Raw genomic sequence first — 57,671 nt, forward strand, 5'->3', positions numbered from 1 at the left:
ACAGCCGTTTTATTACACCATGAGGGAATAATATTAAGTGCTTATGCTGGGAAATATAATGAGAGAATAATACCACTTTCAACTATCAAAAAGGTAATTGAGATTTCAGACTTTACTTACATATGTAATGATTTAATGCAAGATCCATATTATGAAAAAGTAAAGAAATATTATACCGACGAAATAAACTTAATGGATAGCATAATGAGGAAAATTGATAAAAACAGAGTATACGATACTATTAAGGATATAATATCCTTTACAATAGTTGAAGGACTAAAATTTAGAAACAAAGTTGCCTCAGTGTTACACTTACTCTCTGTAGTAGATTCTGTAAGTGCAACATTAGATAGAGGAAATAATGAAGAGGATGCAGGTACACAAATATCCAGATTAGCTTTAAATGGAGCTGAACTAATTAAGGGGGTGAAATGCAAATGAATTGCATAATTACTCCAGGTCATGGAATAATAACTGATTCATTAATAATGCATGGAATTATAAAAGTTTATGGAAATAAAATTTCTAGAGTTATCAGAGTAGGAGAAAAGTTCGTAATATGTGGAGATTTTAATACACCTAATACATCATTTATTGAGTTAATGAAAGAGGAATTAGAACTTGCTATCAATAAAACAGATGACAAAACTGAAATTAATAAAGATATTGTATCTTCGTCTGAATACTTATCAAAAATTAGGGACGCAAACATAAATAAGTCTGTTTTACCAATTTGGTTCAACTCTTTCTTAGATTCAATAAATGTATTAGAAGAAAAAAAGGAGGATCTAAGCAAAATATATGATTTTAAACATAAAGAGGAAAACAAAGAAGGGAGAAAAAGTACGAAAAATAAGAGAAGAAGTACGAAAAATAAAACAGTCTATTTACCACTAGGATACATTTATGGTAAGTATTGGGTTAATAATAAGAAAGTTGAAGATGTATCTTATCAAGTTTGCAATCACTGCTTTGCATTTTCAAATATAGGTCTTCAATCTGGAGTTATTCTAATAAATACTATAGTGAAAAAGGAAAATACTACTGATGAAACCAAAACCTTTATATCATTAATTCCCGACAGTGAAATAAGTGGTACAGATGCACTACTTTTACAAAGGTTTACTGAGGGAAAAACAATAACAATTTATGATACTGAAATGACAATTCCAGCTTCATTATTATATTCATTAAGCATAGGAGAAACCTTATATTCGTTTAACACCAATATATCAGTATTAGTTTGGAGATTAAAATTATCTAACCAATTTCAGAGAGCGTTACAGCCGTTAATTTTAAACATAAATACTATTCTCGATAAGATAGCGTTAATAAAGGCTACTTATCCGTACTTTACTAAGTTATTAGAATATTTCATTAGTAATAAAGATGAGAGTAATAAAGATGGAATGGTAATAATGACTGAACTAGCTAGATACTTAATTTATAGTACAGAAGATGTATATAAGGTTATAAGGGACATTTCGATGTTTGTGAGTAAGAACAACCTTGATGTAGGATCAGTTAAAGATTTAGCTGAAGTCCTTTTAAGCTTTCAGTACAGTAAGGAATTTTACCGTGGTCAATAAACGTAATATAATACTAAAACTAATTTTTTCCTCTAATTCTTAGAATAATTGTAATCAACGGAAGTATAAGAAAAACAATTAATAGGTTTAGATTTATAATGCTAGTGAACTAGAAAATTAGCAAATATAGAAATAGAGAAGAAAAATGAAATAACATAGAATTTTCATAATATAAGTGACTCTTATATAGGTAGATTAGCTCACGCTATGACTGATACTTTCCTTATCATTTAACGTGTAATTTTCTTAGTTCCATAATGGCTTATTAACGGTTGATGGACATGGGACGATACCGGTGACTGCTAACTTTCAATTCCATAGAGGATTAACTTTACTTCGTAATGGGGATGTTTATATTTGCCATAGGATTCTTTCAATTCCATAAAGGATTAACTCGAGGAAGCCTGTAGTTATTCCAGTAGATACGATAGAAGCTTTCAATTCCATAAAGGATTAACTTCATCACAAGGGATGAGGTAAAAGAGAGAAGGTATTCTCACTTTCAATTCCATAAAGGATTAACCTAATTTCATACCACGAGCAACAGTGATGCCTTTAAAACCACTTTCAATTCCATAAAGGATTAACCCTAGTCGCACAAGAACCGTTAAGGCTAAACGACGAGGTTCTTTCAATTCCATAAAGGATTAACAATGCTAAAGCTAGTAAAATCTCGAATAATAATCTTCTCTTTCAATTCCATAAAGGATTAACCCCGAAAGGGAGGCGAATACCCCACGACGTTAGGGATGAACTTTCAATTCCATAAAGGATTAACAGAGACGCCAAAGACTGGTAAAGTTGTTGCTCTTGATTTCTTTCAATTCCATAAAGGATTAACAAAGCTGGAAGAAATCGCGCAGAGTTGATCGTGAAGGAGGCTTTCAATTCCATAAAGGATTAACGGGGAAATCTTGATTAAAAAAATAATTGGGCAAAATCCAGGCTTTCAATTCCATAAAGGATTAACTTGAAAAAAGAAAAGAAATTCAAATTGATTTTTATATCTTTACTTTCAATTCCATAAAGGATTAACTAGGAAAGCAAAAGCCAAGCAGCGCGCTGCCAGACCCACCCTTTCAATTCCATAAAGGATTAACTAATAATCTTTCCAGACGTTTTAGATGAAATTGAAAAACTCTTTCAATTCCATAAAGGATTAACACAATGCAATTGCCGTTCTATATGATAATACAGTAGGAATCTTTCAATTCCATAAAGGATTAACTTGTTGATGATACTGATGGTGAAATTGTTGTAGAAGTATTACTTTCAATTCCATAAAGGATTAACCGATGACGGATTCAGTGTCTCGTGCACGAGCGAAGCTGATGCTTTCAATTCCATAAAGGATTAACATATTGTACAAATGGAACACTATAGTAACTGTCTATATTCTTTCAATTCCATAAAGGATTAACTTTTGCCTACCATTAACTGACGAGAAATAGTTTATGGCAATCTTTCAATTCCATAAAGGATTAACTGAAGATTTTTAAACTGTTCCTTATTTATATTTACTCTTATTCTCCTATATAAGTTTTATGTTCTATTTTTCTTCTATATTTTTCTCTCAAAATTATTAATTCCCGTGTTTTTCCGGGAAATTTAGGTTTTCTCTAAAGAGGTAATTAATTTAGGCTAACGTCCTACCTGTCTTGTTATTAAGGTTTAACGTCTTTCTCTTACAAACACGGGAACAAAAATTCAAAAAACTGTATCTAATTATATTCTATAGCATCTATTATTATTTCTATCCAAAACTTATATACTTAACATACTGTTTCCATTACTATAACCTTATAAGCAAATTAAGGTAGACTAAACAAATCAATTTTATTTTCTATTTTTCTCACGTACATTTTCTCCTTACTCTTCACTCTTCTAACCCGACTTTTTCCGGGAAGGTAATATTTTCATTTCCTTTCGAATACTTTTACTTATCTCTCATTTCCTTATTTTATTAAGGAATTTTTTCTCCTTTCCCTTTCTCACGTTTATTAGATTTTATACAAAAAATACATTCATGAGATCTCAAATATTAAGACAATTGAGAAGGCTTCACTCTTATAGGGCCTCTGACCCTATAGAGGAGGAGCTAAGAGGGTGGAACTATACAACTCCACCAATAAAGCCTAGAAGATATTTCTCTCTTTCAATGGGTGATGTTGCCTATAGATATTGTGATACTAAAAGAGACGTATATCTCAGAAAAGTCTTAAAAGTATCCCCAGAGACTAACTCTTACCTTGCCTTAGGCTCATCTGTTCATGCTATATTATCATATTTATCTCAAGAAATAGTTAAACTATCGTCTTACAAAGCGTGGGAAATACTTGAGATTTTACTAAGAAAAGCTGAAAGAGTAACTAAAGATCTTTGCCCTAACTTTTACAAATATTGCTTAAATGTCTATAAAGCTTTTTTAGTTGACTTTATCTCAGACTTCTCTGACTCCACTGGATTTTTACCAATAATTTCAGAGTTTAAAGTTGATGGTTCTCCTTTAGGTCTCTCATCAAAACTTTCAATTGATGCAATTACTCAAATGTCTTTAGTTTTGGAAGCTAAAGTTGGTAACAGTCAAGATTTTCATAAATTAGCTTTAGCAGGTTATGCTTTAGCTCTAGAGAGTGCAGTTGAATTGCCTATTGATTTTGGTGCTTTGCTTTACATTAATGGAGTGAACAAAGAATCTCCAGAATTTAAAGTGGAGGTTTATTATATTTCTTCAGATTTAAGAAAGATGTTCTTAGACTATAGAGATGAGGTTATTGATTTAATTGCTGAAGGAAAAGATCCTGGAGTTTCATTAAATTGTTCTCAATCATGTCCCTTCCTCTCTTACTGTAAAAAAGTTAGTAAATGATTAAGAGTGAGTGAGATGAAGACCTTAATTATTTCTGATCACGGTTCATTTCTCACGGTAAAAAATAAGATATTTGTGTTAAAGAAAGACAAAAAGAAGATCGCTGAAATTTCTCCATCAGAGGTCGATGAGATCTTAATAACAGCCTCTATCTTAGTTTCTACTCAAGCTATTAGATTAGCTATATCTCACGGGATTGACATAATATTTCTTGACATTAGGGATTCTCCATGGGGAATAATTTTACCTTCTATCGCTACTCAAACTGTAAAAACGAGAAAGAGGCAATACGAGGCTGTTATAAATAATGAAACTAAATATGGAGAAGAGATAATTAGGAGTAAAATATACAATCAAGCAGTTCACTTAAAATACTGGGCTAGGAAAGGAATAAGAACTGACTATAATTCTTTACTAACTAAATATTATAATGAAGAACCAACAGCTGCTAGAGTCTATTGGGGAAACTTAGCTTTAATTCTTCCTAAAGACATAAATTTCCAAGGGAGAGACGTTGATTCAATTGACCAGTTTAACTTGGCATTAAATTACTCTTATGCAATCCTTTATAATAGAGTAATGAAATACCTCTTTATTGCTGGTCTAGATGTGTATCTTGGTTTTATTCATAAAGATAGATCGGGGAATGAGAGTTTAGTTTTTGATTTTTCAGAGATGTTTAAGCCCTATGTAGACTTTATTTTAGTGAGAGCCTTTAGGGAAGGGTTTAGACTGAAAGTAAAGGAGGGGTTAATAGATAGGGATAGCAGAAGTGAATTAGCTAAGATTATTGTTAAGGGTTTGGAAGAGAAAGTAAAGGAGGAAGATGATCATAATCCAAAGAGTGTAAATCAAGCTATTAGGGCTCATGCTGTTAAGTTCGCTTCATCTATTAGGGAGAAGAGGGATTATAAAGGGTTTAGATTGGTGATGTAGATGAAAAATTCTAGTATAATTAAAAGTGAAAATGAGCACTATCCTCTCTATAAAGAGAAGTCAATTCCATTTAAACTTATGAGATATCTTATATATTTATTACAAAATATTGTAAAGCCGAATAGAAATTTTTCTAAAGACTTAAAGATACAACAACACAGAAGTTTGAGAACTACAAAGAATATAAAAGGGTGAGAACATTATAGTTTTAGTTGTTTATGATGTCTCAGATGATGGAAAGAGGAATAAGTTAGCAAATGAGTTAAAAAAATACGGACTTGAGAGAATACAAAAGAGTGCTTTTGAAGGGAATTTAGACCCACAAAGGATTAAAAACCTGATAAGAGTGATTAAGGAAATTATAGATCCATCTACAGATATTGTTCATATAGTTCCTTTAGGTTTGAGAGATTGGGAAAACAGAATAGTAATTGGAAGAGAAGAAATAGTTAACCAATTAATAGTTTAGATGATTGAGATGAAAATAAAAGGGTGATAAAATGGTCAGTGTAACAGACTTAAAGGACTTCTTACTTTGTCCAGTTATTCCTTGGATAAGGAAAAAGCTTAATTGGAAAGAACCAGAGACTGACGGACTAAGGATAGGAAAGAAGATAAAAGAAAAAGAGATTGTGAGTTCATTTCCAAATCCAAAATACTTTCAAGTGTTTTTAAGGGATAAAAGCTCTGGTTTGCAAGGAATCGTAGATGTGTTAACTTCCGACTCTGTCGTAGAAATCAAAGCATTTCCTAGAAAGTATTTCAATCACTTTAGAGTTCAATTACTTTCCTACGCTTTCTTAGCAGATAAAAATGGTTTTAGAATAAAAAGAGCTATACTCTTTATGGGGAAGGAGATGAAATTGAATATAGAGGTTGAAAAAGAACACATTGAATATGTCGAAAAAATTACGGAAAAAATCAATGAAGTTTTAGATAACGACTCTCCACCAACAGCAAATCCTCCACCCCTCCTTTGTAAATCCTGCCAATATAGGAAAGTTTGTCCAATTGCAGCCATAACGTAATAAGAAAAGGGAGGATCAATAGGTTAGTGTAAATGAAACATTATAATATTAATCACTAAGGGTTTACCTTGTAGATCACAACGAAGTCTTAATAGGATGATGTATGGTTCTGAAGTTGATTAAATTCCATTTTCGATTAAAAAATCAGTTAAAATAAAGATCAATTTATTAAGCTTCTGTGCATGCCCTGCTAGGGATCTACTGTACAGATACAACAAGACTAATAAAATACTTAAGAAGTATACAAGACGATCAGCGGGATCTACTATATAAATGTAACTGTAGGGCAAAACAAAAAATCGGCCAAGTATATGCTTTATTCAAGATCCACAATGTGCTCAGTGACTCATGTTTTTGCATTATTAAACTTCTGTATATGTTCTACTTTAGATAAATATCTGTAATTTGCAATTCCATGGTCTAACTTTCGCACTTAGTATGCTCTACTTTAGATAAGTATTTTTTACTTTCATTATGAATAGTTAATGCGATCTTACCCAAGGGTGTAAGTTCAATTAACCTATCTTTACCTTTAATTACTATATATCCATATTTCTTAAAGTCTGAAAGTTTATTTAATACGGTTTTCTCGCTTTTTCCTAAATCAATAGCTAGATCTCTTGGTCTTATGCCATTATTTTTGTCTATAGAATATAACATTTTTATTTCCTCATTAGAAAGGTCTCTTGACAACGAATTAACTTCTTCGGAGTTGAAAGAAATGACTTTTGCACCTCCTCCCTCATCCCTAACATAAACAGTGTATTTTTTCCTACTAATTAAGATTGAAAGAAAAAGGAGAGTATTCAGCATTCTCATTCCAACCGATAGTTCAGTAATTATTGGCTCTGGAAGAGGTAATAGTAAGTCTATCAACTGAGAAAGTGTAGACGGAAAATCAGATAATGAAATTTCATGAACTTCAGGTGAAGGATAATTTAATCGAGAGGAATTTACTTTCAAATTTTCTATTGCAACCTTTACTCCTTCTAAGATGGGTGAAGGAACTACAATAACAAACCTATCCTCCTCCTTGGCTGAAGTTTCTGTTAACAACCTTAAGAGGTAAGTCTCTGAAAATCCTATGGTAACAAAGTAAGACTTTACCATGAATTAATATTGGTATTACCAGTATAAATTTTTTTATATCGAAAGATAAAGAATTTTAGTTTTTGTTCCCGTGTTTGTAAGAGAAAGACGTTAAACCTTAATAACAAGACAGGTAGGACGTTAGCCTAAATTAATTACCTCTTTAGAGAAAACCTAAATTTCCCGGAAAAACACGGGAATTAATAATTTTGAGAGAAAAATATAGAAGAAAAATAGAACATAAAACTTATATAGGAGAATAAGAGTAAATATAAATAAGGAACAGTTTAAAAATCTTCAGTTAATCCTTTATGGAATTGAAAGCACCTCACACACGTTTGCGAAGTATACGCTGGATTAACAGTTAATCCTTTATGGAATTGAAAGTATACTGGTGGAACCATAGGACCATATACAGAAAGCACAGTTAATCCTTTATGGAATTGAAAGTAATCTATTATATAATCCATAAATGATTTATGAAATATAGGTTAATCCTTTATGGAATTGAAAGCAGAAATATGCTTATCAGCAAATTGGCTAAGCTAAACTGGTTAATCCTTTATGGAATTGAAAGCTTTCTACTCTACAATCCTTTTTGCTACTATGCTTCAATGTTAATCCTTTATGGAATTGAAAGACAACGTATATACAATACTACTCATTGATTTTGCAAAAGCTCGTTAATCCTTTATGGAATTGAAAGTTCTTGTGAATTTTCCATCGATTTATTAGTTGTTTAAAATCTGATTGTTAATCCTTTATGGAATTGAAAGATTAAATTTGAAATGGTTCGTCTGATAAAGTGATTTTTTCAGTTAATCCTTTATGGAATTGAAAGCCTAACGCAATGCAAAAAGCACCTTTGGGCAACTTAAGACGTTAATCCTTTATGGAATTGAAAGCCAATAGCGAATTGAATTGGTAGTACATTAGGGCTAGGAATGTTAATCCTTTATGGAATTGAAAGGCTATCTTAAACGCTCTAAACCTATACAAAGCAACTGTATAGTTAATCCTTTATGGAATTGAAAGAATAGATTTTATCAAATATGAAATTTGTGCCAAAACACCAGTTAATCCTTTATGGAATTGAAAGACATTTATATTAAATAGTAGTAGATCCACTACTAGATTTAAGTTAATCCTTTATGGAATTGAAAGTTTTGATAATATTGAAGTAATTTAGCTGAGCCAGTCTGATGTTAATCCTTTATGGAATTGAAAGTTCCGAGTCTGTGGGAGTATTGGCGCTTTGGGGTAGTACGGTTAATCCTTTATGGAATTGAAAGACGTCCCATACCTTAGGATTATGCCACGCTTGTATCTTTAGTTAATCCTTTATGGAATTGAAAGAGAAATATAGCAAAAATATTTCTTGAAGCTGTTGACAAGGTGTTAATCCTTTATGGAATTGAAAGCAGTTTTTCATTCACAAGGTGCATTATCTTTGAAGCGTAGTGTTAATCCTTTATGGAATTGAAAGTAACATCATTTGGCAATTCTATGTATTCCTCTGTCGTCAAGTTAATCCTTTATGGAATTGAAAGCTCATTTTTGGTAAGTTAGGTTTATGGTAACATATTTTTAGTTAATCCTTTATGGAATTGAAAGTTAAAGATATTCTTCTCCATCTATTATGCCATTCCACGAAGTTAATCCTTTATGGAATTGAAAGAATCAACGTGCACATTCTTAACGAATTTGAGTATAAAAAATACTGTTAATCCTTTATGGAATTGAAAGTTCCTAAATTGGTTTTGTACAGCACCTAATGTAACTGGAGTTAATCCTTTATGGAATTGAAAGACACTTTCAGCAACAAGATTAGGTTTTGATGTTACACTGAGTTAATCCTTTATGGAATTGAAAGAATTCTTTTTAGGTGACTGTCCTAGTGGGGTTACACTTATGTTAATCCTTTATGGAATTGAAAGGTTGGTATTATCTCACTGCATAACTCATTTATTTCATCAGTTAATCCTTTATGGAATTGAAAGTTACCTCCTCAAGGCTTTCCTACGGCGTCATCGCAACTACGTTAATCCTTTATGGAATTGAAAGGTCACATTATCACCAACATCAAGTGCCTCAGCAACTGCACAGTGTTAATCCTTTATGGAATTGAAAGAAGTGGTCGATATTATCCATTCTCTAAATTCACGAAGGAGTTAATCCTTTATGGAATTGAAAGTTTTATTTACCAATGCGTGACTTTTGTTTTTTGCATAATAGGTTAATCCTTTATGGAATTGAAAGAACTAATGCAACAAAGCCCATTATTATCATCAATGGTCAAGTTAATCCTTTATGGAATTGAAAGGCAGAGCTCGGCCTGAGAGCGTGTAAGCATGCGCTGAATGTTAATCCTTTATGGAATTGAAAGGACATTGATACTGATATATTCGTTAATTGCCAGCCTATTTGTTAATCCTTTATGGAATTGAAAGAATGCTTTACCTATTGTCTTATTCATATAATCTTGTAGTGCCGGTTAATCCTTTATGGAATTGAAAGATTTTATTATCAGAATTTCAAAAATATTGCAAATAGATGAATGTTAATCCTTTATGGAATTGAAAGATAGAGAATTGAAACTTCCAGCGAACGTCTGCGATAATGATCCGCGTTAATCCTTTATGGAATTGAAAGATGTAAATTGGATCTGTATTATTTGGATCCGCAATTATAGTTAATCCTTTATGGAATTGAAAGGATAAAAAAGAACAAGACGTTTATGTAGAAATGGAGATTTACGTTAATCCTTTATGGAATTGAAAGTTCTTCAGCGAGCTCAGCAGATTTATCAGCATGCCCAATAGTTAATCCTTTATGGAATTGAAAGAAAATTTTCTTCGCGACTTCTATTATAGAAAATATCACAGTTAATCCTTTATGGAATTGAAAGGACAATTCGTACAATAATTTCTGTACATAGGCTAGTTTAGGTTAATCCTTTATGGAATTGAAAGGTAATTGCAACAACAAACAGATTTGAGGAGTTAGATAAAGGTTAATCCTTTATGGAATTGAAAGATAACGTTCATCATATATCATCCTTTTATCACTACTATTTATGTTAATCCTTTATGGAATTGAAAGGACAGGTTTAACAGAACGTTAACCAAAAAACGTGCGTTAGTTAATCCTTTATGGAATTGAAAGAACATATTATTTCGCGCGTCGTAAATCAGATTCGCAAACGACGTTAATCCTTTATGGAATTGAAAGGTAACAAAGTTAGATGATGCGTATGAGGTTGATACGTATTTTATGTTAATCCTTTATGGAATTGAAAGTATTCCAGCCCCAACTCTCATCAGAAGGTGATATTGATTGAGTTAATCCTTTATGGAATTGAAAGACTATACTTTTTGTGAACTCATATAAAAGCTTTCATGACAAGTTAATCCTTTATGGAATTGAAAGTTCATAACTCATGAGTTGTGAAGGTATTTTTTCTTTTTTTGTTAATCCTTTATGGAATTGAAAGAGCCCCTTCAACTTTTTCCAGTAGTATAGTTTTATTCCAGTTAATCCTTTATGGAATTGAAAGTCAGGACTAGTGCCGGGATCCCAGCACGGGAATTTGGGTTAATCCTTTATGGAATTGAAAGAATCTATCGCCAGGCTTGATGATAACAGGCTTTATGTTTAAGTTAATCCTTTATGGAATTGAAAGCTAATAACGGAAAAAGATCTAGTAGTAGAATTAGTATTTAGTTAATCCTTTATGGAATTGAAAGCTGTTTTTTATTTTTTGCTCATACGTCAGCACTCGTTATGTTAATCCTTTATGGAATTGAAAGACACGTTTGCCTTAAACAGTGATAAAGAGTTCAAAATGGAGTTAATCCTTTATGGAATTGAAAGAGAATTATTTACATGGTAAGAGGGAGACAGGGCAACCCGCTGTTAATCCTTTATGGAATTGAAAGAGACTGGGATAATACAGCGATTATATCGTTCGCATACTTGAGTTAATCCTTTATGGAATTGAAAGTAGTTCCATTGTTCTATATCCTTGTATTGATAATTGTACCAGCGTTAATCCTTTATGGAATTGAAAGAATAAGCATACTTTTTGCCAGGATATTCATCATAGAAGTAGTTAATCCTTTATGGAATTGAAAGGTTTACAATTTTTTACCCCCAGTGAAATTTTCATTTGTATCAAGTTAATCCTTTATGGAATTGAAAGATAAAACAAAATCGGACGTGGTAGATGGAACAGATTTATCAGTTAATCCTTTATGGAATTGAAAGGTTTGGCCTGGTGTTCAGTTTGTCTCTGGAGCCTTTAGCCGTTAATCCTTTATGGAATTGAAAGATGTGGCTTGATGATATTAGAGCATTTGCTTTATCCTTTAGTTAATCCTTTATGGAATTGAAAGAAAAATCCAGTTGTAGATGAATTCATGCCCTATTTAACTTGTTAATCCTTTATGGAATTGAAAGCTAATGGTGTTGGTTTGGTATCTTTCTTGGTCACAGAATGGGTTAATCCTTTATGGAATTGAAAGCATGAATGACCCGCCCCCCGCCGTAAAATGGCGAAGTTTGTGTTAATCCTTTATGGAATTGAAAGCATACGTCAAGTTTCTTTAAATCAAATCTACCTCTAGTTTGGTTAATCCTTTATGGAATTGAAAGTATATAAGCTTTACAAAGAGAATTTTGAAGAGAATTTTGGTTAATCCTTTATGGAATTGAAAGATTATATATTGAGGGTGAAAAGATGGCAAACCAAATTGTTGTTAATCCTTTATGGAATTGAAAGTTTAGAAAGCCAAAAGCAGCTGGGGGAGGAGCCAGCGGAGGTTAATCCTTTATGGAATTGAAAGATTTGTCTTCTGTAATTGGCTCTAGAATGGACTGTCATTGCATAAGTTAATCCTTTATGGAATTGAAAGTTGAACAAGATATAGACAATTCTAAATTTGTACACTGGAGGGTTAATCCTTTATGGAATTGAAAGTGATAGATCGCTCTTTGAGGACCAGTGACACCGTATGCTGTGTTAATCCTTTATGGAATTGAAAGTACTATCATTTCTTCTATTTCAGTGCTTGATGTAGAATATGTTAATCCTTTATGGAATTGAAAGAATTTAGGCATAAACTTCTATGATGCAATCAACAATAATTTCCGTTAATCCTTTATGGAATTGAAAGGACAATGTGACCTTGATGATACTGTTTGTGATGTTAACATGTTAATCCTTTATGGAATTGAAAGAGAAGCATAGCCTGGGGGCTTCTATCCACTCTTCCGCTAATGTTAATCCTTTATGGAATTGAAAGCATTTCTCTTACATCGTTAATTGATAATTCATCGTTTAGGTTAATCCTTTATGGAATTGAAAGTATTTTTTTATCACACTGTTGTGATTATTTAGTTATATGTTAATCCTTTATGGAATTGAAAGAAAAGTAGTATTCATCTCTTCTTTTGCCATATCTTCTTCAGGTTAATCCTTTATGGAATTGAAAGAAATTCTTTGCCTTAGCCCATAATTGTTGTATGTCTTGGAGTTAATCCTTTATGGAATTGAAAGGCTATAATCCCTGCAATAGCACCATCGTGATTACCTTTCCTAGTTAATCCTTTATGGAATTGAAAGTATCAGTCAGTCTTACTATCTTTCTTCTTCCATCCTCAAGTTAATCCTTTATGGAATTGAAAGTAATTTATCGCTTTTCCATTAACAAAAACGTTAAAGTTCGTTGTTAATCCTTTATGGAATTGAAAGGTAAGCTATTATGCCTCATTGTTTAACTATGCTTGGCAACCAAAGTTAATCCTTTATGGAATTGAAAGTATCTTTCGCAATATTCTACAATGTTATTGTATATCTTTTGTTAATCCTTTATGGAATTGAAAGCTACGTCATTATTTATCTTGTCGAAGAGAGTAGGCATATCTGTTAATCCTTTATGGAATTGAAAGTGCTAAATTGTAAGTCTATATTTGGATTCATGTTATAGTTAATCCTTTATGGAATTGAAAGGCTATTTTTGGTAATATTGTTCATCATGCTGTTGAAGACTTTGTTAATCCTTTATGGAATTGAAAGCTTGACGTAATCGAAAGAATCCTCAATGTACAAATGCATACGTTAATCCTTTATGGAATTGAAAGTCTCCGCTAGTCTTTTTATTCCATATGTACAAACTTGCCTTGTTAATCCTTTATGGAATTGAAAGCACTAACAACTGTTTCATTGATATGTTCTTTATAAAGAAGTTAATCCTTTATGGAATTGAAAGTATCTAGCCCTGGCAACTGGAGAGTACATTGCAGGTAGCGCGTTAATCCTTTATGGAATTGAAAGTAACAAACCCTCCAAGTCCCCTAGGCTGGATCACAGGTGGTTAATCCTTTATGGAATTGAAAGATATTCACAAACACGTAACAGTGTTATATCCAATTGGGCGGTAATCTTCTATGAAATTTTAAGATAAGTGACAAAATTCTTTGTATAACTAGAGCACAAATTGATAATCTTCTATGAAATTTTAAGAAATAATATTAACTGAATTTTACAACACAAGCTAACTAGGTGGCCTCCACATGAAACTATATGTAGCTGGAGGTGGATTAAATATGTCAAATATGTACACATTTCCTATCGATTTCATATTGTATTGAAATGGTGTTTTAGTCGAATTATCTACTTGAATCAAGCTAGGTTTCCAGGGTAATTCAAGCCTAAATTGTAAATAATATAACGGAGAGGAAATTAATATATTTTCAAAACTATAATCTATTCCATATCTCTCAATTATCTCTTTTACTGTTACACCGTAGTAATGTTTAATCCAACTGAAAAATTTTATTTTAGCAAATTGACCAGCTTGTAAAGGTGGGTTAAACGTAACGTCAAAGATCATCATATTATCTTTCTGATGTGCTTCACACTCGTAGTTAACATTACCTAAATTTAATGGGTCAATAATACTAATTTTTCTGCATTTTACAATTGTAGGCGGTAAGGGTTTGTAAAAATCTCTTATTGTTGCAAATAGTCTCTCTAATTTTGTAAATGGTGTAAATAGATATGTGTAGCTCCAGGTTTTATTCCCGGTTTCAGATTCTTTAATTACATACTTTGCTTGAGGTACATAACGATCTTTACCTAAGGAATAAGCTTTTCCCCTCACTAGTTTGTCTCCTTGAATTTCTACAGTGCCATTTTGAACAAACAAGTTGTTAACTACATCAAGGACGTTATTTCGAAATGTTTTCTTAAACTTATCATTAATTTCTGAAATTGGAATTTCTTCTTCCTTTGAAAGCCTATATATTATGTACGAAACAAGCTTAATGTGAGAAGATGTAAGAGGGTTCACAAGTTATGTTTTAAGCGAAGATATAAAAGCTTATATAGTTACAGTTTCTGTTGATTTTATTCTTTCAGTTAAGTACTTTGTTTTTACAAATTCGTTAGTTTAGCAAGCACTTGATGTTATTACCTAACATCTATAGTTAATTTTTTCCTTTTAAAGTTTAATGAAGAGAATGTAGTTTTCCTTATTTTAAATTGGAGAGAAAGCATCTAATTATAGTAAGGAAATTTCATGACGAAAATAATAGGAAGTCTTTGCAAAGGATTTCCAAATCGGATTTAGATATGGTACATGACTGTTTATAAGCATGTCAAATTATATGCGAAGTTTGTTTTAAAATTACCCTTTCAGTTTCTGCTTCGAACCCTATTTTCTAGTAATACTCATTATTCTGGAAATAAGTTTTAAATATTTATGTTAACTTTTTTTATCTATGGTAATGAAGAGAATTAGAGATCCTCTTTATGGACTTATTTCTATTGATGATGACCTTATTAAATCCCCTTACTTTCAGAGGTTAAGATATATAATTCAAAATGGAATGGCTTACATGGTTTTTCCTTCAATGAATCATACAAGATTTGAACATAGCATTGGAGCTTATCACTTATTGGTAAGAATGAAAGATAAAATAGATAAAGTTTTTGAGACGGAGAAAAACGATTTAAGTCTAGATTGGGAAACCTTGGAAAAATTAGTCTTATATCATGATATTGGTCATCTCCCTTTTTCACATACATTTGAAAAGGCCTTTGAAATACTAAAATATCTCGATAAATACCTCAACAATAATTCAAATAAGTATCAACAAATAAATTCGTTTATAAAGAAAGAAATAGGCATTACTAAAAGGTCCGAGAAAATTCATGACTATATAGGAATAGTAGTATTAAGATATATGAATGAGGATGAGGTTGCAGATTTAAAGAAGGAAGTATATGTAGATCCAAAGAGTAAAGATTCAAAATTAGCTAGGTTAATCATAAATTCTGACCTTGATGTCGATAGATTAGATTACCTACAAAGAGATGCCTACTTCGCTGGGGCAAAGTTTGGTTTAATTGACGTTGATAGACTTAGAGAGTTCGAAATCGAATACATCAGTGCTCTAGACGGATGTAAACCTGAAAGATATTTCTACGTATTTCAACCTAAAAGCATTGATGATTTAGAGCATTATTTCCTCGCAAGATTTCACATGTATAGTAGCGTTTATGAACATCCGGTAGTTTCAATCTATAATGGTATTATGGCTTACTTTATTGCTTATGCAATTTACAAAGATTTGATAGATTTTGAAAACATAACTAAACCTGAGAAGTTCTTATACTTTACTGATGATTCGGTTTTGCATTTACTAAAAAACAAGAAGGATGACCCAGAATTTAAGCATTTTTATGAGGCAATTATTGAAAGGAAAAAGTATAAGAAAGCTATCATATATTCTGATAAGATAGCAAAGAATTTTAGCAAAAACTTTAAGAACTATAAAGATAAAATATACAATTTCCTAATAAAGCATGGCGGAAAAGTAATTATAACAGATGAATATGTAAAGTCTGATATAAAAAATATCTTGATTCATGTAGGGGACGAATATAAACCAGCAAAAGATAGCTTAAAAGTACCTCACTCAAGGTACAAAATATGTGTAGGCGTATATAATGATGAAAATTTGATTAGAGAAGTTAAAGAGTACTTTGAAGACGAATTTAAAATTAAATTAGAATTCAGAAATACCTAGGCCTCTTAACAATTCTTTTTCCTCTTGAGTGAAAGTGACTTTATGGCCCATGTAATGAAGCCATAATTTCTTTGCTGTTTCTACTATGACATTCTCGTTATATTTTTTGATTACATCTAAGTATTTAGCACACTCATTTCCATCAATACGTGGATTTAAGTACTCAGTGAATTTTATGCCCTCTTCAGTGTATTCGAACATACTTATATCGTCACTCTCTTTTGAAACGAGAACGAATGAAAGTGATTGAATAGTTAAATCATTAAAATTAGGTAAATTGTGCTTAAAGCAATTAATATATCCGTTAGCCTGAAGTTTTTCAAGTGATATCATGATATAATAGTTATTTAAGTAGATATTATAAACAACTACTTTCATAATTCACTATACTGAGAGAGGTAACTGAAAGTAATTGAGGATTATCAAAACTAATGTCACATGAGCCAACAAATTTTTAGCTAGAGAATGTCCGACAATTTTATTATTGTAATAAAAAGTTGAAAAACTATGTTCTCTATCTGAAACTTAAAAGAAGAAAAATAAGATAGTAAAAAATAGAAAGATTAAGCCATAATATAGTACTCCTACCAATTCACTGAGTAAATTACTTAGGCTATTAGAGGCTATAGCATGTGTAACCTTTTCTTAGTGAGTCTAACGACATTACCAATTAATTAGATGACTTATGAAAAAGAAAGTTTATATGATTAAAATTAATCCGTTGCATTTCCAATGAAAAAGACATAGTTCATATTAATTCCTATTTAACAAATTTTGTAAAAAACAAGATTGTTAATCACACTCTACGCAAAAGTTTTAAGTTTTTCTCCCTAATTTCTATTCATAATGATATTCATTTTAAACTTTGAACTTACCCCTTCACACGATGCAATAATCCCTCCTTTCACTTCAAAGCTAAGCAGAACATTATTCCTTGAATTTTCTCCCTCCTATTCAAAATTAATTGAGAGTGAGGAAAGCTATAAACCAATAAGAATAACAGTGGTAAAAGATGAAGGAAAACCTCTTTACTCAACCGGAAAAAGAAAGATTACACTAACGGGAGGAAAGACTTACTCCTTTTCTGTAAGTACGATGAGAGAAGAAATAGTAAAGGAAGCAATAAAAGTTGACAGCGTTAAAAAAGAGCTATTTAACACAACTTTTGACGTTCAATTAAAAGACGTAAAGATAAAAGAGGATGTAGGGTTAGAAGATTCCCGCTTTTACAAAGTCTACTTCAGAACGCCAGCATTGATTCAACCTCCCCGTCCTAGAATTAAGAATAAGATGAATAGATACGTTTTATTCCCTTACGTACCATTATTTTTAGCCTCTCTTGTATCACATTGGAATAAAAACATGAGTGAGAAAATTGTTGGACTCACTGGAAGTAAGACTTTATACTATTTTAGAGAAGTTAATTACAGATTAAAACCAGTAACTGTCTATTACGGTAATATTCCAAACAGAGGATTTATTGGGTGGGTTATATATGAGTTAAGGGCTAAGAGAGGGAGCAAGATAAGGGAAAATGTGAAGAAATTATTAGATTACGGAAATTACTTTGGAGTTGGAAAAAGTAGAAATATTGGCTTTGGTGAAATTGAGGTTAAACTGTTGAGTGAGAATGATAAATAGTCTTTTGTGTCTTCATCAGTCATAGTTTAAGTGTGACAATCCCGAGAATGATAAATACACTGTGTGATTAGAAGCAAAAGATCTCAGTGAAACTGTAGTTGATGAATGATAAAATCTGTGCGTGAGCTTTTTATATATGCTAAAGATTAAGCAATTATTGGAAAATTATAGAAATAATTAATACCTCAACGACATTAAAGGCACACTCAGAGTCTGAAACATTCCATTTTTATAATTTAGTGTGTCTGTAAAAGATTTAAATACTTATTTTTACGATAGTATAGTTAAATGGAAAGTTGTAACAAAGGTCATGATAAGATTTTATATGATTATTTATCAGCTTATTTACAAAAAATTTCAAATCATTCAGCCTCCTACCTTCATGATATTTTTAAGGCTTTATTTGTAAAAGGTGACTCAGAGTCCGAAGATAAGTCTACTAGCTCTCTTGAGGAAATGTATAGGAATTACGATCGAATAGCTAGTATTGCAGAACAGAGTAAATGTTTTATCCCTAACAATGTAAAGATCATGAATATACTGAAAAATTTACCTTCTTATATTTTAAATCCGCTTAATTTATCTCCAATAATATATCTCTCTAAAAACCTTAATCTATTTAAGACAACATTTCAGCCTAAATTTAAGGATTTAAGTGAGATATATTTGAAGGATTATTTAGATTCTAAATATGGAAACAATACTTTTAATAATATTAAATACAACATATGTAGTAAACAAAAGTTAGATATTAAATCGTTTGAAGTTCTTGTAGATTCTATTAGGTTTTTTCCTCAGAGGAGTTGGATTTCAGGTAATGATATCTCTTTATTAGCTCATCTTAGAGGAGCCTTATTAGCAAGCCTTGAGGATATATACCTTGTTGAAATAAATAATCCATTTTATTCAAATTTTATTACTTTGAAAGACGCTGAAGGAGTTTACGCAATAACAAAAGTTTTCTTATATCATTTAAATAATTGCCTTTTCGAAAAAGTTGATCAAAACTTCAATGAGATATTAAAATCTATAGCTGATGTAGATAAATTGACTGAATATTCAAACGATTTGTATAATTCTCCTTTAATCGATTTCTTTACCCCCTTTGTTTTCTCTGCTGATCATGAGAAGATAAGATTTTTCGTTAAAAACAAAGATCACATAGAAGAGTGTATAAAAGAGGGAATCAATAAAACTTTAGATGAGGTGTTAGATAAATGGATTTCAAAAGATAAGCTAATAGAGGACAGTGTCTCTATTAACGTTAGAATAGTTGCACATGAACACATTGATGATAAAGACGAAAAATATGTCGAGAACGCTGAAATTCTGAATAACCTTTTAAGCGTTAATGAGAAAGGTGGAGAGTTAACTCATATGCAAATAACTTTTCAAGGTGCTGAAACAAGTAATGAATTATGTGAGGTTTGTAAAAGGAGGAAAGCTGTAAAATTAAATGATAAACTGAAGGAAATTCTAGGAAACGATGTAAAGTTATGTAATGTGTGTCTTGCTGTAAGATTATCCCCATTTCATGTAGGTAGGTCATCCTCACTTAAGAAGGGAGATGAGGAATGGAACCTAAATGATATTAAAAATAATGGATGGAATTATTTCTTTATAAGTAGTGGAAATAAAGGGAGGAGTATTGATGATATTACAGATGGTTCTGACGATGTTATTTTTATTGCAATGAAGCTTAACCTAAAAAATTATAAGGAAAGAATAGTAGAGTTAAACAAATATTATGACGAAATGAAAGACGAATTATATAACTTAGTAAAGGACGATATAAATAAATATTTGGGAATAGTAAAAGAAATACTCTTAAGTGAGAACATATCGAAAAATAAAGGCTTTGAAAGAGTTAAGAATATATACGAAAAATTGAAAGAAAAAATGAATTTTGACGAGTCGTTAAGTAAAAAATTCTTTGATACCTTAATTATGAGTAATAGAAAAGGTAGCAGAATAGATTTTTCAGTAGTTACTGACTTTATTATCCATGAATTTTTAGGTTCTGAAAATACTAATATTACTGAAATTAAGAAATTACCAGATATCATAAATATCATAAAAGAAGTATTAAGACAAAAGTCAAATGATCTAAATAACATAGGAAGCATAATTTTAAGTAAGATTAATACAATAAAAAATTTAAGAGAAAAGTTAAGAGAGCTGAAGGAAGTAATGAAAAGTGATTCTGTAGGTACTACTCAAGAATCTACTGTAAAAACCGATCTAGTGAGAGAGACTGAAAAAGTTCTCGTTGATATTCCTAAATCTCTTGATAGAGAATTTAGTATTAGATTGCATTTTTCCATATTGGGAGAAGAATTATTAGCTATGATGTATTATAAGAGAATTAAACAGTTAATATTAATAAATCCGTCCACATTCACACCGCTAGTTTTAACAGTGATAAGAAAAAGCGATTTGAGTAAATTTATAGAGATACTTAAAGAGTTAAATAATGTTTTAGGTGATGAAATATCTCCTATATCAAACTCTGTGCTAATATACTTAATTAAGGCAAAATCCTATACTCCTATCTCAATTATATTTTACATTCTAAATGAGGAAATAGATGAGAAAGGGAATTCAGATTCTATAGGAATCGTCCCAGTTATTGTTGGAAGAAATAATATCCCAATAGGTCCTCTTAATGTATTCAGCTTGAAAGAATTTTGTGAAGAATATGAAAAATTACCAGAAGACATAGAGAGCTTTTCAGAATTCTTTGAGACTTCAAGTGAAGATATTCCTTACCCTGAATTCAAAAATTATAAAAAATTTGTAAATGACAATATTTACAGTTATGTCCAAGAATATATTAAAAGAGAGAAAAAAGCTCCGTTCTCTATAAAATATAAGAGAGAGGATAAGTTACGAGCCTATATTGCTAGATTATTAATGTAAAAGTCAAGCAATTAATTAGAGCGTTACATCTCTAAGCAATGACAGACTACCCGAGGTAGTAATTTATTATACAAAAGGGATTTTTCGACAGAATATATCAAGGTCAAGGAATTTCTACCATAAGGACTTTCCGGGTATAACATAATCGTCCCACAATATAAATCAAGGAATTTCTTTCCCAGTGAAAGGGGGTAAAAGCAGAGCCTACAGAGTGATATAGATTAAGGAATTTCTTCTACTTCTACTGTTAGTCTGCCAAAACCTCGTGATTTAAATCTTCCTAGCCTAACTAAACCTTTATTAATCACCTCACACGCATTTTTTATTACTTCAACACACTCATCATCTTCACATAAAATTTCTACTTTAATTTCTGATTTAGAAGTCTCAACAGTTAAAGCCTTTCTATTTTCTTCACTCAATTGCCAACTAAATAAAAGGTTAGATATCTCTTCTAATTTACCTTCTAAAGACTCATTATTTGAATCTACAGTCACTTTAACTATTCTCATCTTACCCCTAACTTTAGTATTTCCGAAGGTTCTACATATTATGCATGGTATTCTAACTTTACGTTCTTGCATGCATTTTTTAGTCTGTTCAATTATACTACGAATGTTTTGGTCATAATTACTAGGATCTATAAGATCTGCACAAGTTAAAGTGAATGGTTTAATTCCATTTTTCATCATTAGAGTAGATGATATAAACTCACAAGACTCCGTAGAATAGGAGTAGACTGCAGCAGTCCTAAGAAATCCCTTTATAGTTGACGGTGGAATGAATTTATGCTTAGGATTTATTCCGAAATAAAATTCAACTTTCTTCTCTTCTGAGGATAAAGAAGAGGAAATAACATAAGGAGTAATTGGTTTGAATTTAAGGAGTAATCTCTTCAAGGATCATCGACCTTATTATTTTTATAATCTATAACTAACTTCAGTAGGCTTAGAGCTCTCTCTCCTAGTAAATTTTTATTAATAATGCAATTAGATAAACATAAAAGGTAAATTTGTTTTCCCTTATATTCAGCCCTAACTTTCTTACTTTTCATATAAACTACTTCGCCAGTAGCAGTCCTTACAACAAAATCCCCCAGTTCTTCACCTGGTATAGAGTTAAAAATGTCAAAAGATAAAGTACATTCTCCGTCAAAACCTGTATCAATCTTGAAATTCACATCTCTATTCTCAATTAATAAGGTAATATTTGTCATAATAATTCCATCACCCCTCTAGGTACTATTCTAACCTTCTTACCTTGTTTTTCTAACTCCTCTTTTGCCTTTTCAGCCTCATTTAAAGTATCATATTCCCCTAAAACTGCATTATTTTCATCTAGTAATTGTAACCTGAATTTTCCCTCTTCAACCACTTCTAAAGATGATAAAAGTAATGGTGGAAAAAGTTTTTCTAAAAGAGGAATCTTAAGGGTAGGTGGATTAGGTTCACTTATTTTAAGTCTTACATTCATTCTATGACCTAAGAAATTAATGCTTACTATATCATCGTATATATACAACTTGAAATTACCATAACCAGATGTTCCTCTTCCTCCTATCCAAACTTCCCCTCTTTCAGCCTTTTTCCTTAATATATATAAGGCTTCCTTAACTTTCTCCAGTTTACTATCATCTAACACTAACAAGAAGCCTAAGAACTTTACCCCGGCCGGTATTACCTCTTCTGTAAATAACTTATGTTCCTCAGCAGTACCCGTAACTCTATTTATCGCAACATGAGTAAGCCTTTCTAATAAAACGGGAAAAGGATCTATTGCAATAAGGTCTGTAAACTTCACATATCCTCTAATTCCAGATGTGCCAAAGACTTTACAAACCTCACATATGGGGTTTCTTCCAGTTATTCTCATCCAGATTGTTTTGTTACATTTCGTTGTTTGATCTTCTATTATGCTTATATTTTCACAACGATCGAAATCTGAAGTCGAATAACAAGCTTTTTCTGGATTATAGCCAGTAACGTCGAAATAAATTAACAATAGCTTTTTGAGAACCTCTTCAATCTTATTTTCCTTTACTATCTTCTTACAATTCTCACTATTTGAAAAATCAATATTAAGACTCGATGGTTTTTCACCTGACAGCATCCCAGCATAATAAAACTTAGAAATTTCATCACAAAGCTTGTACGCTAGAGAGTTTTCATTATCATGAAGGAACTTTTTGTATTTATCTTCCAGTTTATTTATTCTATCCTCTAATTTTTTCTTAAATTCTTCTCCTGCTATATTACCACTTCTTCTCAAATATCTTTCATAAGTAGATCTAAGTAAACCCTTAAATGAGGTTGCAGGAATAGCTGGAATGTAATAAATGTCGTTAGCTTGAAACGGTATTTTATAAGTTACTATATCAGCTGAGGAGTAATCAAAATAAACTCCACTTGAACCAATCCTAGTAATGGATAATGTCTCAAGAACTACTGGAATTACTTTCATAAGAGACACCAATAGATTTCCTTATCACATTCTCTAAATCAGATATAACACTTTTTATATTCACTTTATTGTTTTGATCTCTCTCACCTAGTTTTCTGAGAATTCTCTTGTATTCCTCTTCGTTGTCAATCTTTTCCAAATTGAATTGTAAACTTAAAATTAACCTATTAATATCATTTTGAGACACTGTATTACCAAACTGTTGAATCAAATCGTACTCTTTTAAAACTTGTATCAACTCCTTAATCCTCTCTATGTAATCCTCCTTTTTCTTGTCCATAAAATATAATAGGTAAGCATGTTTATAAATAATCAATGGCGAATGAGAGAAAAAATAAAGAGATAGCAGAGTCCCTTATTGAATATTATAACTACTTAAAACTATGTAATCTAACAAATACTAAAAAAGATCTGGAAGGACTAAGAGAATTATCAAAATATATTCCTAAGGAAAGATATAATCTGGAAAAGGTAGACGATCTTCTAAGATTAATTTTCCTACTATCAAATCCATTAAGATAGGATGATTGGAAATTTATTATGAAAGAGAAAATACCTCGAAAGCACAAAAAACGTAAAAATAGCATAGGATAACTTATTCTTGATTTATATAATAGTGAAAATTATAGAAAGATATACGAACTCGGACTATAAAAGGCTAGAGTGTATATCAATTGAATATTTTCGCTTTCTATATAATTTCGATTAAGAGAAGTATATGGACTTTCAAATATTCAACACACTAAATATCTAGCAAGTCTGATAAGACTTTGCTCCATTCTCACGTAATCAAACAGTTAGTGATCTTTGCTCATTCACTTCTGATTAATCCTGTTTCCACATTTACTAACTTGTTGTAGAATTGCATTAGCTAAGACTTTTACATTTCTTAAAATAATTAGCATATTCATTTATTAAGTAATTAGAATCAATTTCCTTTCCTCTGACTTCATTCTCTAGTTCTCTAAATACATCAAAAACCTTCTTACAGTACTCCTTTTTTTCTAATAAGCATATAACATTAATTCTATTATTCTCGTAATCGATAAAAACCCTTGATATCCAATTATAATCTTTCTTTCCACTGCCTAAAACTCTTCTTAAACTATCACTCTCTAATCTACACCTAATTAATGACTTTAAATACCATAAAGTCCTTACTACATCCTCCTTCTTTATGACAATGTTAAAACTTTTAGTTGAGTACTCATTTGGATTTATAGTATAATCTTCTCTCCTTATGTAAACTTCTCTCTTTCTAGATCTAGGCAAGGTGCAACAACCCCAGTACCACTTTTTAAATAAAATGAAATCACATCATCCTCAGGAAAATCTTTAACCCCTACTTGGTCATAATAACTACCTAATGAGAGTTTACTTGGTGAAAAGGAAACTAAATATAATTTATCATTTAAATGTAATTTACTAACCTCATATGGCTTAAATTTCTTATCATTCATGTCAAAGTAATATACTTGACTTGGTGGAGTCATATAATTCATATTTGCAAATCTTTGGATCTCTATCCTAACTTCCTTTGCTTCTCTCAACAAACTCATAACCCCATCATAATTCGTTAGAATATTATATACACACAAATTATTTATAGTCTTAGGCTCTATTTTTGCTACATCATCGATATAACTAAAAGTAAAATTATTTCCGAGAAATAGTAGATATTTGTTCAACTCAGCTATATCAACAGTATCATCTGCAATAATATAACCCTTGTAAATAGAGTAATTAAGACCCTTCTCAGCATATCTCTTTATAATGAAAGGTTCAGTTTCATTAATTACTCTGTTATTTTTAATTCTAGAATTAGTTATCTTAAACTTGTTGACGAGTTCAAAATTAGAAAACATAACGTTACCTTCAAGCTTTGTCTTATTTAGAAAAATACCATAAGCAATACTACCAGCTATTGTAGTAGAGGGTATAATCTCCTTATCGTACCAGCCATAAACTCTAAGAGTCGCTGAATAAAGATTCACAAGATAATAGAATTAATAGTTATTTATTATTTTTGTGTTTTCTCTACCATTAGCATACATTTACAAAGCCTTCTCCCTCACGTTATTTTTGTGTTTTCTCCAAAAAAGTGATTAAACAGTGGAAATATGTGTAGCGATAAAAAACAATCTCAAATTAGTTTTCTCCAAAAAAGTGATTAAACCACAAAGCAACAGTATTTTCTGACACGACTTTGTCTCCTAGCTCTACACAAACAACCACAAAGCAATAGTATTTTCTAACTTCCGTCCTTGATACTCCCAAAATCAATTTATGAAAAAATATTGCTAAGACTTTATTTTATGTTGGCAGTAAGGAATACAAATTTGTGGGAGAGTAGAATTGGGGATATAGTCATTTTCATAGTAAATGCAACGTCATCCATAATTAAGGTCGTATGATTGAAATTTATCCGTTGCATTCTCAATGAAAATGACTATAATACATGATAACCCTACCCTCCAACGAATTCACAGCGTTAGAGGCGATAGCATGTAATGTTGTTGAAGACTGTTCCACATAAGTGTTGAGTTCAATTTATCTCTGATCTTACCAAGATGTGGATTACAAATTCCTGAAGAGTGAGAGAAAAACATAAGATATAAGTTTTATAAGTGGTTTATCTCAAGGAAAGTAAGAACATTTTAATGATCTACCATGCCGAGACAAGCAGAGTAAGAAGGATGAATACGCACTTAAATCTGTGCTCAATAATGATGCAGAGTAAGAAGGATGAGCGGACTAATCCACGACTTCAGCAAGCTCCAAGAGTTAGATGAGAACCAACTTTTCAATCTTTTACCACAACACTTTGCTTTCTGGCTTATCTTCTGAGTCTCCTATTACTATTCTTTGTTTAAATTGATTTTCAGTTATTGGGACTATAAGAACAAAAAACCTCTCCCCTCCTTTTCTTTTTCTACTAATTAACTTAATTCCAGCCTCAACATCTTTCAACCTTGCTAAGTTCAACTCACTATACTGTATTCTATGCAATCCTTTCTTTTTTAAGAAATTTGCAACATCATTCATCTGTAATATCATAAAAAACAAGGTAAAGCATGAGATAAATTAGAAGAACAGTATAAAAATTTTCTGTAGTCGAAAGATGTAGAGACTGTGAGAGAGAAATTAGCGTTTCTGCTGTAATCTAAACAATATGGAAGCCAGCTATGTTCCTTTTCTTTCCCAAGCTGAATCAAAACGATATGAGAGCAGTTCGTACTGTTTATGCAATTTCCTTGAATACCATCCTTCAGAATGATGAGCAATTCGTAATCCTTAGTCAAATTAGGAAGTAGTGGTGATGGAAAACTACCTCAGCTTAAATCCCAATTATGCATATCTAATTTTCGCTTAACGTCTGTTTTTGCTGTAACTCCATGTAAAAAAGGGAAGAAAACACATTTAGTAACACAAGTAAAAGGATAAATTAATTAAAGAAAAAATAAAAGAAAATTCTATAGATTAATTATAATTAATTTGTAAACAACTATGAGAAACGATAAAAAGAGAAAATTAGATTATTCTATTATAGCCATCGTTCTAAATATTTTTTATTCTTACGACGTTGGCTTTTTTATGTTTAAGGTCGTACATATAAGTCCCTTTAAAAGATATTTGATCGTAATTTTGAACAGTGAGTAAAAAGTCAGGAGATATGATTAACATGTTTTATCGAAACATTACGAAAACATAACTATTAATTAAATCTTTACACTACGTCATTTTCCGATTTTATCGAGGGATTTAAAAGTGTGAAATTCCTAATCTCAATGTGACCGATACGAGATCAAAAAGAAAAATTGAACGTTTATAAATTCAATTTTTCTTTCAATTCTTGAAAGGAACAATGCGACCAAAAAACATCAAAAAAATTACTAGGAAAAAAGGTCGCAAGATAAGTTTACGGAGATAATGTAAACTTAAATACTAGAAAGGAGTAGAATAAGATAAGAAGTATAAAAACACATAAGATGAATCCCAAAAGGAATTGAAAGTTTGTTCTTCTGTTGCTGTGAAGGGTATTTTCCTACCCCTCGATGAATCCCAAAAGGAATTGAAAGTCGTTTTCGATAATCTGACCGTCATTGGTCTCTAAGTTAAGATGAATCCCAAAAGGAATTGAAAGTTTAGTAAGAGTTGTTCGCACACAATTAGATTTAAATAAAAGATGAATCCCAAAAGGAATTGAAAGGTTTTTGATGAAGCACCAAGGTACCACCTCTCATAGCCCGATGAATCCCAAAAGGAATTGAAAGCCAATTGTTGCACAACAACTGGGTATTTCTCCAACAAGTTGATGAATCCCAAAAGGAATTGAAAGTTAATATTTGTTCTTCTACCAGCTCAGCAAACTTATTCGATGAATCCCAAAAGGAATTGAAAGGTTTACAAACTTCAGCACTTGATAAAGAATATGTTAGAGTGATGAATCCCAAAAGGAATTGAAAGTTTAGAGGAATTCTAAAGGACAGCTTTACGGTATTTTTCCATGATGAATCCCAAAAGGAATTGAAAGTTGCTTCTCCCTTTATTGTTTATTCCCTTTAAGATATTTTGATGAATCCCAAAAGGAATTGAAAGCTATTATCTGAAAACTGGTGAAGCAAAGATCGGTCTTGGATGAATCCCAAAAGGAATTGAAAGCTCCATTCTCGTAAACTGTTAATTTTGTACATTCAAGCCGATGAATCCCAAAAGGAATTGAAAGTTGTATAGACTGCTGAAATTAGTGCATATCCTCCTTGGGATGAATCCCAAAAGGAATTGAAAGTGATAGATATTTATGAGTCCTGACATAGCTATCACTTGGGATGAATCCCAAAAGGAATTGAAAGGAAGAATTCAACCAATTCTTCCTTTTTTACGGTTTGGATGATGAATCCCAAAAGGAATTGAAAGGATAATAATGAAAATACTACAGTATGAGAAACAACTAAGGATGAATCCCAAAAGGAATTGAAAGATCCATATCCTTAATTACGACATATTTTATGTCTGAATTGATGAATCCCAAAAGGAATTGAAAGTGAACAACTATAGATAAACCTAGCGTTTCATTTATACAATTCGGATGAATCCCAAAAGGAATTGAAAGTCTTGTTTATACCACCACGGACATGCTGATCGAATGCCTTGATGAATCCCAAAAGGAATTGAAAGGACACAATTAATATAACAAATAATAAAAAAATAAAAAATAGATGAATCCCAAAAGGAATTGAAAGAGTTTATAGACTGTCGTAGGATTCTTAGTAATAGCCTCAAGATGAATCCCAAAAGGAATTGAAAGATCTCTATTGCTATTGTCTTCTCATAATCCAACGTTAGAGATGAATCCCAAAAGGAATTGAAAGTGTGAAAATTGCAGTTCCCATCCGAAAAGCTCCGTCTCTTGATGAATCCCAAAAGGAATTGAAAGTTGCAACTGTGGTCACGGCAGATCTAAAGAAAGAGAAAATAGATGAATCCCAAAAGGAATTGAAAGAAAAATACAAAAACACCACTAAGATGATTACTTATGAGCGATGAATCCCAAAAGGAATTGAAAGTTAATACTTCTACAGTAATCTCGCCGTCGACGCTATCAGATGAATCCCAAAAGGAATTGAAAGTTTATAAAAAGATAAATCAAATTTTTTCTTCTGTCATAATGATGAATCCCAAAAGGAATTGAAAGGTGATAATAAATGGTATATCTGGTTACTTAAATTCTGGAGATGAATCCCAAAAGGAATTGAAAGTTTCTGAAAAAGAAGATAGGCGGAGAAGTTATAGACTTTCGATGAATCCCAAAAGGAATTGAAAGAACAGGCATTCTTGCTCACCATTATCTGATACAGAATGTGATGAATCCCAAAAGGAATTGAAAGTTATAAAGGCTTTTCACACTCTCTAACGTATTTTGTCTTGGATGAATCCCAAAAGGAATTGAAAGTCACTAACTCCTCTGCCTCTCCTTCTACCTCTACGATATGATGAATCCCAAAAGGAATTGAAAGCTTTCACACCTAATGCCAGATACGTCATAATGTAATACGATGAATCCCAAAAGGAATTGAAAGCTAATTTCTTCTCTGCTCAGATTATAGAACTTTATAGTGATGAATCCCAAAAGGAATTGAAAGTAATCTACTGTAAGTAAATTTGTATAAATAGTATATTCTACTGATGAATCCCACAAGGAATTGAGAGTGGATAATGATATCGTTAAAGAATACGTAAATTCTCTGCCGACGACTCTTAAAATTTAAGCTGAAAAGACGTTGAATAACTATTCCTATTAATAGGAGTTTTAACTTAGCTTAGTATTACCTTTAATACTTATATAACTCTTTTTTGTATAAATACATGATATGTTCTTTACGTTTTCTGACATTTTACTTTTGTCAAAGAGGATTAAGAAAATGCCGAGGGCTATTGATGAGGAGTTGAGAGGTTGGAATTGGCATGAACCACCCCTTTATTCACCTTCTTTATCTCAAGTTTCGGTTTCTGAGTTAATTTATTGCTCGACTTTGAGAAGTTTGTATTTAAAATCTCGTGGTGTTAAGGGTGAGATTAATAAGAGTATTGTTCAAGGTTCTTTAATTCACAAGGTTTATGCTACGGCTATCGAAACTGTTAAGCGTTTGATTTATACTAAAGCTGATGATGGTAATACTTTGAGAACTTTAATGGCTGATGAGTTTTACTCTCTTCAAGTTTCTGAGGAGGAAGCTCCTTATGCTAAGGTTTTGTGGGATTATATCACAAATATTTACTCATCTGAGCTTGATAAAGTAAGGAGTAAGTTCTCTAATCTTCTTAGGGATGCAATTGTCTCTCAAGTAGTCCCTTTCTACGTGGAATTTCCTATAGATGGTTCTTTTTTAGGTTTAGGTAATTTGAGGGTTGATGCTTTTGTCCCTCATTTGCCTTTGATTGCTGAGATGAAGACTGGAAAATATAGATATACTCATGAGTTGGCTTTAGCTGGCTATGCTTTAGCTATTGAAAGTCAATACGAGATACCTATTGACTTTGGTTATCTTTGTTATGTTAACGTTTCTGAGAAAGATGTTAAGAATAACTGTAAGCTAATTCCAATTACAGATTCTTTAAGGAGTGAATTTCTAGATTTGAGAGATAAAGGACAAGAGGTTTTAGATAAAGGGATTGATCCTGGAATTGCTAAGGATTGTGAGAAAGACTGTATATTTTACAAGGTTTGTCACGGGTGATATTCACGATCTCTGGGATTACAATAAAGCACTTTGCTTATTGTCCTCAGATTGTTAGGCTTGAAAGTTTGGGTTTTAGTGAGAGGGTTACTGAAGCTATGAAGGAGGGGGAGGTTGTTGAAGAGGAAAAGGTAGTTAATTTTCTTTACGCTACTTTAAAGCCTTTGAATATAGTTAAAAAACCTATTTTCAAGTACAAGGATCTTGTTGGTTCGCCAGATTACTTGTTAACCTTTATAAATTATGTTGTTCCTTTAGATGTTAAAAGTGGAAGGAAAAGGAATGATCACATTCTTCAAATGAAGTATTATCTTTATTTATTAGACCTTAAAGGATTCAGGGTTAAGGAGGGACTTATTTATTATGTTTCTCTAAAAGAGATTTTAAGAGTGAGATATAGTTTTCACGATAGGAAATATATTGAAGATATTGTAAGAAAGATTAAGGATGCAATGAAGGGTAAAGTTAAGGTTGTTCAAGATGCTAGGAAATGTTATAATTGTGGGTTTTTCTCAGTTTGTAAACCGTTAATTAGAGGTAATATTGCTGTAATAAATTATGGCGTTACGTAAGTACTTCATTTAATTCCTCTTTACGCTAATTCTCTTAGTTTAACTCGTTGCATAACTACTCATTATTTCATCAACTACTAATTATCTCAATCCATGATCCGGTATTATTTTTTATTCCCAAATTAGATAGTAAATTCATGGTAAAGCTTGTTGCTACTTTAGGCAAATCACCTGGAGGAATAGCTGAAACTATTTTGAACCTTTCTTCTGGTAAGTACGTTTCCCCATTTGAACCTAAGGAGATTAAAATTGAAAAGTTAATCGTAATAAGAACTAAGGAAGTTGAAGATGCTTATTACACTCTTAAGGCTATTCTATTTTGCTGTTTAGATTTTACTAACGTTGAGGAGGTTGTTTTACCTTTTAATGACATTACTTCTCCTCAAGATTTCATTACTGTAAGAGAGACTGTTAGAAAAGCATTGAAGGCTGGTGATTTTTTTGATTTCACTGGAGGAAGAAAAGCGATAAGTTCTGCTGGAGTTTTATCTGCTAGAGATGTTGGAGCTCATCTAGTTACTTCTATAATAGATCAAGATGAGTATGTGAAGATGAATAAAAGGTTTGAAGAATTAAAAGATAGAGCTTTAAACGTTTATAATAAAGGCCAATGCCTTAGTTACTTCTGTGATTTAATTTCTTCAAGAGCTTTAACAGTAGTATTTTTCTAAAGAGTCAAGCTCATTTACTCAAATTGTGTTAACAATAAAATAACTCTCATTTTGGAACTTATTCTGGTGTGTTGCCGATCGAATTCTATCTTTTTCAATTCCTTTTGGGATTCATCAATATGTTTCAAAAACATATGGCAAAATAATAAGGGAAGTCTTTCAATTCCTTTTGGGATTCATCTGATGTGTTTTTATACTTCTTGTCTTATTTTTCTCCTTTCTAGTATTTAAGTTTACGTTTTCCTCGTTTTGATATCTTGCGACCATTTTTCCTAGTAATTAAATTGAGGTTTTTTGGTCGCATGGTTCCTTTCAAGAATTGAAAGTAAATTTTAATTTATAAACGTTCAATTTTACATAACGATCTGGGAATGGTCGCATTGAGAATAGTATTTTCACATTTTTAAACTTCATTTAAAGATTAAACTTCCCCTATCATAAACTACAAATTTTACGTACATTAACTCGTCTTGATACGATAAAAATCTTCTAACCGAACACGTAGTTAACTGTAACATTTTCATTTTTAGGTCACCGTTATCTTTTTAAAAAGACTTATAAACACGAATTTTTTGTAAAATTTTCACACCATGAAAATAAAAAGTTTACACCACGGATAAAAAACTAGATAAAATATTATTTTAAACCCTCTTATTTTATTTATTAATTAGAATCTTTACAACTATTTGATAGTAAAATTTTCACATAAATTCATTTCTTTAAAAACCATGTTTAATACTGTAATTATCTCGTCTTAACATCTATGTTATTCACAATTATTTTATTGTTGCACAACAAAACCTAAAAACTTAAACTCTCTAGAACTATTACGTAAAGAAAATAATTGTGTCAGACAAAGAAATTACCATGTTTTTCTCATATTACACTTAATAAAACGTAGGATGAAAAGGACAAATTTTATGGCATTTATTAGATGTTTATGAAATAGAAAGTACTATTTAAAAAACGCGAAGTCGAGAGTGTGTCTATACTGTTTTAGGTATAAATTCAAGGCATTAAACTCTATGTAGAGACAGATGAAAATGCTTCTATGTGCTGAGGACTAAAAGTATATACGAAGTCATAGAAATAATTTATACCTTCATGACGACACATTATTTGAATGTTTCAGCTACTACCAATATTCTACTCGCATTGGTGACCTAAGGAGAGTATAAGGTTTCAGCTACTACAAAAGATTAATTAAGTGAACTTGCATTAGGAGTTAACTGACGTTTCTATCTCATCTTCGTTAAGTGATTAGTGCACCGTACCATCAAGGTAATACCATTTTTTCTATGGATAAGAAGGTTGCGTTTGTTAGCCATTATGGTTGTTATTTGAAGGTTGAGAAGGGATTAATTACATGTAGGTTAAAGGATGAAGTTAAGTGGTCTGTTTCACCAGCTGAATTAGGTTCAATAATTATTCTTGCTAAATGCTCAATTTCTTCGGAAGTTGTTAAGTTAGCTAATGAGTATGGCATAGATCTAGTATTCTTCGATAGGCATGAACCTTATGCAAAGCTAATTCCAGCTAAGTATGGTGGTTCTTTTAGGTTATGGTTAAAGCAGTTGTCTGCATGGAAGAAAAGGAAGGAGTACTTTGCAAAAATGTTTGTTCACGGTAAATTACATAATCAATGGGTTACCTTACGTTATTACGAAAGAAAATACGGTTATGATTTAAATTCCTCTAAGCTTGATGAACTTTCAAGAGAGGTTTTGCTAGTAAATACTGGTGAGGAGGCTATGCAAAAGGAGGCTGAAGGAGCTAAGGTTTATTGGAAGGGTGTGAAATTCCTTTTACCTAAATCCTTAGGATTTAAAGGTAGAAGAAAGAGGAGTGTGGAGAATATTGATCCGTTTAACAGAGCTTTAAACATTGGCTATGGAATGCTAAAGAGGATTGTCTGGGGAGCTATAATTTCAGTAGGGTTAAACCCTTACATAGGTTTTCTTCACAAGTTTAGGAGTGGTAGGCTTTTGATTTAATGGAAGAGTTCAGATCACCCTACGTTGATAGAAAACTTATTGGTTACGTTAGGGATAATCCTAACACTACATTGGATACGAAAGAAGTCTATACACTTTTTGCTGACATGAGGGAAGATGAAATATATACACAAGCAAGGAGATTAGCCAATTCAATTCTTGAGGGAGAAGAATACAGACCTTATTTAGCTAAATGACTTTCAGCTAATTCAGTTATAAACCATCTAAAATCGTATACTTGCCCAAATTGAACTGCGTGTACAAGTTGTAAATCAACTAAAATACATTAAGTGATTAACTATTGAATTGACATACCCCCTTCATACACTGTTTACTTAAGCTTTGATGTTCACCTAACTGGAGAAATTGCCTTTAAAAGTAATGTGAAGAATAACGTAAATTCTTAAATCATCGTAGATGTAAAATCCCGAATATCGAGGGAATAGCAGTTTCCTCGTGTAAAGAGAGATTGAGTTCCTTGCAGAAGAATGATTAGATAATCATAAATTCAAGGGGTCAAGAGTGAACACATGAGGCTTAAGCTTGTATTAATGTAACTCTATATTTGTAGCATTTCCATTTAGCAAGCAATTTTTATTTAGTATAGTCTCTTAGAATTATTTTTTATAGAAAAAGAGAGTTTCTAAACTTTGTTGTGCAATAATAGAATTTTTTCTGGTAACATAGTTTTTATAACGAAGAAAATCTAGTTTTAAAATTCTTTTTTAAAGAAACAAAAATGTTTAATTATTTCACTTAAAGATTATGATCACAATTCTGGTTAAACAAATTATTATTCTAGTATTGTAAAAGGAAATTTGATAGCTTTTTCACGTGGTGTAAACTTTTTATTTTCACGGTTTGAAAATTTTACAAAAAATTCGTGTTTATAAGTCTTTTTAAAAAGATAACGGTGACCTAAAAATGAAAATGTTACAGTTAACTACGTGTTCGGTTAGAAGATTTTTATCGTATCAAGACGAGTTAATGTACGTAAAATTTGTAGTTTATGATAGGGGAAGTTTAATCTTTAAATGAAGTTTAAAAATGTGAAAATACTATTCTCAATGCGACCATTCCCAGATCGTTATGTAAAATTGAACGTTTATAAATTAAAATTTACTTTCAATTCTTGAAAGGAACCATGCGACCAAAAAACCTCAATTTAATTACTAGGAAAAATGGTCGCAAGATATCAAAACGAGGAAAACGTAAACTTAAATACTAGAAAGGAGAAAAATAAGACAAGAAGTATAAAAACACATCAGATGAATCCCAAAAGGAATTGAAAGTGGCATTGTTGATCTTATCATTCACAAGGACAATGATTGATGAATCCCAAAAGGAATTGAAAGGGTTCTTCTTTTTTAATAGTAACTTCTTCAGCTTTCTTGATGAATCCCAAAAGGAATTGAAAGTCATCGGTAAATCCTAATTTTTCTAGATAATCTAGAAATTGATGAATCCCAAAAGGAATTGAAAGAGTCGAGGACCGGTGGCCCGGCGAGACCCGGGCCATGGGGGATGAATCCCAAAAGGAATTGAAAGTATTTATCGTCTTTTCCTATAAATTTGGAATATCTGATGAATCCCAAAAGGAATTGAAAGTTTTCAACATATTACATTACTATTGCACCAAATCAAACTAGATGAATCCCAAAAGGAATTGAAAGAAAATATATATGCCGTGCTTTCCACCGTTACTTAACTTATGATGAATCCCAAAAGGAATTGAAAGATAGGCTTACATTCTAACTGTTCATATCTTATAAGGGCGATGAATCCCAAAAGGAATTGAAAGTTCTACGGTATATTGGAAATGCATAATAAGGTCTACGCAAGATGAATCCCAAAAGGAATTGAAAGCTTTTTTCTTCGCATAATTAGGGGCTTATCGGGTAATACCATATCGATGAATCCCAAAAGGAATTGAAAGCTTAATTTTACACCTACTTCCATCAAACCGCCCTTTCTGATGAATCCCAAAAGGAATTGAAAGTGAATCTTACTATCACGTAGAGATGGATGAAGAGACTCATGATGAATCCCAAAAGGAATTGAAAGTAATAGTTATGTTGTAACATAGGCTGAATAATTGGATCTACGATGAATCCCAAAAGGAATTGAAAGCTATTCTTCTTGCTTAAACGGATCACCATTGAAACGATAAGATGAATCCCAAAAGGAATTGAAAGCTTCTATACTGTGTTCCGTTGTTACTTCTTTCTTCATAAGATGAATCCCAAAAGGAATTGAAAGAGATTATCAGAAACTATTATACCCAAAGGTTGAGTAAAGATGAATCCCAAAAGGAATTGAAAGCATCAATAGAACTCAAGCCAGAATATTACGAACAACAACAAAGCGAGGATGAATCCCAAAAGGAATTGAAAGTTTGTCGGGGGTCCGGGGTAAGTCGTCATATTGTTGGGGATGAATCCCAAAAGGAATTGAAAGATAAAACCTGCTGCAGTTCCTATTCTTATTACTTTTCCATCAGATGAATCCCAAAAGGAATTGAAAGTTTTCATTTGGAGTAGTTGCTGGTACAATGGTAGTGGGAGATGAATCCCAAAAGGAATTGAAAGACATCTTCAAACCCCTGCACTTCTTCAATCTCATAGTCTGATGAATCCCAAAAGGAATTGAAAGGTAATAGTGATTTGTCATACATAATAAAACATGCGATTGAGATGAATCCCAAAAGGAATTGAAAGGCAATTGCGATGATTGGGTTAAAAACTTCCATATCAACTAGATGAATCCCAAAAGGAATTGAAAGATCTTCTGGTACAATTATCTTCTTAAGACGTATCATAGATGAATCCCAAAAGGAATTGAAAGATTATATCGTCAGTAACATAAAAATAATCAATACCATAGAGATGAATCCCAAAAGGAATTGAAAGTTTGATTAACAATATGCTCATACACTCTAGCTAGCTTTAGATGAATCCCAAAAGGAATTGAAAGCACTTTACGTAACGACACTTGATAAATACATAAGAACGTAGATGAATCCCAAAAGGAATTAAAAGGAAACAGTAGTTACAATAGATATCTGTGGTCAGATAGAGTCCGATGAATCCCAAAAGGAATTGAAAGAGATAATCGTATGCTGATTTACAATAATATGCAATTCCTACGATGAATCCCAAAAGGAATTGAAAGTAAGTGATTATGTAAGTACTTGTGTTAACTTTCTCTGGTGATGAATCCCAAAAGGAATTGAAAGGGCGACATTAATTTCATTAGTTCCTCTTTAGGTATTGATTGATGAATCCCAAAAGGAATTGAAAAGCATAAAAGTATATGTCGAACTTCCCATCAATGTAACCAAGATGAATCCAAAAAGAATTGAAAGCAATCTCTTCAGCAACAAAAGAAAAATTGAGAGAAAGAGAGATGAATCCAAAAAGAATTGAAAGACAATCTCTGTCATACTCCCACCATTCTCACATAATCGTCTGATGAATCCAAAAAGGAATTGAAAGTAGATACTCTCACGCAAACATAATTGTTCCCACTATATGATGAATCCAAAAAGGAATTGAAAGTGATAAGTAGCAACAATTATTATGCTTGCTTCATTTTCCTGATGAATCCAAAAAGGAATTGAAAGTAGAATATGAGACAACAATTGGTCTAGAAATTTAGAAAAGATGAATCCAAAAAGGAATTGAAAGATTTTGAGGTTGTTCCTGAAGAGTTTGTTGTTCTTCATTTAGATGAATCCAAAAAGGAATTGAAAGTCTTCGACGTGTATTTGGTACAGTTCCACGTCAAATACTTGATGAATCCAAAAAGGAATTGAAAGGTTGTAGTATATTCGTGATTATACCTACGAGATAGTTATATGATGAATCCAAAAAGGAATTGAAAGTAAGAAAGCTTCTAAAATAGCCGAAGCGGTAGCAGTGATGAATCCCAAAAGGAATTGAAAGGATATTGAAAAGTCAGATATTTCTGAAAGGTTAAATTCCGATGAATCCCAAAAGGAATTGAAAGTGAATGGGATCGCATTTTAGCATGGCTAAATGCCTTCACTTATCGGGGATGAATCCCAAAAGGAATTGAAAGATTATTTTATCATCAGATACTACAGCAAATATATGCGGGATGAATCCCAAAAGGAATTGAAAGATATTTTTCTTGAACTTACTACTAAAAATCTCCCAATCCGTAATATCTTACGATCAATTGAAAGAATTTTCTTTGATTCTTATTCGTTCTCTCAGGAGATGCATTCTAAAAGGATTTTTGATTTTATCACAAAATCGAGTGATTGTAAATCCAATAACGAAAGAATTTTGGTAATAAATACATTTGGAAATTAAAATTCAACTTATCCAATGTTTTAGAACTAAATACGATAACATCATTTTTAGTGAGTGTGTACTGCAATTTTATTAAAAAGTTGAAAAACTATATTCTCTCCATAGAACATAAAAGAGGAAAAACGAGGTTATAAAAATAGAAGAAATTAAGCTATAATAATTCCTCTTTTGTAAAAACAAAATTGTTGGACACACTCTTTCCACAAAAACTTAAAAGAAGGAGAAATAAGTTATAATAAGGTATTAGATTAACATATTAACCACACAATTTGCATATGTACTACGTCTTTGTCATTTTCTACTTTATTATATCCTTCAATAGTTGTATTAATTGTGCTGAAACGTTGGCTGTAGTATTTGCATATAATTCAATTATTATACTGCCTCTTATAGCGATAATAGTGTTGTTATAAAGCAGGTAGTTAAATCCGTATATATAGCCACTGCTAGCATTTGGTATATATGGTGGACTTATTGTATAACCTATAACTACAATCTCGTTAACAAATAACGTTATATTCCCGTATTTGGTATTAATACCCTTTAAGGTTTCAAAATAAATGTTTGTGAAATTAAATGGATCATTACTACTTTTACTTTTCACGTAAGCAGTCCCATTGGCAAATATAAATTTACAGTAAGTTGTAGTGATATAGTTAACAGTACTTGAAGTTATAATTATACAGCCAGAGGAGTTTGGTAACATTCAGCATTTTACTTATTTTCTACTCCTAATTTTACCTAGTGATCGGTATGATCATGATTCTTGTGGGTGAAATTTTGCTTGCCATTTTGTCAACTGTCCTCTATTCAGATGCCTTGCCAGAAAGGAAGAAGACATTCCCAACTCCCTTCATAGTTGAGGTAGTTGTAGCTTTTTATCTTAAAAGGATAATAGACGGGATAATGAAACAAGAAGAAATGATCAAGTCTATTAACCCTAATTTTTATCAAATAGGGGAAGGGGAAATGCATTGTAAATCTGGGAAGGCTGAGATAATGTTACGTGCATCAACACAAGGAAAAATTGTTTCTGCAATTATTGAAGTTACTGCATTAAAAATTGAGCCAGATGTATTACGTCAAGGTACTAATGAAATTAAATTACATTTTGACAAAGAAGAAGTTCGTTCACTTAAGGGTAATCAGATGTATATAATTGAGCTTCACTTAGAGTCCGGAAGTACTGTATATACGATAGTTGAGTGTATCCTATTATACTTCCAGCACCACATTAAGGATAGTGAGTTAGTTTCGCCTTGAAATTAAACCGTATTTCTCGCTTTATGTCTACTTCAATTAACTTGATAAAAAGCTTAGATTCGTGTTCCTTTTAAAATGATTCATGTATCTAATACGAAAGCCTTTCTGGATTTAGATAGTATCCAAGTTTTTTTTGTGACATCATTCTTGCAGATAATGTTAAGACTTGATTAATTTTCAAGAAGAAACATTCATACGAGCGAAGTTATAATACCATATATACGCAGTTGCCCATATTACAACTCTTTTATCTACGAATTATCTAGTTATCGATACTTTCGGTTAACTCTCCCTCTCTATTACTATTATCTCACTTAAGCTTTATTATAGTCGTTAATGAATAAGTTTATTATGATATCTTTTGAAGAATTTAGAGCGTCAGGATACATCAACTGTTTTAAGAAATACTTAAAAACTTGGGACGAGGTTTCTATTCAATCCCTATCGTATTTAATATCTTATCTATCTGACGATGAAATAAAGGACTTAAGCATGTTCAAATATTCTGATGACGGTGTTGTGTATGAAGGAAAACCAGAAAACGTAGATGGTAATCTATGTGTTAAATATCTTGATAAGGTTAAAGATCTTGATCCCAAGTTGATAAGAGAACTAAGCAAAAAATTATTTAATTACACATTAGGTGAAAAGGTAGATTTTTCACCGGAAGAAAGGGAAATAATGAAAAAACTATCACACTCTAAAAGTTAGTTGAATGTTAAATTTTTCTTGAAAATATTTTGAAATATCATTTGCAGTATCCTTATCTGCAACTCCTATGCATACTTTATATCTCGGAGCTTGTGCCTTTACAATATATAAGTTTTCATTTGCACTAACTGACACTCTATCATTTTCTTTAATGTAAATATCATCTAGTGATGTTTCTATCTTATTAGCGCCAAATACAAATTTTCCTTTATATTCTCCAACTTTAGAGTAAATTTCATTACCGTAGTCTTCAATGATACTGTTAAACATTAATGCATCTTGATCAAATAACTGAGCTTTAAGATACTTCTTTCTCTTAATAATTGCCTCATATATTCTTCTCATCCCAATATCATCCCTATACTTCAATTCTTTTATTTTATTTAACACAAAATCGTCAGTGAATTCTATGAATTTTTCATGTTCAGTTATATGGTCTACTGTTATTTCTCCTATATCGATAAGTTTTGCAATAGCATATCCCATTATTTGATTATATATTTCTACTACACAATGATTATATACACTACTATACATATGAAATCTTCCTAAAATAAAGTGTTCAATGTCATCAACTGCTTTCTTTGGAAATACATATGCCGGTTTCTGAACATCTAATTCCATCACCTCAATTAACCTATCAACGTTAATAATCCCAAATTTAGCTCCAGAGTAGTATGAGTCCCTTTGTAAATAATCTAATCTATCTGTATCTATAGTTTTAGAATTAATTAGTAGTTTAGCTATTTTGTCTTCATCAGTGACAATTCTCCCTGTATATACATTTATCATAAGTTGAGCTAAATCATTCTCGCCCATAAAATTTTGCAAAACGTATACTCCAACCATCTCATGAAACTTTAATTGTGGTTTACCTTCAAAATTTTTACTTAATTTGTCAAAGAACTCCTTATATTTTTCACTGTTAATGAATTTCAAAAGATTAATCCCATATTCAAATGTATGTGAAAAGGGTAAATGACCTATATCATGATAAAGAGCCAATTTAGATATCTTATTAAAGTCTACGTCACTCTTTATTTTATCTCTTAGTTTTTGAGTTAAATGGAAAGTGCCAAGACTATGCTCGAATCTAGTATGTCGCATTGAGGGATAAACCATGAAAGCCATACCGTTTTGTGTAATGTAACGTAATCGTTGAAAGCATTCACGTTCAATTAGCTTCTCGTCAACTTGAATAGTTCCATGAATAACATCTCTTATTGACTTCACAAGATATTGTTCACTATTAAAAAACTTATAAAAGTTTTTACAACTGCTAATTTAACTCAGTAGTTAAACGTCAAGAGACAAGAATAGTAAAGGTGTTAAAATAGAAAATAATTTGGACCACGTTCTGATGAAACTCGATTATTTACTTAAAATCATAAAGAAGCTGTTGAAATTTACGCCATTGGTATTCCTTTTTGTTTACAAATTATTAAACACGTAAGAGAACGTAAAAACAATTTATTAACGTGATACACCCTTTGTCTCTATATGGAGATTAGTAATGCCTTGAATTTAATACTTTCATGACGACACTATGAGTGTGTCCAACAATTTTGTTTGTGGTAATACTCTTAATGAGATAGAAGTATTTCTTGAGAAGTAACTAAGTAATGATAATATATACAATTCTTTAGTACAAGACAAGATCATACTGAGTCATTAGCAATTCTGATTTATCTTTGAGGTTGTATTCAAAAACTTATTAGTTAATCGGACATACACGGAGTTAAAGAAAGAGGTCTCATTGCTAAGATAGGACGCGCGTTTAGTAAGAAACTTCAGTATCAATGTAACCTTAGGCGGGCTAAAGGGAATTCTAAACTTACCGAGGAAAGGCTAACAAGAGCTTGTTTAAGCCAATAAGATAAGTAAGGTTTGGAGAGTGATGTCAAAAAGTCTGTTAAGGATCAGATGAGGAGCGAAGAGAGGATTAAGACTCAAAAGAAAAACAAGGATAACGAGATGAGACTTATACAGTCTCACACTATTCCAGTACAAATGGAAAAAGATATAAAGCTTTATAACTTTAAGTAGTTTCGACATGGCTTGGAATGTGTCTCATGAGGATTTACTTAGGAATTTCTTCGCTGAGGAACTAAAACAAGAAGGAATTGATTATAAGGACATTAAGAAGTTTACTTATAAGGATGACCAAGGATTATATGGTGAAAAAGGTACTAAACACGAGGTTTACATAGTAGCTAAGAATAATAAGGTTTATTTGATTGAGGTAAAATCTCATGGTGAGATATTGACTGGTTTAATTTGAGGTGTAATGTTATCTCAAAAGTATTAAACCTCAAAGATCCTATAAAAATGTTCTTAGCTATCATTGTTGATAAGGAAGCAATAAAGAGGGCAGAAGAATTAGGAATTAAGCTAATTTACGGCGAGGTTAGAACAGAAAAATGCGTGATTTTAATATCGAGAGTTCTTAACCCTTCAATTTAGACTTAACATCCTATAGAGAGTGTTGGAAAACTTGTTCTCTTAATGGGAAAGTAATTATGAAAAACATGCGACACATTTCATCTTACTGTTTGGCAAGTATTTCAAATTTTTACCCGTACAAACAGTCTTTTGTCCCTACACTGTTTCTCAACAACGTACTAGCCATTTTGTTTCCTAATCCACGTCTTTCCTACTCTTATCCATTCCTTTCTTCTTTCTCTGTATATTTCTAGCACATTATTCCAAAATTCTTCATCTTTTTCTAGCACTTTTCCTTCTTCAATTATTTGTAAAATGAATGGGTCTGAAGAGTTGAGTTTCTTTAGGAACACCCTTGTATTCATAAACACAGCGTTTACAATCAAACATGTTAACAACTTTAAGGTAAAGATTGTTATCAACTTTTTTAGGATCTACTGGTATGTTGTCATCTACATAAAGAACGTCGTAATCGCTACTTTCAGTGTAATCTCCTCTAGCCCTAGACCCAAAAAGAATTATTAACCTTTATCTTCTTGTTATAAAAAACAAGAATTATCACTACAATACTTTCAGCACCAGAGAGGCATGAAATAGTAATTACACTTTGCTTTCTGGTTTTTCTTCAGCATCCCAGTTTACTGGTTTTTGGAACAAAGATCTACCCCTTCTTTCTGTTAATTTCAGTCTTTACTTAACCTTGAGAGTTTAATTCTCCTATAAACTGTCCCTTAGGGAGCTAAAAATATCACTGTAAGCATAAGAAAGCATGTATAAACACAATACAGATTTACGTTTTATGTGAAGCGAGGAAAAGGTTCTCTATTCATTCTGAGATTTTAACTTAGACAAAAAAGTGAGAACCGCGATAAGGACTGTGTTAATGAAAATGATTATGTCTGATTATAAATCCAGGTTTAAGTTAGCTGAAAGAGAAAACAATTTTTATCCTCCTCCTACTTACTTTTTGCAAGTGTAATATGATGAGGAAAAGTGATATTATTACTGTTACTATATTAAAGATAATAACGTGAGAAAGAAAGATTTAAATACCGTTTCAAGAGATCAAAATAGTGGGGATGAAGGAGATGATGAAATCCCGGCTAAGCTGACATTGATGAATGGCGTGGCATCTGACCCAGATCCCCTTCATCCCCATTTATATATTTTCATCTTAGTCTAAATAAACTTTTTCTTCACGTTGACTATGTCAATGTGTGGTCATGAAGGTATAAATGGGTCCTATAACTTTCGTATACACTTATTGTTTAACATACGTTTTCGTCTTGTCTTTACGTCGAGATCAATAACGCCTTGAATTTATACCTAGAAGACTACTCTATTAGTGTGCCCAACGATTTTGTTGAGGGATAAGATAAACTATTGTTGCTATTTTATAATTCAATTTTCAAGATATAAGAGTGTGTCCAACAATTTTGTTTTTACAAAAATTATTTAATAAATATGGATTAGAGGAATTATTATAGTTTAATTTCTTCTATTTTTATAACCCAATTTTTTCTTCTTTTAAGCTTTATGAAGAGAACATAGTTTTTCAACTTTTTATCGCAATAATAAAATTGTTAGACACACTCAGATATAAAGTAGCTACACTATAACGGAAATAAATAGGAGCTTGTAGATAATAGTTGGAAAACAATTTCGTGACTTTGAATATTAACTTACATTACGTCATAAAAAGATGAAAATAACACACTCATTTAGACACTCTCAACACTTCTTCATAGTATCTCTTTCCCTCTTTTAAGAAGTCAAAAATGTCTATTAAGACAGTCTTCTCCTCTCTTTTAACCGGTATTAACACTGATAATTCAATTCCCTCTTGTCTAGCTGATTTTATTCTCTGAATAACTGCTTCTAGGTCTATCAAAACTGGCAGAGGTTCCATAACAGCATAGATCTTTCTCGTGATGCTAGAGTACTTCTCTTTTAATTCCCATAGTTCATCACTTGGTAATTTCCCAATACTTGTTTTGGCATCATAAATTACGTTAGTAGAACTTACGTAAATATCTGGTCTTAATCCTTACGAACTTCCTCCTCAACATGTATATTAGCTGGGTCTATTTTCTCGTTTTCAATTAAATGCCTAATAGTAACAGCTTTTAACATTCTGTGAAGACCACTTTCCTCACTGCCCGGGACATCTAGTTTGTTATAATTTCCTTTTACCCATTGTAAACTCTCATTTAACATATCCTCATATCTAATCCTAACATTTGCTAAACCATCATAGAAGCTTTCAGTTATCATAAAACCAGAAATTAGATAAGTTAAAGTTTTTATTTCTGGTAAAGTAAGACTTTTTTCAACAATAGCTTTACTCTCTTGTTTAGTCTGAAACAATAATAATTGTTGATGGTTTTTATCCTATACGAATCTTGTAATTTTCATACAAACATTTTGGAATAACTAGTATAGTAAACTCATCTCCTACAAAACTAGAAATACTAGCATTGAAAATGTTATCGAAATCTGTATCTTTTACATCACATAAGTCGTCGTTCAGCAATATTATTCCGCCTTTGCTTATAATATTAACTAGTTGAGTATAGTTTGCCTTAGAGATTAGAGTTGGATTAAATGAATATCCCTTCATTAATGAGAACCTAACTGCTATTGCTAAAAGAGATTCTTCAATACCACGTTGGTTTCTCAATATATTCTTTCCATTTGTTTTCGCTCAAAGAATCTTTACTTTGATAATTACATCTTGACTACATAATACGTTACTATATTATTTTTACTCTATAAATTTTAAAGGAAAACAAGAATGTTGTAATTTAGTTATAGGCTTTTCTCATAAGTAACGTGAGTTACATAACATATTGTTAAAATACAAAACATTATTTTATTAATTCCCCGTTTAAATCTTTAAGACGTTGTTATACGTGATAATTCTGCTTTAAACTGCATCTTATGTATTTACTAATCAGAATAACTTTTCATAGTATGTTATCAAGTTACTCTCCTTTTGAATATAGAAAATTACGAATTAAAGAATTCAATATGTGATCATATAATGATAGTTACGACTTTCTTTTTTACTAACACTGATTTGAAAGAACATAGCAAGTGAAAATAAGAAACAAAATATATGGTTATTCCTAAAAGGACTTACTCCAACAAGCAAAACCTATGTTCTAATAAAAGGAAATTAGCCTTCAAGAGCTTTATTCCATGTAATTTAGCATATTAATAACATTAGGAATGTTTATCGCTAATAAAAGAGTTTACTGATTAGAACAACGTTATGAGCAGTACTGCTAGGAATACATTAAGCTATTGAAGGCTAAATAGCCCCTATTTATCATTTTATTATATCTCTCCTTCTTTTTATAATACGATGAATGTTGATTTAAGGCAAATAGGGGTTGTAAGATCAGTTAATGAAAAGGGAGAAGGAATAGTAGAGGTCTTTTCAGAGTATGTTGAAGGCTTAGAAGGAATAGAGGATTTTTCTCACATAATTCTTATAGCCTGGTTGCATAGAGTGACTGAAGAGCAGAGAAAGACGTTGAAGGTTAAACCAATGAGAATTCAACATTTACCAGAAGTTGGAGTGTTTTGTACTCACTCTCCTCATAGACCAAATCCTATTGCACTAAGCATAGTAAGACTGGTCAAGAGAAAAGGCAATCTTTTGCACGTTCAAGATCTAGACCTCTTTGTAGAAACACCGATATTGGATATTAAACCAGTCTCTCTTTCATTTTGCCCTAAGGATATTAAGGTACCAGAATGGGACAAGGAGTTGCAAAAATACAAAAAATGAGTTACACTCTGAATTTTTACACTTTATTAAGACTAATAGTAAGTAATTAAGAATTTTTCATGAAATGTTTCCGTAAGTGAATCTTAGGACTGTTATGAGCGAGAGAATGTCTAACACAAATAAGATAAACTTTTTCTATTTTCAAATCTTTATTCACGTTATATGCTGAGAACATGTTTTCCAACTCTTAATTATCGGACGCAGTTATAAGTGACTCGAAATCCTTTTTAAAGTGTTTTTTACTAGCATTTATGTGGAAATAATAAAAGGTCATTACAAGATAATCATTGATAACGATTTTCTTGTAGTGAGAAAAAGGGAGAGTTATACAAATATTTCTTACAAGATACCAATATCAGATACAGTAAGGATTTTCGGAAGAAGTTTGGAAGAGTTATTGCAACTCAATGACTCAGACTTTGACCAGGTGATAGGAAAAATTATTTATGATCTTGAAGTTTACGAAGTTGAAATACTTGTTGGGAACTTGAAGATTGAAGCGTTTCCAAAAGAAGATAAATTTAGGATCATAAATCTTTCCACCTCTAAGTCAACTGAATTAACTCTGAGAGATGAAATTAAGGCAAGAGATAAAAATACATATCTTGCATTAGCAATTATGTGGATTATTGACCACGTAAAGGTTTCATTTCAAGAACTCTTTTAAAGGATTAAACTCAGCTTTTTTCCCTATTTCAGCTTTAGCATAAACGCTTTCTTCCTCATCAAGCTTTATATATCCAATCCCTCTACTTTTCCCTTGCCCTATGAAATAGCCAACGTCCCTAAGGAACAACAAGGTATTTTTCCAAAGTTCATGTTCTCCCCTAACAATTGCTTTTACTTCAACTTTGTCAGTATAAACAATTTCCTCATTGAAGAGTGATCTTTCAAGGCTAGTCTTTTTCTTCCTATCAATGCTAACGTGAGGCCTAGTATAAACTTTTGCATTTTTTATCACACTATCGGAAAAAGTAACTAAACCAGCTTTTGATTTTCCTTCACTATCCATAAAGCCGTACAGTTCCTCCATGCTCTTTGTATTACTGCTTATCATTTCGCTAACTCTTCTGAACATTCCTTTCCATGATGTTGCTGGTATAATAAATGCTTCCCCATAGCTTAAAGCATATAGTGTGTTTTCTCCCTCAACTTTTACTCCAATTCTAAAGCCATAGGGAGTTAAGAAATAAAGTCTAAATAGGTAAGTTGTCATTCTCTCACCCTGTTTAATAAGTCAAACAAATCTTCAATCTTCAAGATGAAGTTTAATCCAGCTGGCCTTAAATCAACATTTATTTTCTCTACGTATATTAAGCTACCTTCTTTAAGCGTTTCAAAAACTGGTTTTTGCCCAGCATGAGTATTTAATGTAAACCAACCTGAGTACAAGGAAGTATCACCTATTGCTTGCTTCTTTCCCGCTATAATCTCTTTTCCAAAAAGTGATGTTACACAAGGGGAAAGGCAATAAGATAATCCTTTACCATCTGGGATTTCAATTTCTTTAACTTTTTCAATTACGATCGCTTTGTTACCTCTACTTCTTCCTCTTCCAACTCTTATTTCTTTTACAGTGTCTACAACTTCGCTAGGCTTAGCTATTGCCCACATTTCCCCAAGCTTTTTATATTCATAAGCAAACAACATTCCTCGTTCAGATGTCCCTATATTCTCTCCTTTTGAGACTGCAACATGTTGTAATATTACAGCCTCAGATCTATATGCTGTGTATTTATGATAATTGTCTTCTTTCCCAAGGTAGGTTATTAAGGCCCCAATTTTTGGTTTTAATTCTGGGTCATCAAGTTCCATAATGTCAATCATTTCTTTCCCTTTGTCTAACTCTTCACTTTTCTCTTTCAAAATTCCACGCTTTTCAATGAACGTTGATGCTTTTCTCTTTTCTGCTGGTGAAAAGTAATGAGCTGGGGCAGTGTTTATTGGATAAGCTGGTGAAACGAAGAAAGATTCATCAATCTTCCCTGTTTGGTGATAATACTCTGCTAGAATAGCTCCTCTCAATGTTGTTGATGGGATATAGTCAGCGACAGAGAAATAATAATTCTTTACTTTTCTCATTTGTGTAGTTGTATAACCATTTACTTTTAGTCTTAACAAGGCGTATGAACTCACGCTCTCACCACATGTAATCTTTTAATGAGTTAAATATTTCCCTCATCTCGTTATCACAATTATTAACTTTTTGACAAATATCTTCCACCTTCAGATCTATCAGGGAATTTCTTCCTAACCTCCAAAGTCTTAATGCTGATAAGGAGTAAAGTAGTAGTTTTAACATATGATTGTCGTCGCAACGGAAGTCTATTTCTATTTCAATTTCATTTTCTGGAGGGATTGTTTCTTGTGAGAATAATGCCCCTTCTTTTGCTTTTTGCGTTTTATCTTCAATAGATACTCTGGTAAGCACGTATTTGGGCAATTTTTCAACATCTGTTACAACATTTATTGTAAAGCAACCAATATCCTTACTATCTGGATAACCAAAGAGTTTGCAAACGTCACATGGTTTTCCATTTGAATGCCGTTCCTTTATTTTATCTGGTCTAATTTCATAGCAAGACGAGTATTTGTTTTTCAAATCTGTCTCTTTTAAATAGAAGTTTATTGCAGTTCTCATTGCTCCTTTTATTGAAGATGGTGGGATAACTAAATCGCTAATTGAAATGTCAGCCTTTCCTTCACTACCTCCGCCTATTGTTAATGAAGTGTAATTTTTAATCCAAACTTTGAACTTCATGTTCCAACACCTAATCTAAACGTTTTTAACATGAAGAAGTAATCTAAAAGGGGTAATCTGTCTTTATAATACGCAGATGCTGAGGATAAACTATCATTTTCACCATATTTTCTAAGCAGGAATGTTAGGAATTCCTTCTCTTTTGGATCTTCAACTCTAAACCTATATCTCAAAATGTAAGCTAAAGTTGATAAAAACTCATTCTCTTGCAAAGCATATTGGACTATGTAATCAATGTAATGTAGTATTTCCCTAGTTTTCTTTTTGCCATCGTTCTTGTTATTGTATAGAGAAACTGGGAAAGAGAAGTCAATGTAACCAGTGATCTTTAGAATTTCCTCAACATCTTGTAATTTGTTTTTGACTAATAAGAAGTTTTTCTCTTCATCAATAATTCTCCTTATTGCACCATCTGTAGCTAATGAAGATTCAAAAGTTAAACAAGAGATTGAAGATAACGGATTTGTTTTCAAAGCCTTTGCATCAATTTTTGCCTCTTCCATTAGCTCATCAACTGCCCTTATAGCAAATTGTACTGGATGATCTGGTTTAGTAACTAAAACTCCGACTTTGAAAGTAAAGCCAGTGTTTTCCTCAGCCCTCTTAAACATCTTTACTGCAAATGGTAAAGCAATAACTGCTGGAGCTAACATTAATATATCATCACCACCAATGTAGAGTACTCCAGCTAATATGCGAGAGGCCAAGTCATAGTATGGGTTTTCAAGTTTATTCAAGTTATTACCTTGGTTCGCAAGTTCAACAATTGTATCATAAAATGCTTTTTTAACACCATAATCTAACCTAAAGCTTCTGTCAATGTAATCACTGAAAGTTATGCTATACTTAAATATTTCACCACCGTAATTTCCGTCAGCTTTTATAAATGCTACGTAAGTTGTGTCCTCAAGGTTTCTGTAACCGGCAATAAATTCCATAGCGTAATAAGTTTCATTCTCATAAAGCTTAGCTTTTTTCATAAAGTCTAGTGGTGTAATATCTATCTGACCAACTAGGTAAGTTGTGTTTGCCCTAGAGATAAATGCCCTTGATTTTGATAATTGTCTTACCTTATAACACCTATCACATAACTCATCTTCAACATCTATATGACTTGCTGGTCTAATCCCACAGCTCGTGCAAACTCTATGAAGACCAAGTGAGTAAACTTTTTCATTTAAATCAACTATATACCTTTCGCGTGTTTGCTTCATAATTTCTTCGGAAACTTCTTTAAAGTTCTTTATGTAATTTTCATATACAAACTCAACTACGTAAGACTTTAATGATATGTCAAATTCCTTTCCTAAATCTTTGACAGCATCTTTAATATCATTTGGTGATAACTCACTCCTAACTACAATGTAAGAATGACCACCATAACCGCTTAACAAAGCTTCAGCTGGTAATCTTGACTTATTGCCGGTCTTTTTGTAAAATTTCTGATCTAGTACAATGAAAGTTGCTACAGTTGTTAGGAAATCAACTAATAAGCTTGCAAATGCCATATCCCTAAGTTGTGGAAAGCTTGAGATGAATTTTTGTATTCCGGGAAAATCAGTGTAAACTAGGTAACCAAGAGGCTTTCCAAGAGTAGGTTTTTGTAAACTTACGTTTGTTTTTTCCACTTTGAAAATATCATAAGGTGGTGTATCGCTTGGCGGGACTAGAACGCTAAGTAGATACTTAAAAAGTAAGATTGAAAGTTTCTCATAACCATCTTTTCCTAATTTTTCTTCAAGGCATTTTATCCCATCTTTAGCAGTCATTTTATAACATTCCTTTACGCTGGGATTGTATTTGTCAAGACCTTGGAATACAAGGTTTGATAATCTGTCTGTTGCTGAAGCTAATCTATCGGCATCAGCTAAAATGTTATCAAAATGGTGTTGTTCAACTAAACGCTTAACGTTTTTCAAATCTTCTTTTACGCAGTTATCATCGGGAAGGTTTTTCAAAACTTCATCTAATATCTCAGCTGATTGTTTAACATGTTCAGTTGGGTCAAATAGTTTTCCAATATCGTGAAGTAATGCAGAAACTCTCAAGTAGTTTAAATCAACTGAGTAAGGCTGAGATAACCAAAGTACTATAGATGTTAATTCTAAATGAGAAGCTAGAGATGTTATGTTAAACCCTGGCCTTGTGTCTGCTGGAGTGTAAAGTAAAGCTTCATAAATGTCTCTTAAAGATGAAATGTATTGGGTTATGCGTGAGAGTGACTTCCTATTTTCCTCTAATTTTTCCATTAATTCATCAATTTGTTTAAAGCTGTAATCTTCACAATGCCTAGTTACTACGTAAGTGAAGAAGTATTCGTAAGCTGTCGATAAGTATTTTCCTCCAATTGCTGGAGCGTGAGATAATAACATTGGTGCTTTAAATATGAAAGATAGAAGATCAGCATAAACGTCAATTCCTTTGTATTTACAAATTTCACAAGATAATTCAGCAAAGACTGTAAGTAACTGAACTACTTTATCTTTGAGATTCTTCACGCTATTCTCATCAACAAACTTAACTTTTCCCTCTGGGATTAAGAGTTTACCCCTCATATTTCACCACCATTTTTAAATAAGTCTGATCTTTTCCTATGTGAATTCTTTCTGAATCTTCACCAACTTCAGTTACGTACAAATAGTTTCCGTTATCCTTACAATTTATTTCAACTGACAGATCATATTTGATACATAATTTAGTCATGGCTACCACTCCTCGTTAAAGTCTCTGAGTTTTCCTTTGTTTTTATTCATGAATGCTTCCAAATATTTTAACAATGAAGGGTCTTTAAGCATGAATTTAACTCTTCCAAAGCGTCTATCTGAGAACTTAAATCTACCAAGCAATTGTACTTTTCCTTCTGTCCCTTTTCTGAAACCGAAACCATATAGTATCATCCCTATTTCCTCTTGAGTTAGTGAATGGTAAACTACTTTTCCAATAAATTTACTTCCCCTCGTAACAACTTCGAACTCGCTCCCGTGGACGTTTACATAGGTTGTTTTTCCACTAGTCATTACAAAGTCTGAAAATGATACTCTACTACCTAAGCCCATGTTTCCTAAAAGATTACAAACTGGGCAAATGTTAGGGTACTCTCTCGGATCAAATTCATCTGAACGCCTATTTCTATCTGGTTTAAATATTCTAATGTAAGTTTGAGATGGTGGTGAATCGCTTCTTCTATCAACAATGTAACAACTTCCCGGTATTGAAAGTTCTAAACGTGATCTTACCATTCCTTTTATTGTTGATCCGGGTATTACAATTTTTCCATCAGAATACTTGTTCATTAAGTAAACTTTAGGAGAGAAATAATTGCTTAAATCTGGAATAACTCCTTTTAATGCTTTTTCTACTAAATCCTCAATGTTTTCCAATGATTTTACAAGATAATAATCGTACTTCCCACTACCTACAAATAAGTAATCTGATACTACAGTCATTTCAAGTTCAATAATTCCCTCTAATCCTTTAGCATTTCTAGGAGTATATCTACTTCTTTGGATAATCGAGCTTGACATGTTCAAACGCCTCTATATAAGGTTTCATCTTTTCAAAGAATGCATCTCCTTTTTCCTTGACTGAGTTTAAATTTACTTCAACATCTTCATCTCCAATCTTACTCTTCCCCGTGGAGGTAAAGCTTAGTTCTTTGAATTTCACAAATCCAAATCCCCTACTTTTATGCCCTCCTACTTGTACGTAACCATCATGTATCATTTTCATAATTGATACTAAATAACCTATTGCGTAATTTGGTAAATTATATCCAAGCAGTTTGAAATTAAATGTTGAGCCAGGCTCAACGAACTCAACAGTTACTAATGCATGACTAGCTACTGCTCCTTCAGTTCTGCTAATTGCAATCATTGTCCTTATGCCCAATGTAGCATTTATTGGAGTTGAGTCGAAGAATCTTAAATTACCTAAAACGCTCATTGTTCCGAAAAGTTTGCAATTTAAGCAAGTATAATCCCAGAACAACTCTACTGCTCTGTCAATGATGTTCTCCCTTAAGTATTTTTGGAATTCATCGTCTTTTCTTTTGATTTTTAAGCAATAATCTTGTCCAACTCCAGTACAAACTTCAATGTTTTTTCCTCTCAATATCCTTTCTCCAGTAGATCTGAAAATCCCTTTCCATGATGAGCCTGGAATTACTGGATTACCGTCTTTATCTTTTAATACTGTATCTCTAGCCAAGCTAGTTGGGCTTAAATCGTTTTTTCCAGCTCCTATTCTCAATGGAGAGACTGTCTCTATAACGCCTTCAAAGATAACTGTTCTAGTTAGTATGTCTTTTCTAATGAATGTGTAATCTTTCACCATGATTTTATCACCTCCATTAAATCATAAGTCTTTGTCTCTTTACCGGGTTTAATTAGAGTTGCATTAGCTTGAATAAGTCTAACATAACCATAACCAACACTTTTTCTACCACCTATAAATATTCCGTCTTTCAAACTCTTAAGTAAAAATCTCATAACCTCAACTGCTTTCTTTTTCCATTCTTCATTTTCAGAATTTATGAAATCAAGATTATATACAATCATGTTAAGTTTGAACTTAGCGTTAGGGTTAACGAAATCAAGGGTGTATAAATGACCAGGCTGTTGGCCACCAAATACTCTGTTAATTGTGACCATTGTCCTCTGTGAAATCGAGAAGTCATCTTCAACTATTGCATCCATTATGTAAACTCTTGCTGAAATGTCATGAAAGCCAAAGAGAATGCAAGGAATACAATATATTTCTTCTCCAGTTTTTTCGTCCTTCTTACAACTTGGACTTTCATGATCAGTTATATCGTGAACAACGTATTTTATTTTACCCTCACTTTGTTGACTTTTCATGTAAGCTTCAGCTAAGCTTCTTAATGCTCCCTTTAATGAAGAACCTGGAATAACTGGTTTATCTTCGATTGTTAAAATTGGGTTATCTGTTGTTGCAGTAAATAGTTGAGCTTTTCCAGAACCTATTCTTAAAGGAGTTTCGTTAGTTAACACTCCTTCAATTTTAATTATGCTGTTTATTTTATCAAGGTCATAGCAATCAGACATTAACTCACCTTGAAAGTATTTCAACTAGTTTCTTAAACTCTTTTACGTTATTTAGTTGAGCTCTTTTGTCTTGTAATTCCCTGGATGTTAAAGCTTCATAAATCCATTTAAAATAACCTAAAAATGTGACTGCCGTTTCATAATCTTTACCTCTTAATTTAGATAAAAGGAGACTGCCCGTTTCTTTATCAATTTCTCCTCTTCCCATTTGTCTAATTATGTAAGCTAAAAGTTCATTAATGTTCTTTCTTAATTGAAGGTAACTTAAGAGGTTTTCAACTGTGCTTTTATCAACTTCTGGCTTGTTTCCTCTTCCAGAGGGTCTTGAAGCAGAAATAGCTAATTCTGTTGCATCATCAAGCAGCTTTTCAATGCTGTTTGTCTGTTGAAGAGACATATGAGTAATTATTCAAAACATTTTTATAAGCTTTACTCTTTCTGGAAAACTAATGTTTTCAGCGAGGTGGTAAATAGATGGGTTAAGCAGTATTTCTACTTTAGGCAAGGAACTAAATGATAGGAAAGCTTAAATAGGGGATAAGAAGTGTGGTTAATAGGAATTGGAAGAAAATCCGTTTTATTATTGTACAACCGTTTTTAGTAATGTGCTCCAAAAATGAGTGTTTTTTCAATATTTACTTAATAAAGAGAGGCAAATTGAAATATTTTTTCTACATTAACAATTGATTCGTGTGCTTGTTGCCTTATTTTAAAAGGATTTTTATCAAAATTTTATTGCCGAAAATTTTAAATACTAGTAATAATATAATATTTTTAGGGGTTGGCTATGCTCCACATAACTAATATGGTATGTATATTAATTAAACGCTATTTTTTCCAGATATTTCAGTCAGCCGTACGTATAAGTAGTTGCTGAATGGGAAGGAGGGAGAGTCTCGATGATCTTCTTCCCAGATGTAGCTATAACTATGCAGGACACTATAGACGTTAATGCTGAAGTGCCGTTTCAATATATAAAGTTAGACAAAAGTGTTACTGAAAAATTTAGCGTAAGCAATATAGTAAATAGTGCACAAACAATAAGGACAGACATCAAGGTAGTTAGGACTTTGGAAGGATCTATAAGGAGAATTCTAGGATATGAGAAAGGTAAGAAAGTTTGTAAACAAGATATCTGCGGCACCCCAGATTTTATAAAGGACAATCTCCCTGGCGAGATTAAGAGTTTGATAAGGTTTAACCACGACATACTTGATGTTGCTAAAAGACAAGCAGCATTATATGCTTGGCTTTACAACGTTAGACATGCTTACATAGCTATAGGAATTTACAAAGAGATTGACGAGCTTTATGCTTTACTTAAGAAGATTCACTTATACAAGATCGAGGTAAGGTCAACAATAAGGTACGAGGATTTGAAGAGGATTTACAACTCCTTGAAGGTGGTAGCATGAGGATCAAGGTTAACAAGGTGTATTATTTATTATCAGATAAGTTAAAGAACCTTGATGACGCTGTAGCAATATTCCAGATTAGTAGTAGCTATGTCTACGTATCATCTTACCAATTTGCTGGGTCAAGAGAGATTGAGTTTGACAGGTTCCTTTCACTTATTAGATACTTATCAAGGAGACAAAAAGCTGAAGTAAAGGTAATTAGCGTTGGGATGAATAGGTTTATTGTAGATGTTGTCAGATTACTATTCAACACTGGAAGGAAGGACCCATGGAGAGAAATGAAGTTTATGTAATTGGTGAAGTTTTCTTAACTCCATTAACAAACGTAATAATCCCTCCTTTCAGTAGTAAAGTAGGAAGAACTATCTTAGGAGATCCAAAGGATGTTGTAGTTTCTCCATTAAAGAGGAATGGGAAATATTTGATAAAACACTCTTCTACTCCAACTTTTTTAGAGCTTGAGGCTGGAGAAGTTTATTCTTTTGAGGTAGGAGGAGAGGAAAAAAGTGTAATAAAGGAACTCAGTAAGCTTGAAGATAATTACTCCTTTTTTAATACTTATTGGAAGATTGTTGATGTTAAGTTGCAAAAAGTTGTAGTAAATAAGAGTAAGAAGATTAGGCTAGAGATTTTGACTCCAGCGTTAATTGTTAATCCTTATGTTAAGGCAAAGAGAAAAGTTTTTACAAATAAGTCATCTTTCGTGTTTTTTGTAAATCTACTTGACGTAACTGGTTTTTCAAGAAATGATGAAAGGACTCTATCGCTGTTAAAACATATTGATGAAGCGTTATGGGAGGAACCATCAATAATGAAATATGAAAAAGTGATTTATGACGGTAAAGAGATAATTGGTATGACTGGATTGTTAAATTATTCCATAGAAAAAGATAGCGAGATTGTTTACGAAATTTTGGAAAATGCTATAGCCAAGGGAATAGGATCTTCGAGGAGGATTGGTTTTGGTAGGGTGAAGATTACTGTGGAATAGTGTTGCTATAAGAGTGTTTGTCTCTCTGTTGTTTTTCACTTACTCATGAAAAATTTTAGCCTAATTTTTCACTGAAACTGAGGTTTTCCTTTTTCCTTTACATAATTTCAGAGTACTTCTTATTTTGTTCTTGATTAATTTTTCCGCATATTATAATAATATAATAGAGTATTTATGAAAATAAAGAAGTCCTACAAGTCCCTTTCTTTATTCTTAACATCAATTTTTCTTCGAGTAAACTGGAAAAATACAAGTAAAACGGTTTATGTTAGCTAGAAAACAAAGACTTTTCTCCCTTTTTTCTCCTTTTTCCTTCACAAAGTAAACAATTTTTTACGATACGTGAAAAATTAGATTGTGTAAAATTCAACTATTGCCGGTTTATCTATGTAAAATGTTGTTCCCCCATGTTCTTCATGAGAAATAGTTATCCATTGAGGTTGTAATATTATAACTCTTGGATTTTCTCTTGCTAGAAAATCCCCTCTTAAAAGTATTCCAGTAACTCTGATTGTGTGTGGTGTTGTATAATTACCCATCCTTATTACAAGTTTTTCAATCTTGTTAATCATGTACTCCTTGAATTTTTCTTTATTTCTGAAAGCAATTACTCTCCTTATGTTTTCAATATCAGAGAATGGTACCTTATACTCTTTTCTCAGTTTTTCTCTTATTTCCTTCATAATCCTTTTTATTTCCTCAACCTCTTCTGTTGGTCTTCCTTTTGCTAATTTTTCATAATATAATCTTCTGAATTCCATGTAAAGTGGAGTAAGTCTTTCAGCTGTCC

General features: G+C 32.0%; 49 protein-coding genes, 2 pseudogenes and 4 CRISPR repeat arrays (2 of these 55 running past the window's edge). Of the genes and pseudogenes, 24 read left to right on the forward strand and 27 right to left on the reverse strand.

The genetic code is table 11. The features are described 5' to 3' along the window. From ACAM25_RS13315 to cas4 (ACAM25_RS13340), 6 genes are all read left to right on the forward strand, one after another. Window positions 1–441, forward strand: partial view of an HD domain-containing protein gene (locus ACAM25_RS13315; protein WP_369610182.1) — the 3' portion only. 315 nt of this gene lie to the left of the window's left edge; only the last 441 of its 756 coding nucleotides appear in the window; its start codon lies off the left edge, out of view; it ends in the stop codon at window positions 439–441. Continuing rightward, window positions 438–1,589: a hypothetical protein gene (locus ACAM25_RS13320; RefSeq protein WP_369610183.1), complete on the forward strand. Its 1,152-nt coding sequence runs from the start codon at window positions 438–440 to the stop codon at window positions 1,587–1,589. The genes ACAM25_RS13315 and ACAM25_RS13320 overlap by 4 nt, the downstream gene beginning before the upstream one ends. Before the next feature lie 306 nt (window positions 1,590–1,895). Continuing rightward, window positions 1,896–3,075: a CRISPR direct-repeat array (repeat unit 24 nt; unit sequence CTTTCAATTCCATAAAGGATTAAC). 540 nt (window positions 3,076–3,615) lie between these two features. Beyond that, a complete protein-coding gene (gene cas4a, locus ACAM25_RS13325) occupies window positions 3,616–4,458 on the forward strand; it encodes a type I-A CRISPR-associated protein Cas4/Csa1 (RefSeq protein WP_369610184.1) in 843 nt (280 codons plus the stop codon). A gap of 15 nt (window positions 4,459–4,473) precedes the next feature. Then, window positions 4,474–5,394 carry a CRISPR-associated endonuclease Cas1 gene (gene cas1, locus ACAM25_RS13330; protein WP_369610185.1) on the forward strand — a complete coding sequence of 307 codons (921 nt, stop codon included), beginning with the start codon at window positions 4,474–4,476 and terminating at the stop codon, window positions 5,392–5,394. Window positions 5,395–5,593: 199 nt separating this feature from the next. After that, the gene (cas2, locus tag ACAM25_RS13335; RefSeq protein WP_369611696.1) at window positions 5,594–5,863 is read left to right on the forward strand and encodes a CRISPR-associated endonuclease Cas2; all 270 of its coding nucleotides are present in this window, start codon (window positions 5,594–5,596) and stop codon (window positions 5,861–5,863) included. A 31-nt stretch (window positions 5,864–5,894) separates the two neighbouring features. Beyond that, entirely contained in the window at window positions 5,895–6,422 is a 528-nt protein-coding gene (gene cas4 / locus ACAM25_RS13340) for a CRISPR-associated protein Cas4 (protein WP_369610186.1), read from the forward strand. A gap of 420 nt (window positions 6,423–6,842) precedes the next feature. Here cas4 (ACAM25_RS13340) and csa3 read toward each other — a convergent pair whose 3' ends face one another. Both csa3 and ACAM25_RS13350 read right to left on the reverse strand, forming a co-directional pair. Then, window positions 6,843–7,532, reverse strand: a complete 690-nt coding sequence (gene csa3 / locus ACAM25_RS13345) for a CRISPR-associated CARF protein Csa3 (protein WP_369610187.1) — start codon at window positions 7,530–7,532, stop codon at window positions 6,843–6,845. A gap of 279 nt (window positions 7,533–7,811) precedes the next feature. Continuing rightward, window positions 7,812–14,034: direct repeats of the CRISPR family, unit length 24 nt; unit sequence GTTAATCCTTTATGGAATTGAAAG. A 31-nt stretch (window positions 14,035–14,065) separates the two neighbouring features. Next, window positions 14,066–14,863: a hypothetical protein gene (locus ACAM25_RS13350; RefSeq protein ID WP_369610188.1), complete on the reverse strand. Its 798-nt coding sequence runs from the start codon at window positions 14,861–14,863 to the stop codon at window positions 14,066–14,068. 430 nt (window positions 14,864–15,293) lie between these two features. Here ACAM25_RS13350 and ACAM25_RS13355 point away from each other — a divergent pair, with 430 nt between their 5' ends. Beyond that, window positions 15,294–16,604, forward strand: a complete 1,311-nt coding sequence (locus tag ACAM25_RS13355) for an HD domain-containing protein (protein ID WP_369610189.1) — start codon at window positions 15,294–15,296, stop codon at window positions 16,602–16,604. On the opposite strand, the gene ACAM25_RS13360 is transcribed toward ACAM25_RS13355, so the two are convergent. Continuing rightward, a complete protein-coding gene (locus ACAM25_RS13360; protein WP_369610190.1) occupies window positions 16,584–16,937 on the reverse strand; it encodes a hypothetical protein in 354 nt (117 codons plus the stop codon). The genes ACAM25_RS13355 and ACAM25_RS13360 overlap by 21 nt on opposite strands. Window positions 16,938–17,450: 513 nt before the next feature. Between ACAM25_RS13360 and cas6 the strand changes: the two genes are divergently transcribed. Further along, entirely contained in the window at window positions 17,451–18,245 is a 795-nt protein-coding gene (cas6, locus tag ACAM25_RS13365) for a CRISPR-associated endoribonuclease Cas6 (RefSeq protein ID WP_369610191.1), read from the forward strand. A gap of 288 nt (window positions 18,246–18,533) precedes the next feature. After that, window positions 18,534–21,164, forward strand: coding sequence for a hypothetical protein (locus ACAM25_RS13370; RefSeq protein WP_369610192.1), 2,631 nt, complete (start codon window positions 18,534–18,536; stop codon window positions 21,162–21,164). 221 nt (window positions 21,165–21,385) lie between these two features. Here the strand turns inward: ACAM25_RS13370 and ACAM25_RS13375 are convergent, their stop codons facing one another. Genes ACAM25_RS13375 through ACAM25_RS13390 form a run of 4 tightly spaced genes read right to left on the reverse strand, consistent with a single transcriptional unit; the run spans window position 21,386 to window position 23,904 of the window. Then, window positions 21,386–22,063, reverse strand: coding sequence for an RAMP superfamily CRISPR-associated protein (locus ACAM25_RS13375; RefSeq protein ID WP_369610193.1), 678 nt, complete (start codon window positions 22,061–22,063; stop codon window positions 21,386–21,388). Next, the gene (locus tag ACAM25_RS13380; protein WP_369610194.1) at window positions 22,060–22,380 is read right to left on the reverse strand and encodes a clan AA aspartic protease; all 321 of its coding nucleotides are present in this window, start codon (window positions 22,378–22,380) and stop codon (window positions 22,060–22,062) included. Before ACAM25_RS13380 ends, ACAM25_RS13375 begins: the two co-directional genes overlap by 4 nt. Then, window positions 22,377–23,624, reverse strand: a complete 1,248-nt coding sequence (locus ACAM25_RS13385; protein WP_369610195.1) for an RAMP superfamily CRISPR-associated protein — start codon at window positions 23,622–23,624, stop codon at window positions 22,377–22,379. The genes ACAM25_RS13380 and ACAM25_RS13385 overlap by 4 nt, the downstream gene beginning before the upstream one ends. After that, on the reverse strand, window positions 23,599–23,904 hold the full coding sequence (locus tag ACAM25_RS13390) for a hypothetical protein (protein ID WP_369610196.1): 306 nt from the start codon (window positions 23,902–23,904) through the stop codon (window positions 23,599–23,601). The genes ACAM25_RS13385 and ACAM25_RS13390 overlap by 26 nt, the downstream gene beginning before the upstream one ends. 35 nt (window positions 23,905–23,939) lie before the next feature. Here ACAM25_RS13390 and ACAM25_RS13395 point away from each other — a divergent pair, with 35 nt between their 5' ends. Next, window positions 23,940–24,146, forward strand: a complete 207-nt coding sequence (locus tag ACAM25_RS13395; protein ID WP_369610197.1) for a hypothetical protein — start codon at window positions 23,940–23,942, stop codon at window positions 24,144–24,146. A 345-nt stretch (window positions 24,147–24,491) separates the two neighbouring features. Here the strand turns inward: ACAM25_RS13395 and ACAM25_RS13400 are convergent, their stop codons facing one another. From ACAM25_RS13400 to cas2 (ACAM25_RS13410), 3 genes and pseudogenes are all read right to left on the reverse strand, one after another. Next, window positions 24,492–24,896 (reverse strand): hypothetical protein, encoded by a 405-nt coding sequence (locus ACAM25_RS13400; RefSeq protein WP_369610198.1) that lies wholly within the window; start codon window positions 24,894–24,896, stop codon window positions 24,492–24,494. Continuing rightward, on the reverse strand, window positions 24,863–25,618 hold the full coding sequence (locus ACAM25_RS13405) for a hypothetical protein (protein WP_369610199.1): 756 nt from the start codon (window positions 25,616–25,618) through the stop codon (window positions 24,863–24,865). Before ACAM25_RS13405 ends, ACAM25_RS13400 begins: the two co-directional genes overlap by 34 nt. Window positions 25,619–26,435: 817 nt before the next feature. After that, window positions 26,436–26,700: pseudogene (cas2, locus tag ACAM25_RS13410) on the reverse strand (CRISPR-associated endonuclease Cas2). Between the two features lie 912 nt (window positions 26,701–27,612). Next, a CRISPR array of direct repeats spans window positions 27,613–29,834; the repeat unit is 25 nt; unit sequence GATGAATCCCAAAAGGAATTGAAAG. A 212-nt stretch (window positions 29,835–30,046) separates the two neighbouring features. Between cas2 (ACAM25_RS13410) and cas4a (ACAM25_RS13415) the strand changes: the two are divergent. The 4 genes and pseudogenes from cas4a (ACAM25_RS13415) to cas1 (ACAM25_RS13430) all read left to right on the forward strand — a co-directional run bounded on the left by cas4a (ACAM25_RS13415) (window position 30,047) and on the right by cas1 (ACAM25_RS13430) (window position 34,296). Beyond that, window positions 30,047–30,862, forward strand: a complete 816-nt coding sequence (gene cas4a, locus ACAM25_RS13415) for a type I-A CRISPR-associated protein Cas4/Csa1 (protein WP_369610200.1) — start codon at window positions 30,047–30,049, stop codon at window positions 30,860–30,862. Further along, the gene (gene cas4, locus ACAM25_RS13420) at window positions 30,859–31,434 is read left to right on the forward strand and encodes a CRISPR-associated protein Cas4 (RefSeq protein ID WP_369610201.1); all 576 of its coding nucleotides are present in this window, start codon (window positions 30,859–30,861) and stop codon (window positions 31,432–31,434) included. Before cas4a (ACAM25_RS13415) ends, cas4 (ACAM25_RS13420) begins: the two co-directional genes overlap by 4 nt. A 137-nt stretch (window positions 31,435–31,571) precedes the next feature. Next, window positions 31,572–32,105, forward strand: coding sequence for a CRISPR-associated ring nuclease Crn1 (gene crn1, locus ACAM25_RS13425; protein WP_369610202.1), 534 nt, complete (start codon window positions 31,572–31,574; stop codon window positions 32,103–32,105). A gap of 1,298 nt (window positions 32,106–33,403) precedes the next feature. Further along, window positions 33,404–34,296: pseudogene (gene cas1, locus ACAM25_RS13430) on the forward strand (CRISPR-associated endonuclease Cas1). 1,070 nt (window positions 34,297–35,366) lie between these two features. After that, a CRISPR array of direct repeats spans window positions 35,367–38,242; the repeat unit is 25 nt; unit sequence GATGAATCCCAAAAGGAATTGAAAG. Window positions 38,243–38,734: 492 nt separating this feature from the next. On the opposite strand, the gene ACAM25_RS13435 reads toward cas1 (ACAM25_RS13430), so the two are convergent. Further along, window positions 38,735–39,040, reverse strand: a complete 306-nt coding sequence (locus ACAM25_RS13435) for a hypothetical protein (RefSeq protein ID WP_369610203.1) — start codon at window positions 39,038–39,040, stop codon at window positions 38,735–38,737. Window positions 39,041–39,189: 149 nt separating this feature from the next. On the opposite strand from ACAM25_RS13435, the gene ACAM25_RS13440 reads away from it, so the two are divergent. Together ACAM25_RS13440 and ACAM25_RS13445 are read left to right on the forward strand one after the other, a co-directional pair. Next, a complete protein-coding gene (locus ACAM25_RS13440; RefSeq protein WP_369610204.1) occupies window positions 39,190–39,699 on the forward strand; it encodes a DUF973 family protein in 510 nt (169 codons plus the stop codon). A gap of 351 nt (window positions 39,700–40,050) precedes the next feature. Further along, window positions 40,051–40,410, forward strand: coding sequence for a hypothetical protein (locus ACAM25_RS13445; RefSeq protein ID WP_369610205.1), 360 nt, complete (start codon window positions 40,051–40,053; stop codon window positions 40,408–40,410). Here the strand turns inward: ACAM25_RS13445 and ACAM25_RS13450 are convergent. Further along, the gene (locus ACAM25_RS13450) at window positions 40,393–41,643 is read right to left on the reverse strand and encodes an HD domain-containing protein (RefSeq protein ID WP_369610206.1); all 1,251 of its coding nucleotides are present in this window, start codon (window positions 41,641–41,643) and stop codon (window positions 40,393–40,395) included. The two genes, ACAM25_RS13445 and ACAM25_RS13450, sit on opposite strands and share 18 nt — an antisense overlap. A 654-nt stretch (window positions 41,644–42,297) precedes the next feature. On the opposite strand from ACAM25_RS13450, the gene ACAM25_RS13455 reads away from it, so the two are divergent. Genes ACAM25_RS13455 through ACAM25_RS13465 form a run of 3 tightly spaced genes read left to right on the forward strand, consistent with a single transcriptional unit; the run spans window position 42,298 to window position 42,873 of the window. Continuing rightward, on the forward strand, window positions 42,298–42,456 hold the full coding sequence (locus ACAM25_RS13455) for a hypothetical protein (RefSeq protein ID WP_369610207.1): 159 nt from the start codon (window positions 42,298–42,300) through the stop codon (window positions 42,454–42,456). A gap of 7 nt (window positions 42,457–42,463) precedes the next feature. After that, a complete protein-coding gene (locus tag ACAM25_RS13460) occupies window positions 42,464–42,691 on the forward strand; it encodes a hypothetical protein (protein ID WP_369610208.1) in 228 nt (75 codons plus the stop codon). Beyond that, window positions 42,688–42,873 (forward strand): hypothetical protein, encoded by a 186-nt coding sequence (locus ACAM25_RS13465; protein WP_369610209.1) that lies wholly within the window; start codon window positions 42,688–42,690, stop codon window positions 42,871–42,873. The genes ACAM25_RS13460 and ACAM25_RS13465 overlap by 4 nt, the downstream gene beginning before the upstream one ends. A gap of 158 nt (window positions 42,874–43,031) precedes the next feature. Here the strand turns inward: ACAM25_RS13465 and ACAM25_RS13470 are convergent, their stop codons facing one another. The 5 genes from ACAM25_RS13470 to ACAM25_RS13490 form a co-directional block, all read right to left on the reverse strand. Then, window positions 43,032–43,217 carry a hypothetical protein gene (locus ACAM25_RS13470; protein WP_369610210.1) on the reverse strand — a complete coding sequence of 62 codons (186 nt, stop codon included), beginning with the start codon at window positions 43,215–43,217 and terminating at the stop codon, window positions 43,032–43,034. After that, complete coding sequence (locus ACAM25_RS13475) at window positions 43,153–43,374, reverse strand: nucleotidyltransferase domain-containing protein (RefSeq protein WP_369611697.1); 222 nt, start codon at window positions 43,372–43,374, stop codon at window positions 43,153–43,155. The genes ACAM25_RS13470 and ACAM25_RS13475 overlap by 65 nt, the downstream gene beginning before the upstream one ends. Before the next feature lie 1,195 nt (window positions 43,375–44,569). Further along, window positions 44,570–44,761, reverse strand: coding sequence for a hypothetical protein (locus ACAM25_RS13480; protein ID WP_369610211.1), 192 nt, complete (start codon window positions 44,759–44,761; stop codon window positions 44,570–44,572). Between the two features lie 131 nt (window positions 44,762–44,892). Continuing rightward, window positions 44,893–45,219 carry a hypothetical protein gene (locus ACAM25_RS13485; protein WP_369610212.1) on the reverse strand — a complete coding sequence of 109 codons (327 nt, stop codon included), beginning with the start codon at window positions 45,217–45,219 and terminating at the stop codon, window positions 44,893–44,895. A gap of 19 nt (window positions 45,220–45,238) precedes the next feature. Next, a complete protein-coding gene (locus ACAM25_RS13490) occupies window positions 45,239–45,532 on the reverse strand; it encodes a hypothetical protein (protein WP_369610213.1) in 294 nt (97 codons plus the stop codon). Between the two features lie 687 nt (window positions 45,533–46,219). Between ACAM25_RS13490 and tsaA the strand changes: the two genes are divergently transcribed. Both tsaA and ACAM25_RS13500 read left to right on the forward strand, forming a co-directional pair. Continuing rightward, window positions 46,220–46,648, forward strand: a complete 429-nt coding sequence (gene tsaA / locus ACAM25_RS13495; protein ID WP_369610214.1) for a tRNA (N6-threonylcarbamoyladenosine(37)-N6)-methyltransferase TrmO — start codon at window positions 46,220–46,222, stop codon at window positions 46,646–46,648. A 253-nt stretch (window positions 46,649–46,901) separates the two neighbouring features. Then, on the forward strand, window positions 46,902–47,315 hold the full coding sequence (locus ACAM25_RS13500) for a hypothetical protein (protein ID WP_369610215.1): 414 nt from the start codon (window positions 46,902–46,904) through the stop codon (window positions 47,313–47,315). Here ACAM25_RS13500 and ACAM25_RS13505 read toward each other — a convergent pair. Genes ACAM25_RS13505 through ACAM25_RS13545 form a run of 9 tightly spaced genes read right to left on the reverse strand, consistent with a single transcriptional unit; the run spans window position 47,295 to window position 54,869 of the window. Next, the gene (locus ACAM25_RS13505; RefSeq protein ID WP_369610216.1) at window positions 47,295–47,864 is read right to left on the reverse strand and encodes an RAMP superfamily CRISPR-associated protein; all 570 of its coding nucleotides are present in this window, start codon (window positions 47,862–47,864) and stop codon (window positions 47,295–47,297) included. The genes ACAM25_RS13500 and ACAM25_RS13505 overlap by 21 nt on opposite strands. Further along, on the reverse strand, window positions 47,861–48,784 hold the full coding sequence (locus ACAM25_RS13510; protein ID WP_369610217.1) for a hypothetical protein: 924 nt from the start codon (window positions 48,782–48,784) through the stop codon (window positions 47,861–47,863). Before ACAM25_RS13510 ends, ACAM25_RS13505 begins: the two co-directional genes overlap by 4 nt. Window positions 48,785–48,788: 4 nt before the next feature. Next, complete coding sequence (locus ACAM25_RS13515) at window positions 48,789–49,409, reverse strand: RAMP superfamily CRISPR-associated protein (protein WP_369610218.1); 621 nt, start codon at window positions 49,407–49,409, stop codon at window positions 48,789–48,791. Next, on the reverse strand, window positions 49,406–51,964 hold the full coding sequence (locus tag ACAM25_RS13520; protein WP_369610219.1) for an HD domain-containing protein: 2,559 nt from the start codon (window positions 51,962–51,964) through the stop codon (window positions 49,406–49,408). Before ACAM25_RS13520 ends, ACAM25_RS13515 begins: the two co-directional genes overlap by 4 nt. Continuing rightward, window positions 51,954–52,112, reverse strand: coding sequence for a hypothetical protein (locus tag ACAM25_RS13525; protein ID WP_369610220.1), 159 nt, complete (start codon window positions 52,110–52,112; stop codon window positions 51,954–51,956). The genes ACAM25_RS13520 and ACAM25_RS13525 overlap by 11 nt, the downstream gene beginning before the upstream one ends. A 2-nt stretch (window positions 52,113–52,114) precedes the next feature. Continuing rightward, window positions 52,115–52,933 carry an RAMP superfamily CRISPR-associated protein gene (locus ACAM25_RS13530; protein WP_369610221.1) on the reverse strand — a complete coding sequence of 273 codons (819 nt, stop codon included), beginning with the start codon at window positions 52,931–52,933 and terminating at the stop codon, window positions 52,115–52,117. After that, window positions 52,905–53,741 carry a CRISPR-associated RAMP protein Csx7 gene (gene csx7 / locus ACAM25_RS13535; protein WP_369610222.1) on the reverse strand — a complete coding sequence of 279 codons (837 nt, stop codon included), beginning with the start codon at window positions 53,739–53,741 and terminating at the stop codon, window positions 52,905–52,907. The genes ACAM25_RS13530 and csx7 (ACAM25_RS13535) overlap by 29 nt, the downstream gene beginning before the upstream one ends. Then, window positions 53,735–54,472 (reverse strand): CRISPR-associated RAMP protein Csx7, encoded by a 738-nt coding sequence (csx7, locus tag ACAM25_RS13540; protein ID WP_369610223.1) that lies wholly within the window; start codon window positions 54,470–54,472, stop codon window positions 53,735–53,737. The genes csx7 (ACAM25_RS13535) and csx7 (ACAM25_RS13540) overlap by 7 nt, the downstream gene beginning before the upstream one ends. Window positions 54,473–54,476: 4 nt before the next feature. Beyond that, window positions 54,477–54,869 carry a hypothetical protein gene (locus ACAM25_RS13545; protein ID WP_369610224.1) on the reverse strand — a complete coding sequence of 131 codons (393 nt, stop codon included), beginning with the start codon at window positions 54,867–54,869 and terminating at the stop codon, window positions 54,477–54,479. Between the two features lie 502 nt (window positions 54,870–55,371). Between ACAM25_RS13545 and ACAM25_RS13550 the strand changes: the two genes are divergently transcribed. From ACAM25_RS13550 to ACAM25_RS13560, 3 genes are read left to right on the forward strand one after another with little or no spacing between them, the layout of a single operon-like run. Beyond that, window positions 55,372–55,887, forward strand: coding sequence for a hypothetical protein (locus ACAM25_RS13550; RefSeq protein ID WP_369610225.1), 516 nt, complete (start codon window positions 55,372–55,374; stop codon window positions 55,885–55,887). Next, window positions 55,884–56,183 (forward strand): hypothetical protein, encoded by a 300-nt coding sequence (locus ACAM25_RS13555; RefSeq protein WP_369610226.1) that lies wholly within the window; start codon window positions 55,884–55,886, stop codon window positions 56,181–56,183. The genes ACAM25_RS13550 and ACAM25_RS13555 overlap by 4 nt, the downstream gene beginning before the upstream one ends. Continuing rightward, window positions 56,159–56,881, forward strand: a complete 723-nt coding sequence (locus ACAM25_RS13560; protein ID WP_369610227.1) for a CRISPR-associated endoribonuclease Cas6 — start codon at window positions 56,159–56,161, stop codon at window positions 56,879–56,881. The genes ACAM25_RS13555 and ACAM25_RS13560 overlap by 25 nt, the downstream gene beginning before the upstream one ends. 350 nt (window positions 56,882–57,231) lie before the next feature. Here the strand turns inward: ACAM25_RS13560 and ACAM25_RS13565 are convergent, their stop codons facing one another. Then, window positions 57,232–57,671: the end of a hypothetical protein gene (locus tag ACAM25_RS13565; protein ID WP_369610228.1), read on the reverse strand. 445 nt of this gene lie beyond the right edge of the window; the window shows 440 of its 885 coding nt (coding positions 446–885); its start codon lies off the right edge, out of view; it ends in the stop codon at window positions 57,232–57,234.

It is taken from the genome of Sulfurisphaera javensis (assembly GCF_041154675.1).
Lineage (GTDB): Archaea > Thermoproteota > Thermoprotei_A > Sulfolobales > Sulfolobaceae > Sulfurisphaera > Sulfurisphaera javensis.

Coding starts and splice junctions, on each gene's coding strand:
- ACAM25_RS13445 (WP_369610205.1), top strand. CDS start 40,051: ATGATATCTTTTGAAGAATTTAGAGCGTCAGGATACATCAACTGTTTT.
- ACAM25_RS13380 (WP_369610194.1), bottom strand. CDS start 22,380: ATGACAAATATTACCTTATTAATTGAGAATAGAGATGTGAATTTCAAG.
- ACAM25_RS13520 (WP_369610219.1), bottom strand. CDS start 51,964: ATGAGGGGTAAACTCTTAATCCCAGAGGGAAAAGTTAAGTTTGTTGAT.
- ACAM25_RS13320 (WP_369610183.1), top strand. CDS start 438: ATGAATTGCATAATTACTCCAGGTCATGGAATAATAACTGATTCATTA.
- ACAM25_RS13560 (WP_369610227.1), top strand. CDS start 56,159: ATGGAGAGAAATGAAGTTTATGTAATTGGTGAAGTTTTCTTAACTCCA.
- cas4a (WP_369610200.1), top strand. CDS start 30,047: ATGCCGAGGGCTATTGATGAGGAGTTGAGAGGTTGGAATTGGCATGAA.
- cas4a (WP_369610184.1), top strand. CDS start 3,616: ATGAGATCTCAAATATTAAGACAATTGAGAAGGCTTCACTCTTATAGG.
- ACAM25_RS13550 (WP_369610225.1), top strand. CDS start 55,372: ATGATCTTCTTCCCAGATGTAGCTATAACTATGCAGGACACTATAGAC.
- cas4 (WP_369610186.1), top strand. CDS start 5,895: ATGGTCAGTGTAACAGACTTAAAGGACTTCTTACTTTGTCCAGTTATT.
- ACAM25_RS13355 (WP_369610189.1), top strand. CDS start 15,294: ATGGTAATGAAGAGAATTAGAGATCCTCTTTATGGACTTATTTCTATT.
- ACAM25_RS13370 (WP_369610192.1), top strand. CDS start 18,534: ATGGAAAGTTGTAACAAAGGTCATGATAAGATTTTATATGATTATTTA.
- ACAM25_RS13545 (WP_369610224.1), bottom strand. CDS start 54,869: ATGTCTCTTCAACAGACAAACAGCATTGAAAAGCTGCTTGATGATGCA.
- cas6 (WP_369610191.1), top strand. CDS start 17,451: ATGATATTCATTTTAAACTTTGAACTTACCCCTTCACACGATGCAATA.
- ACAM25_RS13385 (WP_369610195.1), bottom strand. CDS start 23,624: ATGAAAGTAATTCCAGTAGTTCTTGAGACATTATCCATTACTAGGATT.
- ACAM25_RS13460 (WP_369610208.1), top strand. CDS start 42,464: ATGGCTTGGAATGTGTCTCATGAGGATTTACTTAGGAATTTCTTCGCT.
- ACAM25_RS13440 (WP_369610204.1), top strand. CDS start 39,190: ATGATCATGATTCTTGTGGGTGAAATTTTGCTTGCCATTTTGTCAACT.
- cas1 (WP_369610185.1), top strand. CDS start 4,474: ATGAAGACCTTAATTATTTCTGATCACGGTTCATTTCTCACGGTAAAA.
- ACAM25_RS13390 (WP_369610196.1), bottom strand. CDS start 23,904: ATGGACAAGAAAAAGGAGGATTACATAGAGAGGATTAAGGAGTTGATA.
- ACAM25_RS13360 (WP_369610190.1), bottom strand. CDS start 16,937: ATGATATCACTTGAAAAACTTCAGGCTAACGGATATATTAATTGCTTT.
- ACAM25_RS13470 (WP_369610210.1), bottom strand. CDS start 43,217: ATGAATACAAGGGTGTTCCTAAAGAAACTCAACTCTTCAGACCCATTC.
- csa3 (WP_369610187.1), bottom strand. CDS start 7,532: ATGGTAAAGTCTTACTTTGTTACCATAGGATTTTCAGAGACTTACCTC.
- crn1 (WP_369610202.1), top strand. CDS start 31,572: ATGGTAAAGCTTGTTGCTACTTTAGGCAAATCACCTGGAGGAATAGCT.
- tsaA (WP_369610214.1), top strand. CDS start 46,220: ATGAATGTTGATTTAAGGCAAATAGGGGTTGTAAGATCAGTTAATGAA.
- csx7 (WP_369610223.1), bottom strand. CDS start 54,472: ATGTCTGATTGCTATGACCTTGATAAAATAAACAGCATAATTAAAATT.
- ACAM25_RS13515 (WP_369610218.1), bottom strand. CDS start 49,409: ATGAAGTTCAAAGTTTGGATTAAAAATTACACTTCATTAACAATAGGC.
- ACAM25_RS13530 (WP_369610221.1), bottom strand. CDS start 52,933: ATGTCAAGCTCGATTATCCAAAGAAGTAGATATACTCCTAGAAATGCT.
- ACAM25_RS13480 (WP_369610211.1), bottom strand. CDS start 44,761: ATGGAACCTCTGCCAGTTTTGATAGACCTAGAAGCAGTTATTCAGAGA.
- csx7 (WP_369610222.1), bottom strand. CDS start 53,741: ATGGTGAAAGATTACACATTCATTAGAAAAGACATACTAACTAGAACA.
- ACAM25_RS13525 (WP_369610220.1), bottom strand. CDS start 52,112: ATGACTAAATTATGTATCAAATATGATCTGTCAGTTGAAATAAATTGT.
- ACAM25_RS13505 (WP_369610216.1), bottom strand. CDS start 47,864: ATGACAACTTACCTATTTAGACTTTATTTCTTAACTCCCTATGGCTTT.
- ACAM25_RS13555 (WP_369610226.1), top strand. CDS start 55,884: ATGAGGATCAAGGTTAACAAGGTGTATTATTTATTATCAGATAAGTTA.
- ACAM25_RS13395 (WP_369610197.1), top strand. CDS start 23,940: ATGGCGAATGAGAGAAAAAATAAAGAGATAGCAGAGTCCCTTATTGAA.